The following is a 55130-nucleotide window of genomic DNA, read 5'->3' as shown; positions in this document are numbered from 1 at the left end:
ACGTGATGTCCGTGCAGCAGGCGGAGGTGTCCAGCCAGCGCGGCACGGCCGGGCCGAACAGCAGCGGCTGGCCGGAGGCGTCCCGGCGGGCGATCATCGCGCGCAGCGTGTCCAGCCACTGGATCTGCACGTCGGGCTTGCCGCTGGTGAACCACGGCAGGCTGTACGGCTCGATGTCGACGTTGATCCCGTCGAAGCGCTCGTCCGGCTTGGAGGACAGGTTGTAGTCGAGGACCCGCTCCATCTCCCCGACGGCGCGCTCGCGGTAGCGGGACAGCGCGCCCAGGTACGGCGGCCGGGTCCCGCCGGCCACGGTGGCGTGCACCTTCATGCCCCGGCCGTGCGCCCAGGCCACCAGGTCGCGCAGCTCCGGACGCGCGTCCTCCATCATGTCGCGCCCGGCGTAGGTGTCCACGCCCAGGTAGAGCGTCGATCCGGCGGGCAGGACGGTCTCCAGCAGGCGGCGCGAACCCGGGTTGAGCACCAGGTTGTAGGACGCCTTCTCCCAGATCCACATCGCCCGGTCCTGCCGGTGCGGCACCGCGCCGCGTTTCCGCGCCGCGCCCAGCGCCACGTACGTGGTGGACGACCTGGACACGTGGCCGCGCGCGTCGACCGCCTCCGCCTCCAGGCTCGCCATGACGTCGCCGTACCGTGCCGGGTTCACCAGCGTGACGTAGCGCCCTGCCGCGCCGGCGGCGCGCTGCCAGGGGCCGCCGTTGACGCGGACCCGGACCGTGCGCACGTCCGCGCCCGCCACGTCCACCCGGACCGGCGTGGGACGGGTGAGCCGGGCTCCGTCGGCGGGCTCGGCGATCGCCACGCGCGGGGCTCTGGCCCGCGGGTTGTCCACGCGCAGGGTCAGCGGCGGCGACCAGGCGCCGTAGCGGGTGTCGGCGGCCGTGGCCTTGGCGTAGACCTCGATCTCGCCGTCCAGGGCGCTGGTGTCGAGGTCGTAGGACCAGGTTCCGGTGTCGTCGGCGTCGGGGTCGGTGACCTTGGCCCGTTCTATGCGTTCGCCGTCCACCACGACCGACACGTCGTAGGCGGAGGTGAAGCGGCCGGTCAGCCGTACCAGGCCGGGGGCGGACTCGGAGGAGTCGATCACCACCGACGGCGGGTCCGCCGCGCTCGCCGCGACGGAGGGCGCCGCGGCCAGTGGTACGGCGAGCACGAGCGCGCCCGAGATTCTCCACAACCCTGCAGGCATGAAGCCACCTCCATAGGAATGAATTAACGCCGGAAACGGAAATGTCCGGACATTGAATCCGTGAGATGGCGAAACGATAGCCCTGAATTTCCGGAAGAAGAATGGCATGAATTCCGGCTGTCGAACCGCCGCGCCTCAGGGTGCGCGTTGCAGGGGGCCTCGACGGACGGAGCCAGGGCCCAGGAATCCCTCTGGCGGGGGAGGGAGGTCACGCGTGAAGGGGAGAGCGGTGCGGCGGGGGATGCCTAGCGTGGCGGGCATGGTTGACTCACATCGTCCGCGGCGCTGGCCGGCGTACGGGCTGGCGGCGCTGATGCTCGGGTACGCGGCGGGCAAGGCCGTCTTCGCCGTGCAGGGCAGGCTCGGGTTCCCCGGTGGGCCGCCCGTGCCGGCGGCCGAGGCCGCGCGCTACTTCCTGGACCCGTCCCTGGCGCAGGGGTTCGCGGCGGCCTCCGGGGTGCTGGGGGCGTGCCTCGTCCTGGCCACGGTCACCGCCGTGGGCCGCCGGCTGCCGAGAGGCGTGGTGCTCGCCGCCCTGGCCGTGATGCTGGCGGCCCTCGGCGGGGGCGCGGGCATCATGATCCTGGACGGGTTCGTCGGCCTCGGCGTCGGCTGGCGCTGGTACCACGGGATCGTCGGGCTCGTCGTGCTCGGCCTGGCCACCGAGATGACCCGCTCCTACTGGACGGCCACCCGCCCGAGCACCCACTGACCCCGTAGCCCCCGTCAGCCTCGGGCGAACGCCGTCACCAGCTCCTCCGTGGTGAGGATGGCGAGGGCGAAGGTGGGGCCGTTCAGCTCGTGGGCGGCGTGCAACATCTCCGGCAGGTAGGCGGCGGTCGCGTCGCGCACGGGTTCGGATGGGCCCAGCTCTCGTAGTCGCCCGGTTCCCAGCGGCGGTGCGGGACGAACACCACCCGCACCCCGGCCGCCCGCGCCGCGGCGATCACCGCGCGCAGGTTGTCCAGCGGGCCGATCGCCTGCGCCACCGGCTCCAGCCGCGGCCACACCTTGCCGCCCTCGGAGATGAAGTCGTTGTACGGATCGACCAGCAGCACCGCCGTGCGGCGCGGGTCGTAGGACTCGGTCATGGCTCGCCGCCGCTCAGTTGCCGGTGGTCAGGACCATGCGGAAGCGCGCCTGACCGGACAACATCCGCTGGTACGCCGTCGCGGCCTCCTCCAGCGGCACCTCCTCCGTCCAGGCCCGCACGCCGCTCAGGGCGGCGAACCTCATCGTGTCCTGGGTGTCCACGGCGATGCCGGAGGCGTGCCCGTAGACCCGGCGGGCCCCGCCGACGAGCTGGAGAGGCGTGACGGTGAGCGGTTCGGTGTCGATGCCTACGGTGATGAGCTCGCCGCGCCGGCCCAGCCCGTCGATCGTGCCGGACATCGCCGCCGAGCTGGTCACCGTCGCCAGCACCACCTTGGCCCCGCCGCGCGCCGCCAGCGCGTCGGCCGCCTTCTCGGCGGCGCCGTCGACGTAGTGGGCGGCGCCGAGCTCGCGTGCCAGCGGCTCCTTGTCGCCGCCGCGCGCGATCGCGACCGTCTCGAAGCCCATCTTGGCCGCGAACTGCACGCCCAGATGTCCCAGGCCGCCCAGCCCGAGGATCGCGACGGTGTCGCCCGGCCGCGCCGAGCTGCGCCGCAGCGCGTTGAACACGGTCACGCCCGCGCAGGCCAGGGGCGCCGCCTGCGCCGCCGTCAGCTCGCCGGGGATCGCGGCCAGGGCGACGGCCGGCACCACGACGGAGTCGGCGAACCCGCCGGGGTAGGCGGCGCCCGGCACCCGCAGCTCGGGGCAGAGCACGCCGTCGCCCTCCCGGCAGGCGTCGCAGTGGCCGCAGCTCCCGCCGTACCAGCCGACCGCCACCCGGTCGCCCACGGACCAGCCCGCGACGCCGTCGCCGATCGCGTCGACGCGTCCGGCGATCTCGTGCCCCGGCGTGACGGGGAAGGCGGTGCCCGGGATCGCGCCGCCGATGATCAGCGCGTCGGAGTGGCACACCCCGCACGCCTCGACGGTGATCCGCACCTGGCCGGGGCCCGGTTCGCGGGTCGGCGCCGCGGTCTGCGCCATGGCGCCGCCGGGCTCGGCGACCTGGATGGAACGGTGCAGGGCGGAAGACGGCATGGCGTCTCCTCTTTCTTCGTACGGGAAGCGGTGGCCTCACCGGGAGGCCCTCACAAGGCCACCTTTTCCACTTCCGCCTCGTTTACCCCACCGGCACGCCGAAGGTCCGGGACCCCGCGCGAGGTCCCGGACCTGTGGGGTGGCCGGTCAGCCCGCCGGGACGACCGGGACGCCGCCGAAGGTCACCACCAGGCGGCCGTCCGCGGCGAAGGACCAGTTCAGGGCGCCGCCGTAGGCGGAGCAGCGGGACCCGTTCGAGCCGGACCAGAACTGGTCGGACGCGTCGGCGTCACCGACGATCTTGTCGTTGGCGCCGCCGCCCGAGCGGCACGAGGTGTTGTCGCGGAACACCGAGGTGCCCGCGTCGAAGGAGAAGTTGCGCTCGGTGTTGTCGATGCTGACGTTCCCGGCGATCGTCATCGTGCCGGGGTTGCGGTTGTAGGTGAAGCCGTGCTTGCCGTTGCGGTAGGCGATGTTGCGCCGGACGACGTGGTTGACCTTGATGTCCTCGCCGCCCAGCTTGTAGCCGTTGCGGTCGCCGTTCCCGGCCTGGCTGCCGTCGCTGAGCGTGCCGTTGCCGTAGGACAGGGAGTCCTCGACGGTGACCGGGCCGATCGGGCCGGTGTCGGGCTTGGTGTAGAGGTCCCAGCCGTCGTCGATGTTGTTGCGGGACACCGCGTAGCGGAAGACGTTGCCGGGCCCGACGGTCAGCTTGGCGGCGAAGCCGTCGGCGTCCTCGCCGTCGGAGTCGGCGTTGTCGTGCGAGACCGTGCTCAGGACGAGGTTGCGGGACGGCCACCGGCTCTGCGGCGTGTCGGAGGCGATGCGGGAGAGCTGCAGCCCGGTGTCGCGGTTGAACCGGGTCTCCGAGCGTTCGACGATGTTGTCGCTGCCGCCGACGAAGATGCCGTTGTCGCCGGCGCGCTCGACGATGATGCCGTACAGGTGCCAGTACGAGCCGTTGACGGCGAGCCCCCGGTTGGCCGGGTCCTCGCTCTGGGCCGCGAAGTTCAGCACCGGCGTCTCGCCGGGGTAGGCCGACAGCTTCTTGCGGGCCGAGGCGGTGCCGTCGTTGCCCGGCGCGATGGTGACCGTCTGCGAGAAGGCGTACGTGCCGCCGCGCAGGTAGATCGTGCCGCCCGCCGCGACGCGGGTGATGGCGGAGGTGAGCGTCGTCGGGTCGGACCGGGTGCCGGTCGCGCCGTCCCTGCCGTTCGGGGAGACGTAAAGGGCGCCGGCGGGCGGGACGGTGGGCGTGACGGTCGGGGTCGGTGTGGGGGTGGTCGTGGGGCCGCCGCCCGCGGGCTTCAGGGTCCACTGCTTGGTGGCGGCCGAGTCGCAGGAGTTCTGCTGCAGCAGCGCGCCCGGGGTGGTGGAGTCGTCCTTGACGTTGAGGCACTTTCCGCCGTTGGCGTTGACGACCCGGTACGCGCTGCCGGCGGCGGTGAGCTGCCAGGTCTGGGAGGCGGCGCCCGTACAGGTCTCCTGCTGCACGGGCTTGCCCGCGCTGGTGGAGGCGTCGCGGACGCCGGCGCACCTGCCGCTGTGCGCGGCCTTGACCTGGTAGCCGCTCCCGGCGGCGGTGAGGGTGAAGACCTGCCCGGCGGACTCGGCGCAGGCGTTCTGCGCGAGCTGCACGCCGTCGCCGGTGCTCTGACCCGGCACGGTGGCGCACAGGCCGCTGCCGCCGTTGACCAGCGTGTAGTTCCCGCCGGCGGGGGCCGCCGACGCGGGCGTGTTCAGTACGGCGACCAGGCCGACCGCGGTGAGCAGGCCGGTGATCAGCACGACCGCCGGCCTTGTCGCCGAGGGTTGGTTCTTACGCACGTCCAGCTCCGTTTCGATGGAGGAGTGGAAGGGGGGTGTGTCGCGCGAGCTGATGCCAACCGGTTGCAGTAACAGTGGCTTCACGCCGATGAAAGGTCAACACATTCAGGTAAAACTGCAAACGCGCTCGGTGTTCTGCCTGGTAATGCCGCTATTTCTGCAACAACCGATTGCAGAAATCGTGCAATCAGCGTGCCCCGCACGTCAGCGGGTGAGGGGGAGCGGGCCGTGTTCGGGGGTGAAGAGCCGGTCGTCGAGATGGTCGACGGCGTACTCGATCGCGCCCGTCACCACGCACTCGTCGCCCAGCGTGGACGCCCGCACCTCCGGCATGCGCATGCACCGCCGCTCCAGTCGGTCGCGCAGCGGCCCGAGCAGCACGTCCGCCGACCGCGAGAACCCGCCGCCCAGCACCACGACCTGCGGATCGAGGACGAGCACCATGGCCGCCGTGCCCACGGCCAGGTCGTCGAGGTAGCGCCCGACGGCCTCCAGCGCGACCGGGTCGCCGTTCCTGGCGGCGGCCAGCGTGCAGCCGGCCGCGTCCTCCGGCGGCGTGCCCTCGGGGACGGCCGCGCACGTGTTGAGGTGCTCGGGGGCGTCGAACCAGCGGGACTCGGGCAGCATGGCGATCTCCCCGGCCGCCGCCCCGAACCCCCTGTGGACCTTGCCGCCGATGATCAGCCCGGCTCCCATGCGCCTGCCGACGTGCAGGAACACCACGTCCCTGGCGTCCTGGGCGACGCCCCGCCTGGTCTCGGCCATGGCCGCCAGGCGGCTGTCGTTCTCGATCAGCACCTGGCAGGGGAACATCTCGCGGATCCGGCCCGCCAGGTCGAGGTCGCGCCAGGAGGGGACGGCGGCCGAGTAGATGACCCGGCCCTCGACGTCGATCACGCCGATCGTGCCGACGGCGATCGTCCACAGGTCGGACACCGGGACGCGGCCGAGCGCCAGGCAGCCGGAGACGGCCCGCTCGATCGCGGCCAGGCGCTCCTCCAGCGGCGCGTCCGGCAGCACCGGCTGCCGGGTCTCGGCCAGGATCTCGCCGTCGAGGTCGGCCAGGGCGGCGCGCACGTTGTGGCCGCCCACGTCGACGCCCACCAGGTAGCCGCTGTCGGCGCGGAAGCGGTAGCGGCGGGCCGGCCGGCCCATCGAGCCGGGGCTCGGCGGGACCTCCTCCACCCAGCCCAGGTCCATCAGCTCGCCGGCGACCTCCTTCATGGACGGGCGCGACAACCCCGTACGCTCGGCCAGCGCCGACAGCGTGAGCGGCCCGGCCCGGCGCAGCGCCCGGATGGCGGTCAGCGAGTTGAGCTGTCGCAGCCGTGACAGGTCGCCGCCGCGTAGATCCGCCATCGCCGTCCTTAACGTAGGTCTCCTCTGTAAACACAGATTATCCCAGCGACCGTCCCTCAGGGGAACTCCACGAAATTGGGCGTTGAACCTCAGAAATGCCGGTGCTATTAATGAAGGGCTCCTTCGTAAAGTCCGGCTCGCTCCGCCATCGTCTGGCAGTGAGGAGATTCACTTGAAGATCGTTCCCAGGCCGGTCAGGCACGGGACCAGGCGCGGGAGGTTCGTCCTCGACGCGAGCACGGCGCTCACCGCCGATCCGGCGCTCGCCGGGGTGGCCGCCTGGCTGCGGGCCGAGCTCAGCCAGGTCGCCGGAGGTGAGCTGCTGCCCGGCACGCCGGGCCCGGGGACGATCACCCTGGGGCTCGGCGAGGGCCTCGGGCCGGAGGCGTACCGGCTGAGCGTGGGCGACGACGGCGTGGCCATCGACGCGGGCGGGCCCGCCGGGGCCTTCTACGGCGCGCAGACCTTCCGCCAGCTCCTGCCCGCCGCCGCCTTCCGCCGGACGCCGGGCACGGAACCCCTCGTCGCGCCGGGCACGTACATCGAGGACGAACCGCGCTTCGGCTGGCGCGGCTGCCTCCTCGACGTCGCCCGGCATTTCATGACGAAGCACGACCTGCTGAGGTTCATCGATCTGATGGCCCTGCACAAGCTCAACGTCCTGCACCTGCACCTCACCGACGACCAGGGCTGGCGGCTGGAGATCCGCCGGTACCCCCGCCTGACCGAGGTCGGCGCGTGGCGCCGGGAGAGCCGGACCGGCTGGAACGGCGCCATGGACGGCCGCCCGCACGGCGGCTTCTACACCCAGGACGACATCAGGGAGATCGTCGCCTACGCCGCGGCCCGCCACGTCACCGTCGTGCCCGAGATCGACCTGCCCGGGCACACGCAGGCCGCCATCGCCGCCCACCCCGAGCTGGGCAACCTCGGCACGGCTCCGGAGGTCCGCACCACCTGGGGCGTCGGCCGCAACGTGCTCAACGCCGAGGACGCCACCATCGCCTTCTTCCGCGACGTCCTGGAGGAGGTGCTGGAGCTGTTCCCCAGCCCGTACGTGTGCGTGGGCGGCGACGAGTGCCGCAAGGACCAGTGGCGGGAGAGCCCGTCCGCCCAGCGCCGGATCCGGGAGCTGGGGCTGCGGGACGAGGAGGAGCTGCAGAGCTGGTTCATCCACCAGTTCGACGACTTCCTGACCGGACGCGGCCGCCGGCTGGTCGGCTGGGACGAGATCCTGGAGGGCGGCCTGGCGCCGGGGGCGGTGGTGGCGTCCTGGCGCGGCGAGCTCGGCGCGGTGGCCGCCGCCCGGCGCGGGCACGACGTCGTCAACTGCTCCAACACCCAGGTCTACCTCGACTACCGCCAAGGGGTCGGGGAGGACGAGCCGGTGCCGTTCGGGACCGTGCTCACCCTGGAGGACGTCTACGCCTTCGAGCCCGTCCCGCGGGAGCTGCGCGGTGACCCCGCCGCGGAACGGGTTCTGGGCGCGCAGTGCGGGGTCTGGACGGAGCTGATCGACTCCAACCGGCGCATCGACTACATGGTCTTCCCCCGGCTGGCGGCCTTCGCCGAGACCGTCTGGGCGACGGCCGCGCGCGACCTGGAGGACTTCCGCGCCCGGCTGGCGGCACACCTGCCGAGGCTGGAGGCGATCGGGGTGGAGTACCGGCGGGAGTCGGGGCCGCTGCCGTGGCAGACCCGGCCCGGCGTGCCGGGCCGCCCGGAGGACCCGAAGGAGTGGCAGGCCACCGTCGACGCCTGGACCAGCAACCTGCGGGACCTCGCATGACGCCCCTGGAGCCGTCGGCGGGCGGGCGGGTGCTGAGCTGGCCCGGCTGCGAGAACGTGCGGGACCTCGGCGGCCTGCCGACCACGGACGGCGGGCGCGTCCGCTGGGGCGCGCTGGTGCGCGGCGACCGGCCGAGGAGCACGGCCGTCCCGGCGCTGCGGGCCCACGGCGTGCGGCTCGTCGCCGACCTCCGGCTGGCCGCCGAGTGCCGGGCCGACCCGGGCCCCGCCGTGCCGGGCCGCCGCCACCTGCCCGTCCTGCGGGACGAGGACGACGTCCTGGAGGCGCTGGACGACACCCTGCCCGGCATCTACCGGGTGATCCTCGACCGGGGCGCCCGCCGGTTCGCCGCCGTCCTGTCGGCCGTCGCCCACGCGCCGGCCGGAGGCGTCCTGCTGCACTGCCATTCCGGAAAGGACCGCACCGGGCTCGCGGTGGCGCTGGCCCTCTCGCTGGCCGGCGTCTCCCGTCAGGACATCGCCGCCGACTACGCCGTCACGGCCGTCTGCCTGCGCCTCGACGACCACCTCGCCGCTCTGGACGACGACGCCGTACGGGACAGGTCGTTGCGCCTGTTCGCCGAGGTCACCGCGGACACCATGCTCGCCGCCCTGGCCCACCTGGACGGCCGGCACGGCGGCGCGGAGGCGTACCTGCTGGCCGGCGGCCTGCCACCGGCCGATCGCGCCCTGATCAGGGCCCGCCTGGTGGAACGGTAGGGATTCACCCCGTACGGCCCCAGAAGTCGTACGGGTCCCGGCCCGGGCGGAAGCCGTGCGCCCGGGCCAGCTCCGCCGCCTCCCGGAACCGGCGCGCGACGACGGACGGCTCGTGGGCGTCGCTGCCGAACGTCACGGCCTGGCCGCCCTCCTCGCGCCACCACCGCAGCAGCGTCGCGTCCAGCGGCACGACCGTGTTGATCTCCAGCGCCCGGCCCGACCCGGCGGTCACCCGCAGCGCGTGCCGGAACTCCTCCTCGAAGTCGGCCGGGTCGAACGGCCCGGCCGCCCGCGGCCAGTACCGCACCGGGTAGTCGACGTGGGCCAGCACGGCGAACACGTCGCTGCCCGCCACGACCTCGGGGATCTCGGCCAGGTAGTCCCGGACGACCTCGGCGGCGGCGCGGCGGGCGTACAGGCCGGGCGGCTCGCGGAAGCCGTCGCCGGCGGGCAGGCAGTGCAGGGAGCCGAGCACCCGGTCGAACCGCCCGGCGGCCAGCACGCGGGCGACTCCCTCGGCGTGCCGGTGCGGCTCGCCCACCTCCAGGCCGCTCAGGATCCGCAGCCCGGGGAAGCGTTCGCGGCACCGCTCGACCGCCTCCAGGTAACCGGCGGCGTCGAAGGCCGGGGGAGTGAGGTGCCCGTCCGGTGTGGTCAGCGCGAGCAGGTGGTCGTAGCCGTCGAGGGCGCCGGGGTCGACCGTCCAGACGGTGTGGTCGAGGTGCTCGGTGAACGCGATCGCGGGCAGGCCCAGCTCCACCGCCCGCGCGCAGGAACGCTCCATGTCACCCCCCGCCGTGTCCCAGGACCACTCGCTGTGCACATGGCTGTCGGCAGGCAACGTCACAGGGTTCACTCCTCGGGGGTCAGGAGAAGATCAGCACGAATGTACCCCGCGAACGTCCCCGCGTCCCGGGCGCGGCCGCCTCGGGGAGGACGTCTGATCTGCCGTGAGATGCTGGCTTTCGTGACGACGACCGAGCCAGCCGGGCCCGCCCCGCGCCGCGGGCGCGGCCGCCCCGGCTACGACCAGGCCGCGATCCTGCGCGCCGCGGTGGAGCTGTTCAACCGCCGGGGCTACGACGCCACCAGCATGGGAGACCTGGCCAAGGAGCTCGGCCTGACCAAGCCGGCCATCTACCACCACGTCACGAGCAAGGAGCAGCTGCTCGGCCAGGCCCTCGACGACGCGCTCGACGAGCTCACCGCCGCCCTGACCGCCGCCACCCGCGACGCCGCCGGCCGCACCGCGTACGAACGCCTGCGCGAGGTCGTGCGGCGCAGCGTCGAGGTGCTGGTCGCCCACCAGCCCAGCGTCACGCTCCTGCTGCGCGTACGCGGCAACAGCCCGGTCGAGCTGGCGGCCCTGGAACGCCGCCGCTGGCTCGACGACCGCCTCGCCGCGCTGGTCGCCGACGCCGTCGCCGAGGGCGCGCTGCGCGACGACGTGCCGCCCGCGCTGGTCAGCCGGCTGGTGTTCGGCATGGTCAACTCGCTGGTGGAGTGGTACCGCCCGGACGGCGCCTACGACCGGGCGATGGTCGCCGACGCCGTCACCGCGATCGCCTTCGACGGCCTGGCCAAGCACGCACGCTGATCAGGGTTCACCAGGTGTAGAAGCCCTTGCCCGTCTTGCGGCCGAGGTGCCCGGCGGCCACCAGGTCGCGCAGGATCCGCGGCGGCTCGAACCGGGGCCCGAGCTCGCGGGCCAGGTGCTCGGCGATCGCGAGCCGCACGTCCAGGCCCACCACGTCGGTGGTGCGCAGCGGGCCCGTCGGATGGCGGTAGCCGAGGGTCATGGCCGTGTCGATGTCGGCCGCGCTCGCCACGCCCTCCTCCAGCATCCGCATCGCCTCAAGGGCCAGGCAGACGCCGAGCCGGCTGCTGGCGAAGCCGGGCGAGTCGGCCACCGTGACCGGCGTCCTGCCCAGCGCCTCGGTCCACTCCTGGGCCCGCTCGACCAGCTCGGGGTCCGTACGCGGCCCCACCACGACCTCGATGAGGTCGCTGACCGGGACGGGGTTGAAGAAGTGCAGCCCGATGAGCCGCTCCGGCGCGGCCAGGCCGGCCGCGAGCTTGCCGATCGACAGGCTGCTGGTGTTCGTGGCCAGCACCGCGCCCGGCGCCTGCCGTTCGACCTGCGCGAACACCTGGGCCTTGAGCGCCGCGTCCTCCGGCACCGCCTCGACGACCAGCTCGCACGGGCCCAGCTCGGCGGGGTCGGACGTCGTGCGCAGCCGGGACAGGACGTCCTGGAGCGGGCTGCCCAGGCGGCCCTTCTCCGCCGCCTTGGCCAGGCTGCCGGTCACCCGTTCCAGGGCCTGGGCGGCGGTCGCCGGGTCGCTCTCCACGACGATCACGTGGCTGCCGGCGGCGAGGAAGGCGTGCGCGATCCCCGACCCCATCCGCCCGCCGCCGAAGACGCCGACGATTTGTGGAAGTGTCGATGGCCGGGTCATGAGCGCGGCTCCTTCCGCCGGTCCAGGAACGCCGTCATGCGCGCGTGTTTCTCCTCGGTCTCGAACAGGACCGCCTGGGCCAGGTCGTCCACGAACGGGTGCGCGGCGCGCGGGGCGTGGAAGACGGCCTTGGTCAGCCGGGTCGCCAGCGGCGCCCGCGCCGCGATGCGGTCGGCGAGCCGGTGACCGGCGGCCAGCAGGTCCTCCGGCTCCACGACGTCGTTGAGCAGGTGGACCGCCCGCGCCTCCTCGGCCGTCAGCACCCGGCCCGCCAGCAGGATCTCCTTGGCCAGCGGCTCTCCGACCAGCTCGGCCAGCCGCCAGGCGGCCCCGGCGGCGGCCAGGATGCCGAGGTCGGTCTCCGGGTTGCCGATCCGGGTGCGCGGCGTGCCGATCCGGAAGTCGCAGGCGTAGGCCAGCTCGGCACCGCCGCCCAGGGCGTAGCCGTCCACGAGGGCCACGGTCGGCATCGGCAGCCGGTGGATCCGGTCGAAGATCCTGGAGTTGATGCCCCGCAGCGCGTCGCCCCGGTCCCGTTCGCGGAGCTGGGCGATGTCCGCCCCGGCGGCGAAGGTCGTCCCCTCGCCGGTGAGCAGGACGACGCGCGGCTCCTCCTCGACGGCGGCGCACGCCTCGTGCAGCGCGGCGACCAGCTCCCGGTCGATGGCGTTGCGCACCTGCGGCCGGTTGAGCCGCCACACCACCCGGTCGGCGCCCTCCTCGACGATGAGGGTCATGGGCGCTCCGCCTGGGGAGCGCGGGCTTCGGTCACGGAAGGCTCCTCTGTGTGGGGATCAGGCGTCGTAGTCCACGGTGACATGGTCGCCGGCCGGGAAGGTCTGGCAGGTGAGCACGAAACCCGCCTCCACCTCGGCCGGTTCGAGGGCGTAGTTGCGGCGCATGTCCGCCGCGCCCTCGCGGACCACCGCCCGGCACGTGCCGCAGACCCCGCCCCGGCAGGCGAACGGCAGGTCGGAGCGGGTCTGCTGGGCGCCGTCGAGCAGGGTCGACTCGCGCGAGACGGTGGCGGTCGTGCGCCTGCCGTCGAGCACCGTCGTCAGCACGGTCGTCGCGCCGGCCGGCACGCCCTCCGGCCGCCTCGGCTGCGGCGGGGGAGCGTCGACGTAGAAGAGCTCGACGTGCACGTTCGCGGCCGGGACGCCGAGCTCGGCCAGCACCCGGCGAGCGTCCTCGACCATGCGCAGCGGCCCGCAGAGCCAGACGTGGTCGAACGTCTCGATCGGCACCAGCTCGGTGAACATCCGCCGCAGCCGGTCGCCGTCCAGCCGGCCGGAGAACAGCTCGACGTCGCGCGGCTCCCGGGAGAGCACGTGGACGAGCTGGAAGCGGGGGCCGTACCGGTTCTTGAGGTCGCCGAGCTCCTCGGCGAACATCACGGTCCGGCTGGTCCGGTTGCCGTACAGGAGAGACACCTGCGCGCCGGGATGGGCGAGCACCGTCGAGGCGACCGACATCATCGGGGTGATGCCCGACCCGGCGGCCACGCACAGGTGCCGCTCGCCCAGGCCGGGGTCGGCCTGCCAGGAGCCGGTCGGGGTCTGCACCTCGATCCGCGTCCCCGGCCGCACCTCGCGGACCAGCCAGGAGGAGAAGAGCCCGTCCGGGATCTCCCGGACGCCGATGCGCGGCGCCTCCCCGGCCGGGGCGCAGATCGAGTACGACCGCCGTTCCTCCCGGCCGTCCACGAAGCGGCGCAGGGTGAGCGACTGGCCGGCGCGGAAGGCGTACGCCTCGCGCAGTTCGCCGGGCACGGCGAAGGTGATCGCGGCGGCGTCCTCGCACAGGTGGTCGACCGCCGCCACGGTCAGTGAGTGGAAGGCGGCGTGCGCCCGGGCCGGCGCGGGCGCGAGCGTGGTCATCTCATATCTCCTTGACATGCTCGAACGGTTCCAGGCAGTCGGCGCAGGCGTAGAGGGCCTTGCAGGCGGTGGCGCCGAACTCGGAGGTCGGCCGGGTGGCCCGCGACCCGCAGCGCGGGCAGGCCGGGGCGGGCCTGACCGGGCCGAGCGTCAGCGGCACCGGCCCGGACGTCCGGCGGGCCGGTCCCGGCACCGACAGCCCTGCCGCGCGCAGGGCGGCCCTGCCGCGCTCGGAGATCCAGTCGCTCGACCACGGCGGATCGAGCACGACGCGCACCTCGACCCGCGGGAAGCCCGCCTCCCGCAGCCCGTGGACGAGGTCGTCGCGCATGGTCGCCATGGCCGGGCAGCCGGTGTACGTCGGGGTGATGGAGGCGACCACGACCTCGCCGTCCGGCCCCGGCTCCACCTCGACGCCGCGCAGCACGCCGAGGTCGGCGAGCGTGAGCATCGGCATCTCCGGATCCCGCACCCGCTCGGCGACCCGGACGGCCCGCTCCCGGGCGTCGGGGAGGACGGGGCCAGGGTGCTCGCGGGCGTCCGGGGGCGCGTGGCCGGTGTGCTCGCGGGCGTTCACCAGCGGCCTGCCGGGTGGGCGCGGGCGACCGACTGCATGTCGGCCAGCAGGACGGTCATCGCCGGGGTGTGGCCGCCGTCCCGGCCGCCGCCCGGCTCGCCCTCGCCGCCCGGACGGGGCACGCCGCTCACGGCGAACACCTGGCCGAGCACGGCGTCCACGTCGGCACGCAGCGCGGCGGGATCGACGGCGACCCCCGACCGCGCGAGCGTCAGCTCGACGGGATGCGCGGTGACCAGCTCGGCCAGCAGCGGCCACAGCTCGCCGAGCGCGGCGTCGAGCCTGCGGCGCGACTCCTCGGTGCCCTGGGCCAGGGTGAGGAACCAGCGGCCCGCCCAGTCCCGGTGGTAGGCGACCTCCTTGACGCCCTTGGCGGCGACGGCGGCCAGCACCGTGTCCACGCTCGCGGCCAGCCGCTCCAGCAGCGCCAGCCGGGCCGTCGAGAACAGCAGCAGCCGCACGACGACGTGCGCGAAGTCGCCGTTCTCGACCTCGGCCAGCCACACGTTCCTGAACTGCCCGGCGTCGCGGAAGAACGCCAGCGCGTCCTCCGGCGGCACCGGCGAGCCCTCCGGGAGCGCGGGCGCCACGCCGGGATCGGCCGCGGCCGCCCGCGCCAGCAGCAGGCGCGCCTGCCCGAGCAGGTCGAGCGCCACGTTGGCGAGCGCGATGTCCTCCTCCAGGTCGGGCGCGCGGCTGCACCACTCCGCGAGCCGCTGCGACAGGATCAGCGCGTCGTCGCCGAGCATCAGGCAGTACGCGGCCAGCTCGGCCGAGCCGACCCCCTCGGGCACGGACGTGTCGACGCCCGCCAGCGGGTCCTCGAAGTCCGTGCCGAACGCCCACTGCGTGGAGTCCCCGCCGGCCAGGCCGTCGAAGATGCTCTCGTGGTCATCGCTCACGCTGGACCCCCTCTCACATGTGCGGGACGTCGTCGGGAATGTCGTAGAACGTCGGGTGCCGGTAGACCTTGTCGCCGCTCGGCGCGAACAGCGGGTCCTTCTCGTCCGGGCTGGAGGCCGTGATGGCGTCGGAGCGTACGACCCAGATGCTCACGCCCTCGTTGCGCCGGGTGTAGACGTCGCGGGCGTGGCGCAGGGCCATCGCGTCGTCGGGAGCGTGCAGCGACCCGACGTGGACGTGGTTGAGCCCGCGCTTGACCCGGACGAACACCTCGTAGAGCGGCCATTCCCGCCGATCGGCGCTCATCGGGCACCCGCCCCGGCGGCCGAACGGCTCGCGAACGCCGACGCGGCCTCGCGCACCCAGGCGCCGTCCTCGTGGGCGGCCCGGCGGTGCCGCATGCGCTGGGCGTTGCACGGCCCGTCGCCGCGGATGACGGCGGCCAGCTCCGACCAGTCGGGCTGTCCGAAGTCGTGGTGCCCGCGCTCCTCGTTCCAGCGCAGGTCGGGGTCGGGCAGCGTGACGCCGAGCGCCTTCGCCTGCGGGACCGTCATGTCGACGAACTTCTGGCGCAGCTCGTCGTTGGAGTTGCGCTTGACGCCCCAGGCCATCGAGCGTTCGCTGTTGGGCGAGTGTTCGTCGGGCGGGCCGAACATCATGAGGGAGGGCCACCAGAACCGGTTCACCGACTCCTGGACCATCTCCCGCTGGGCGTCGGTGCCGCGCATCATCGTCATCAGCAGTTCGTAGCCCTGCCGCTGGTGGAAGGACTCCTCCTTGCAGATGCGGATCATGGCGCGGCCGTACGGGCCGTAGGAGGTGCGGCACAGCGGCACCTGGTTGCAGATCGCGGCGCCGTCCACGAGCCAGCCGATGGTGCCGACGTCGGCGTAGGACAGCGTCGGGTAGTTGAAGATCGAGGAGTATTTCTGCTTCCCGGCCAAGAGGAGTTCGGTCAGCTCGGCGCGGGAGACGCCCAACGTCTCGCACGCGGAGTACAAATAGAGGCCGTGTCCGGCTTCGTCCTGCACCTTGGCCAGCAGGATCGCCTTGCGGCGCAGCGACGGGGCCCGCCCGATCCACTCGCCCTCGGGCTGCATGCCGATGATCTCGGAGTGCGCGTGCTGGGCGATCTGGCGGACGAGCGTCCTGCGGTACGCCTCCGGCATCCAGTCGCGGGGCTCTATCCGGTCGTGACCCGCGATGGTCGCGTCGAAGGCGGCCTGCAGCCGCTGCTCCAGGTCCGGCTCCGCCGGCGTGGTGGTCATCGTCCCTCCGAGGCATCGGTCTTATTTACTTATCGCTCGGTCAGTAATACGGTTGCATGAGTCGGGGCTTCCGCGCAAGAGAGGAGACAGCGTGAGCGCGCTGCTGGAGAGCTACGCCGCCGGACGATGGTTCCGCGCGGCCGACGACGGGGAACCCTTGCTCGACGCCGCGACGGGCGAGGAGGTCGCGCGGATCTCCAGCAAGGGGCTGGACGTCGCCGCCATGGTCCGGCACGCCAGGGACACCGGCGGCCCGGCGCTGCGCGCCCTGACCTTCCACGAACGGGCCGCCCTGATCAAGGCGCTGGCCAAGCACCTGATCGAGCGCAAGGACGCCCTGTACGCCCTGTCCACCCGCACCGGCGCCACCGCCCGCGACACCATGGTCGACGTCGACGGGGGCATCGGCACCCTGTTCAGCTACGCCAGCAAGGGCGTGCGCGAGCTGCCCAACGACACCGTCGTCCTCGACGGCGGCCTGGAACGCCTGGGCAAGGGCGGCACCTTCGCCGGCCAGCACATCTACACCTCGCGGCCGGGCGTCGCCGTGCAGATCAACGCCTTCAACTTCCCCGTCTGGGGCATGCTGGAGAAGCTGGCGCCGGCCTTCCTGGCCGGGCTCCCGTCCATCGTCAAGCCCGCCGCCCAGACCGCCTACCTCACCGAGCTGGCCGTCCGGCAGATCATCGAGTCGGGCATCCTGCCCGAAGGGACGCTCCAGCTCCTGTCCGGCAGCCCCGCCGGGCTGCTCGACGAGCTGACCGTCCAGGACTCCGTGGCCTTCACCGGCTCGGCCCACACCGCCGGCATCCTGCGCCGCCATCCGAACGTGCTCGACCGCGGCGTCGTCCTCGGCGTCGAGGCCGACTCGCTCAACTGCTCGATCCTCGGCCCCGACGTGCGCCCGGACGATCCGGAGTTCGACCTGTTCGTCAAGGGCGTCGTCGCCGAGATGACGGTCAAGGCCGGGCAGAAGTGCACGGCCATCCGCCGCGTGCTCGTGCCGGAGAACCTGGCCGGGCAGGTGGTCGAGGCGCTGGCCGCCCGCCTGTCGAAGATCACCGTCGGCGACCCGCGCAACCCCGACGTGCGGATGGGCCCGCTGGCCGGCCTCGGGCAGCGCGAGGAGGTGCGCAAGGCGGTCGAGGCGCTGCTGGCCGGCGCGGAGGTGGTCCACGGCGACCCGCGGGGCGCGTCCCTGCTCGACGGCGACCCCGAGCGCGGCGCGTTCATGACCCCGCTGCTGCTGCGGGCCCGTCCCGGCGCCGCCGAGCCGCACGACGTGGAGCCGTTCGGGCCGGTCGCGACCGTGCTCGCCTACGACGGCGTCGAGGAGGCGGTCGCCCTCGCCGCGCGGGGCAGGGGCAGCCTGGTCGCCTCCGTCGCCACCCACGACCCGCAGGTCGCGCGGTCCGTCGTGCTCGGGCTCGCGCCCTGGCACGGCCGGGTCCTCGTCCTCGACCGCGACGACGCCAAGGAGTCCACCGGGCACGGCTCGCCGCTGCCGGTCCTCGTCCACGGCGGCCCCGGGCGGGCCGGCGGCGGGGAGGAACTGGGCGGCGTGCGCGGCGTCCTGCACCACATGCAGCGCACCGCCGTCCAGGGCTCCCCGGACCAGCTCACCGCCATCACCGGCCGCTGGACGACCGGCTCGGCCCGCGCCGAGTCCGGCGTCCACCCCTTCCGCAAGTCGCTGGCCGAGCTGCGGGTGGGCGACACGATCGCCTCCGCGCCGCGCACGGTCTCGCTCGCCGACATCGAGCACTTCGCCGACTTCACCGGCGACACCTTCTACGCCCACACCGACCCCGAGGCCGCCGCCCGCAACCCGCTGTTCGGCGGCATCGTCGCGCACGGGTACCTGGTGGTGTCCCTGGCCGCCGGGCTGTTCGTGGACCCGGCGCCCGGCCCGGTGCTGGCCAACTTCGGCGTGGACGGGCTGCGCTTCCTCACCCCGGTCAAGGCCGGCGACGCCATCGCCGTCGCGCTGACCGTCAAGCAGATCACGCCGCGCAGCGGCGCCGACTACGGCGAGGTCCGCTGGGACGCCACCGTCACCAACCAGGACGACGTCCCGGTCGCCACGTACGACGTGCTGACCCTCGTGGCCAAGACCTGGCGGGAGGGCTGACGTGGCCGACACCCCGATCCTGCTCGAACGCGACGGCGCCGTGGCCGTCGTGACGCTCAACCGCCCCGACCGGCGCAACGCCCTGGACGACGGGCTCAAGAAGGCCCTGCGCCGGGCGCTGGAGGAGGTCGCCGCCGACGACTCGGTCAGGGCCGTGCTGCTGACCGGCGCGGGCCGCGCGTTCTGCGTCGGCCAGGACCTCGCCGAGCACGCCGAGGCCCTGCGCGCCGACCCCGGCCACGCCTTCGACACCGTCGAGGCGGACTACGCGCCGGTCGTCCGGCTCCTGGCCACGATGCCGAAGCCGGTCGTCGCCGCCGTCAACGGCACCTGCGTCGGCGCCGGGCTGGCTCTCGCGCTCGCCTGCGACCTGCGCGTCATCGCCGAGGAGGCGAAGCTCGCCACGGCGTTCGCGGGCATCGGGCTCACCTGCGACTCCGGCCTGTCGGTGACGCTGACGCGGGCGGTCGGCGAGTCCAGGGCCAAGGAGCTGGTGCTGCTGGGCGAGCCGTTCGGGGCCGCGCAGGCGGTCGCGTGGGGCGTCTCGGGGCGGGTGGTGCCGAGGGCCGAGGTGTGCATGGCGGGACGTGAGCTCGCCGCCCGGCTCGCCGCCGGGCCGACCGCCGCCTTCGCCGAGTCCAAGCGGCTCATCGCGCAGGGGTGGGAGCAGGGGCTCGGCGCGGTGCTCGCCGCCGAGGCGCGCGCACAGGCCCGTCTGGGGCTGACCGCCGACCACGCGGGCGCGGTGGAGGCGTTCCTCGCCAAACGCCGCCCCACCTTCGAGGGACGCTGACCTTCGAGGGACGCCGAGCTCCGAGGAACACAGCCTTTCGAGGGACGCCGCCCTTCGAGGAACGCTGCCCCGACCCCTCTGTGGGGGCCGGGGCGGCGCCTCAGCTCTCGTGTGCCCCCCACTCCGCGCCCCGGCCGCGGGCCTCCTCGAACACCAACCAGGTCCGGGTGGCCCGCACGCCCGGGATGTCTTGGATGCGTTCCAGCACCACGTGCCGCAGCGCCGCGTTGTCCGGCGTCCTGACCAGCACCAGGACGTCGTAGTCGCCGCCGACCATGGCGAAGTGCTCCACGTAGGGCGTCTCGCGCAGCCTGGCCGTGACCTGGCGCCAGGAGTTCTGCTCGATCGTCACCGACACGTACGCGCTGGTGCCCAGGCCCGCCCGGTGCGGCGCGAGCTCGGCGGTGAAGCCGGTGATCACGCCGTCGTCCATCAACCGGGTGAGCCGGGCGTAGACGTTGGCGCGCGAGACGTGCACGCGTTCGGCCAGCGTACGCATCGACATCCGGCCGTCGCGCAGCAACTCGGCGATGATCGCCCGGTCCACCGCGTCCAGGTTGGCGGCCGAACGTCCCGGCCAGCCGCTCTCGATGCCCTCGTTGGCCGACAATTGGCCCTCCTGAAGTCCTCTATGAATCCATTTGTCGCTCATCATGCCTGATGTCTTGAACGTATGGCTCCGGAAGCGGACGCTTTCCCTCACAAACGTCCAGAGAAAGTGAGCGTCGCCATGTCCGTGAGGAGGAGTCCGCGGACGGTCGAGGGCCTGCTGCCCTCACCCGAGCCGGTGCGCTTCGTCGCCGAGGACGGCACCGCCGTCGAGCCGCCCGCCGGGTACGCCGAGCCCACCGGCGAGCACCTGATGGAGGCGTACCGGCGGATGGTCCTGGGCCGCCGCTTCGACCGCCAGGCGACCGCGCTGACCAAGCAGGGCCGGCTGGCCGTCTACCCCTCCAGCCGCGGCCAGGAGGCCTGCCAGATCGCCGGCGTCCTCGCGCTGCGCGAGGACGACTGGCTGTTCCCCACCTATCGCGACTCGGTCGCGCTCGTCTCCCGCGGCCTCGACCCGGTCGAGGTGCTGACGCTGCTGCGCGGCGGCTGGCACTGCGGCTACGACCCCGCCGCCACCCGGGTGGCCCCCCAGTGCACGCCGCTGGCCACCCAGACGATCCACGCGGTCGGCATGGCCGACGCCCTGCGCCGCAAGGGCGAGGACGGCGTCGTCATGGCCTTCATCGGCGACGGCGGCACCAGCGAGGGCGACTTCCACGAGGCGCTCAACTACGCCGCGGTCCTGCGCGCCCCCGTCGTGTTCCTCGTCCAGAACAACAAGTACGCCATCTCGGTGCCGCTGGCCAAGCAGAGCGCGGCCCCGGCGCTGGCCTACAAGGGCATCGGCTACGGCATCCCCTCCGAGCAGGTGGACGGCAACGACCTCGTCGCCGTGCTGTCGGTCCTGGACGCCGCCGTCGCGCACGCCAGGACCGGCGGCGGCCCCTTCCTCGTCGAGGCGCACACCTACCGCATGGACCCCCACACCAACGCCGACGACCCCACCCGCTACCGGGAGAGCCAGGAGGTCGAGCAGTGGGAGTCGGCCGACCCGCTGGCCCGGCTGGAGACGTACCTGCGCGGGCGCGGCCTGCTCGGCGCCGAGGACGTCGCCGCCGCGCACAAGGCCGCCGAGGAGTACGCCGCCCGCCTCCGCGACGCGATGAACGCCGACCCCGAGGCCGACCCCTTCGAGCTGTTCGACCACGTCTTCGCCGAGCCGACGCCCCAGCTGAACGAGCAGCGGGCCCTGCTGGCGTCCGAGCTGACCGCGCGGGAGGACTGAGATGACCGCGACCACCCCCAACGCCTCCATGAGCATGGCCCAGGCGCTGAACGCCGCCCTCCGGGACGCCCTGCGCGAGGACGAGCGCGTCCTCGTCTTCGGCGAGGACGTCGGCCCGCTCGGCGGCGTCTTCCGCGTCACCGACGGGCTCACCAAGGAGTTCGGCGAGGAGCGGTGCTTCGACACGCCGCTGGCCGAGGCGGGGATCGTGGGCCTGGCCGTGGGCCTGGCCATGGGCGGCTTCCGTCCGGTGATCGAGATGCAGTTCGACGCCTTCGCCTACCCGGCCTTCGAGCAGATCGCCTCGCACGTGGCCAAACTGCGCAACCGCACCCGCGGGCGGCTGTCGCTGCCGATCGTGATCCGGATCCCGTACGCAGGGGGCATCGGCGGCGTCGAGCACCACTGCGACTCCAGCGAGGCGTACTACGCCCACACGCCGGGGCTGAAGGTCGTGACGCCCGCGACGGCCGACGACGCGTACTGGCTGCTGCGCGACGCCATCGCCGACCCCGATCCGGTGATCTTCATGGAGCCCAAGCGGCTGTACTGGTCGAAGGAGGAGACGTCCACCGCGGACCGGCGCGCCGCCGGGTTCGGCCGCGCGGCCGTCCGCCGCGAGGGACGCGACGCCACGCTCGTCGCCTACGGGCCCAGCGTGCCCGTGGCGCTCCAGGCCGCCGAGGCCGCGGCCCAGGACGGGCTCTCGCTGGAGGTGGTCGACCTGCGGACGATCGTCCCGTTCGACGACGAGACCGTGGTGGCCTCGGTGCGCAGGACCGGGCGCTGCGTGGTGATCCAGGAGGCGCAGGGGTTCGCCGGGGTGGGGGCGGAGATCGCCGCCCGCGTGCAGGAGCGGTGCTTCCACTCGCTGGCCGCTCCGGTGCTGCGCGTCACCGGGTTCGACATCCCGTACCCGCCGCCGATCCTGGAACACTCCCACCTGCCGGACGTGGACCGCGTCCTGGACGCCGTGGACCGGCTCCAGTTCGACGACGAGCCCGACCTCCTGCACCTCACCCGGGAGGCGTCATGACGGCGACCGCCGCGCGGCAGGTGTTCCGGCTGCCCGACCTCGGCGAGGGCTTGACGGAGGCCGAGATCGTCGAGTGGAAGGTGACCGTGGGGGACACGGTCGAGATCGACCAGATCGTGGTGGAGGTGGAGACGGCCAAGGCAGCGGTGGAGGTGCCGGTGCCGTACGCGGGGACCGTACTGCGGCTGCACGCCGAGGCGGGCGCGGTCGTGGCGGTGGGGGAGCCCCTCATCGAGGTCGGGGCCGGGTCCGACGGCCGTGCGGCCGGCCCGGCGGAGGACCCGGCGGCGGCGCGGTACCGGGAGGAGGAACGCGCCGGTTCGGGCAACGTCCTGATCGGCTACGGCACCACCGACACCCCGCCCAGGAGCCGCCGCCGCCCCCGCCCTGCCAAGCCCCTTCCCTCCCACCCCTCCACCCCGACCTCCAGGCCCGCACCCGTGCCCGCACCCGTGCCCGCACCCGTGCCCGCGCCTGGGCCCGAGCCCGCTTCCGGGCGTGTCCCGGCGCCCGTGGTCGCGGCCGGGCCTTCGTCGTCGGGCGGGGCGGAGGGCGCGCCTCGGGTGATCTCGCCGCTGGTCCGCCGGATGGCTCGCGATCATGGTGTGGACCTCACCGCCGTCGTCCCCACCGGCCCCCACGGCGTGATCCTCCGCCGCGACGTCGAACAAGCCATCGCCGCCCCCATCCCCGCACCCGCACCCGCCCCTGACACCCCGTCCGCCGGGGCCGCGACGGGGCTGGTGGCCGAGCGCATCCCGCTGCGTGGCCTGCGCCGTACGGTGGCCGACAAGCTTACTCGCAGCCGCAGCGAGATCCCCGATGCCACCACCTGGGTGGACGTGGACGCCACCGACCTGATCACCGTCCGCGACACCCTGCGGCGGACCAGCCCGGACCTGGGCGTCGGCCTGCTGGCACTCCTGGCCCGCGCCTGCGTTGCCGGCCTGCTGCGCTTCCCCGAGCTGAACGCCTCGGTCGACACCGACCGGGCCGAGATAGTCCGCCATGGCCACATCAACCTGGGCTTCGCCGCCCAGACCGACCGCGGCCTCGTCGTGCCGGTGGTCCGCGACGCCCACCTCATGACCACGGCCCGGCTGGCCGCGGAACTGACCCGGCTGACCGGCCTGGCCCGCTCGGGCGGCCTGCCTCCGGCCGCGCTGACGGGAGGCACGTTCACCCTCAACAACTACGGCGTCTTCGGCGTGGACGGCTCCACCCCCATCATCAACCACCCCGAGGCCGCGCTCCTGGGCGTGGGACGGGTCATCGACCGCCCCTGGGTGCACGACGGCGCGGTCGTGCCCCGCAAGATCACTCAGCTGTCCCTCACCTTCGACCACCGCGTCTGCGACGGCGGCGCGGCGGGCGGCTTCCTGCGCTTCGTCGCCGACTGCGTGGAGAACCCTGCCGTGCTGCTCGCCCACGTCTAGCGGCACGCTCCCCACACCGGCGAACGTCACCCGGTGGACCCGAGGGCGACGCCCCTCGGGCCCACCGAACGCCGGGCACCCGGCGAGGAGCGCGAGCTGTCGCCTGCCACGGCCCCGTCAGAGGCAACGCGGACGATGGCAACCTTGCTTGGTGTACGCGCCGGTACCGCGCCCTCTCAGAGGCCGGCATGGAGGAAGAGCCCGATGCCTGATCCCACCTCGACAGACCTGTGGTCCACGATCGGCGAGCTGGTGGCGTGGCTGGACCGTAACAACGGCCGGGACCCGCACGAACTCACGCTGCGTGTCATGAAGATCGGCGAGGAGTTCGGCGAGGCGGTCGAGGCCCGCATCGGGGAACTCGGCCAGAACCCGCGCAAGCCCGCCTCCCACACCCGCCAGGACCTCGCCGACGAGTTGTGCGACGTGATCGTGACGGCGATGGTGGCCCTCAGCTCCGTCGTCGACGACCCGCGGGCTGTGTTCGAGGCGAAGCTGAGGAAGATCGCCGACCGCGTCTCAGCGTTGGAGGACAAGCGCGCCTGACCTTTCCGGGTCAGCCGTGCGAGCCACCGCAATGGCGCTCGCCGCGCACTATGCAGGCGCCGACCGCGGATCGCTCCTCACCGCCGTGTCCAACGGCTGCCTTCGCCGACATCCCGCGAGCCGAGGCATAGGCCTGCGCCTGCGTCTGCGCCTGGCTGTCACGCGCCAGGAGCCCGGTAAGCCACATTCATCCGCGTGGCTTCGTCGACCTCCTCCGCCGTCAGCAGGGCGACCGTTGTCGTCCGCACCGCCCCGGACGCCGACACCGCCAACCCCAACGCCGCCGACGCCGCATTGCTCGGCAGGTCGACGACCACGAACGTGTCCGTCTCGCCGAACGCGAAGTACATCTGCTCGACCCGCCCGCCCAGGCTTTCCACCAGGCGATCCACCGCTTGTCGGCGTCCGGTGCCACCGTCCCGCAGCACCCCGCGGAGACCCTCTGTGGTGTACGTGGACTGGATCAGATATTTGGGCATGGGCGAGTTCCTCTTCTCGTGCCGCCGCCTCGGTGCGAGGTGGCTGTCGCAGGTCACGAGGTCGGAATTCTCGGCCCGGGATGAAGGTAATCCCACCGGTGGTGCTGGGTTTTCCCTGCGGCCTCTCGACGCCGGCCGACGCCGCCGTCTAGGCCGAGACCGTCAGTGCCACGATCACCATCCCGAGCGTCAGGTCGAGTGCGGCGCAGAACTCGGCCATCGACCGGGCCACCACCTTGTTCCTGCGCCAGAGGACCACGTCCAGAACGGCATGCCCCACCAGGGCCGCGGCGACCAGGTAGCCCCCGACCGCAGGCGACAGGGACAGCGCGGCCACCGACACCGCCCCGAAGACCAGCATCGCCGGAACCTGCGCCGCGACGAGCGTCGGCCTCCTCACCAGCCCGTCCGTCAGGTCGACGACGGCGACGCACACCGCACCCCCGACCAGCCCCGGCCACGGCTCCAGCGCGAGCAGCCGCAGCACCGCCACCGCCACCACGGACGCCCCGAACAACGGCCAGGCCACCCCCGGCCTGCCGGTCACCGCCGTGGCGAGGTAGACGAGCGCGGCGAGGAACACCACAAGGGCCGCGTCCCGCCCGTCCTCCAGCCCCAGGACGTTGAAGACCATGAAAGCCACGCCCAGCCCCGTGGGCCAGCGACGTGCCACGGCCATGAGCACCCGGCCGGTGGGGGAGCGCTCCTGCGAGCCGCCTTGCGCGGACGACATCTCAACCATGCCCCGACTCTCCCGCGCCACCTCCGCCCACCTTGTGGCCGAACACCCTGAACGTCCAGAATCCTGCGATCCCGGTCCACCCACCCCATGTTCACCGCCACCACGTGCGTGAAGCAGACGGCCCCGGGGTGACGGACGCCTGTGAGGGGGAGGCGGTCCGCCGTCAGGCCGGCGCGACCGACCGCAGCCAGACCGCCGCCGAGTACGGGCTGGTGAAGCGGAGCACGCGCAAGGGAGCGAAACGCGGATCACGGGTGCGCCGCCGGATCTCCGCCTGCCGCGCCGCGTGCTGCGACCAGGCCCACCACGCCGGATGATCACTCTGGAACCATCCGGCGACCGTTTCCCGATTGCCGTTGAAGACGGGTTCGCGCAGAACCGTCCTGCGCAGCGAACGCCGCAGGACCCGCGGCATGACGACCCGGCGCGGATAGTCCAGCCAGACGATGGTGTCGGCGCGTTCCCACAGCAGGTCGCGCACCTCCGGGTAGCCGAAGGAGTCGAAGATCCACGCCGGGGTCCCGGCGATCTCGGCGACCCGCTCCGGGAACGCCTCGTCCACGGCCCAACCTGGCCCCGCGAAGTACAGGCCGTCCATCTCGTGACAGGGCACGGCAAGCCGGTTGCTCAGTGCGCGCGCGAGCGTCGACTTGCCCGCCCCGCTGATGCCCGCCACCAGAATCCGCTGCATCCCCGGCAGGCTAGCGCAACCGTACCCGCCGAGCCCGCGACGCTGCCAGGCCATTCCAACGCCCCACGCCCCTGCCGGGCGACCAACCGGAAGCCCCGCCAAACAGACCCGACCCGCCCCTCACCGAGCGTCCCGACCGGACAGACTCCTCGGCGGAGAGGTGACGAGACAGCCTGCACGAGCAGTAACACGGGCTCCAGATCGCGCGTGACTTTGGCTGGACCATGGGCCGTGCGTGACACCGGCTGGACCACGGGCCGTGCGGGACACCGGCTGGACCACGGGCCGTGCGTGGCACCGGCCAGACCACAGAGCGTGCGTGGCACCGGCCAGACCACGGTCTGACAACCCGTGGTAGGACTTCGCCGCTCCAAGATCAGACCCTGGTCCGACGCGTTCCCGACCCCCGCGCCGCAATCATGACCGCATGCTGAAACCCCTCGCCACGATCCTGGCCGTCCTGCTGGCGATCACCGGCCAACCCGCCATGGCCACCGCCACCCCAAGCGCCGAGACCCGACCCGGCAGCGAGAACACGGTCCGTCCCTCCTCGGCCACCCGATCCGCCATGACGGCCGGTTCCTCATTGACCTGGCAGCCCTGCCCCAACGACAAGATCGGCATGGCGTGCGCCGACCTCCAGGTCCCGGTCGACTGGCGCAAGCCCGACGACCGCAAGATCACACTGAAGCTGGGCAGGCTGAAAGCGACCGGCACCTCCGAAGGGTCGGTCCTGGTCGCCTATGGCGGCCCAGGAGGCCCCGGCATCGCCACCACCGCAGCCGTCCCCGACTGGTGGGCCCGGCTGCGCGAGCGCATGGACATCGTCACCTGGGACACTCGCGGCTACGGCGAGCAGTTCGGCGGCCTGAGCACCGGCCTCGCGTGCGTCTGGACCCGCATCCCCATCCCGGAAGCCCCACGTGACGACGCCGGCTTCGGCCGACTGTCCGACACCAACCGCGGCTTCGCCGAGGCATGCCGCCACCAGGACCCCCAACTGTTCGCCAACATGAGCTCGGCCGACCAGGCCAGAGACATGGAGGCGATCAGAAAGGCCCTGGGCGGCGCGAAGCTCAACTACTACGGCGCCTCCTACGCGGGCTTCTACGGCCAGGACTACGCCCGCCTCTTCCCCGACCAGATCCGCACGATGGTCCTCGACGGCACCTGGAACCACAGTCCCGCTGACTGGTCGCGCGAACTGGAGGAGATGGCGAAATCCAACGAGCAGTCCATGCGGCGCTTCTTCACCTGGTGTGCCACCCATGACTGCCAAGACATACCCGGCCTCTGGCACAAGCTGACCGAACGAGCCCGCCGCAAGCCCATCGCCACCACGACGGTCAGCATGGCCTACGACGCCCGCGACCTGCAGTCCCTCGCCGTCTTCATGGCCCGCCAAGGAGCCCCCGGCTGGCCCGCCCTGGCACGCGCGATCCGCAAGGCGGCCGGCCAGGGCGACGCCTCCGACTTCGTCCCAGCCCGCGGGGCCCGCTACCCCGACCAGACCACCCCCGTCACCGAATGCCTCGACTGGCCGCGCCCCACGACCCTCAAGGAACTGGCCAGCACCGACGCCCGCCTCCGCAAGATCGCTCCTCTCACCGGCACCGCCAACACTCTGGCCTCGGCGACCCTCACCTGCATCGGCTGGCCCGTCCCGGTCACCAACCCACCCGCTCCCCTCCCGAAGGGCGTGCCCCCCGTCCTGGGAGCAGGCGCCTGGGGCGAGTCGGACGCGGTCGAACGTGTCCTGGCCGACGTCCCCGGCAGCTCCACCATCCGCCACGACGGCCCGGGTCACACCCTCTACGGCTTCAACCCCTGCGCCCGCGACCTGATGAACCGCTACTTCACCGACCTGACTCTGCCACCGCCGAACACCCAATGCTGACCACCGCGACCCCTCCGGCAGCCAGCCATCCGGGCGAACGGGAACGTCCTCGTCCCACGCTTGCGCCGGAGCCGTTCGGCTCCCGAGCACGAGAAGCCGGAGCACGAGAGGAAGAACCCAGTCGTGCTGGGGTAGTACGCCAGGTGCAGTCGGCGATCTTCAACTCGGCCGGACGGGGCTCTGCGGCGCCCGGTGGAACTCGATGCTCACGAATCGGCCGTCGGCGAAGCCGAGGCGCGCACCGTCGCAGTGCGCGAACGGCGTCCCCCAGGAGTCATGTGAAGCGTCCGGAAAGCACGCCGCCAACGCCAGCTCGATCGCCCCTCCATGCCCGACCAGGAGCGCCGAGCAGCCGTCAGCGACGTCGCGGACCGTGTCCACCCAGATCGCTCGGTGGGTCTCGGCCACGGTCGCCGCCTCCCGACCCTCCCGGATGATCTCCGCGAGACGCCGGTAGGGCTCGGTCCAGCCCCATTGCGCGTGCCGAGCGATTTCTCCCGGCACATAACCTGACGGCATCTCCATGGTGTCGTCGACGGCGAAACCCATCGCAACAGCGGTCTCGACGGCCCGAGGAGACGAACTGGTGACCACACGCTCGTAGGGGCCGACTCCGGAGCCGACGAAGCGGGCGAGGGCTATCCCGTCAGCCGACAGGTGTGACCCACGGCCACGTGCCGCGCCCTTCTTGGTCAAGCTGTGTCGGCGCACGTCGAGCCAGCGCACTTGGCGTCCTCCTGCAACGGTGTTCCGGTGGGCAAGGGCAGAGACGCGTACGGCCACCGCGATGATCGAGCGGTGTGCTGACAACCAAAGATCACGTGGTGGCCGCAGGCCAAAGCGTAGCCGTGCCCGTCCGAGCAAACGACGGTGAAGATCCACCAGCGAAGGGCGTAGGGGAGATGGTGAGGGGCGGCTGTCACGCCGATCTCGGCCCGGCCCCGGCGTGCCGACCAGGGGTGGACTCTGGCTGCCGCGGAAGTCGCACAAGGGGGCGCCGACCTCGTGCGGCCACGGTCTTGACTGGGCGGGTCAGATCGACTAGACCACAGGAAGCCCGGCGATCATCACGCAGTGGAGGACACGATGTCCGGCAGAGCGTTGGTACGACTCGCGGCCCGCGCCGCGTTATCCGCAGTCACGACGGGCGCGCTGGTCGCGGCCGCCGCCATGCCGGCCGCCGCGACGGCCCTGGACCGGCCGCCGCGGACGACCAAGGGGCCGTGCGCGTACACCGAGACCCCCGACGACCCGGCCGTGCGCAAGGTGCCGCTGCCGCCGGACCCGCGCCGCACCCCCGACCGTCCGGTCTCGGCGGTGCTCAGGACCAACCACGGCGACATCGGGCTCACCCTCGACCCGGCCAAGGCGCCGTGCACCGTGCAGAGCTTCGTGCACCTGATCCGTCACCGCTTCTACGACGTCACCTCCTGCCACCGGCTCACCGCGTACGACCGGCTGAAGGTGCTGCAGTGCGGCGACCCCAGCTTCACGGGCGAGGGCGGGCCGGGCTACCGCTACAAGGACGAGCTGCCGACCGACCTGCCGCCGTGGCCCGGCGACACGACCGGGGTGCGCAAGACGTACGCGCGGGGCGTGCTGGCCATGGCCAACGCCGGGCCCGACACCAACGGCAGCCAGTTCTTCCTGGTCTACGGTGACTCGGGTCTGGCGCCCAACTACACGGTCTTCGGTACGGTCGACGCCGCCGGGCTCGCCGCGCTCGACCGCATCGCCGCCGGCGGCATCCAGCCGGAGCCCGACGGGCCCACGCCGCCCGTCGACGGCAAGCCCGTCCTGCCGGTCGACATCCGGGACGCCAAGGTCTGCCGCAGGTAGGCGCCACTCTTGCCCCCGTCCCACCCGCCGGTGGAACGGGGGCGGGTTCAGCCGGGGGTGTCGGCGCCGCGCCGCGCCTGCCAGGGCAGGCGGTTCTCCAGCTCGATCTCCAGCGAGAAGCTGAGGAAGGTCCGTACGAGCACGATGAGCGCGAGCACGCCGACGCTCACGAACGTCGGCGCCACCGCCACGGTACGGATGATGTCTCCGGCCACCAGGAATTCGAGCCCCAGCAGGATCGCCCGCCCGAGGCCCTGCCGGTAGGCGCGGTAGACGTCGTTCGGGGACCGTCCCTCGCGCAGTCGCAGGACGAAGGACACGGTGGCGGCCAGGGCACCCAGCACGATGATCGCCACGCCCGCGAGATCGACAGCCTGGCCGATCGCCTCCACGATCCACGCGAAGTTCATGACCACCCTCTTTGTCCCGCCTTCAGCAAGGATCGGCGGCCTCCGCCCGGCCCGCCTCCCCGACACGCCGCACCAGCCAGGCTCTTTGCCGGGGCACCCGGCGGGATCTCGACGGCGGCCCCGGACGAGGGTCAGGACTCCTGTCCGCCGGTGGGGAGGGAGTCGAGCCACTGGGCCAGGCGGGCGCCCTGACGGGTCATGATCTCGGGATCGCGCAGGGCGTTGGCCAGCAGCGACATCCCCTGGTACGCGCCGACGAAGGCGAGCGCGAGATCGTCGGCGTCGGGCAGGCCGAGGGCCCGGAACTGGCGTTCCGACCAGTCGAGGAGCAGCCGCATGACCCGGCCCGCCTCGACGTCGAGGCCGCCCTCGGCGCGTTTGTCCAGTTCGGCGGCGAGGGTGCCGGTGGGGCAGCCGTACCGGGCGGCGACGTCGCGCCGGCTCACCCAGGCGTCCACCATGGCCTTGAGCCGGGCGCGCGGGTCGGGTAGCCGGTCGAGTTCGGCGGTGAGCTCGGCCAGGTGCCCGGCGTGCTCGGACAGCGCGGCCAGGATCAGTTCGTCCTTGGTCTTGAAGTAGTAGTACACGTTCCCCACGGGCACGCCGGCGGCCTCGGCGATGTCGGCGATGGTCGTCCGCTCGACGCCCTGCTCGTGCAGGACGCGGGCGGCGGCGGCCATCAGCCTGCGCCGCTTGTCGGCCCCCCGGGACCGGGTCCTCGTTGAGTCAGTCACCCAACTCACTATACGTCCGGGACGGCTGTGACGAGCGCTCATCCGTCCGGACGACACCGGGCGCGGTTGTGGCGGCTGGGCCACATCGTGCTCACCTCGCGCGGTTGGAGGAGCGAGGACGTCGTCGAGGGGTAGGAGCGGCCGATGTCCGATGTCGCCGAGCTCTGGATTCTCCCTCATGACAGAGTTAGCGATCAATGTCCAACGTCTGCCGGGCTGCCACGTCGTGCACCTCGACGGCGAGCTGGACCGCGTGACCCGGATGTCCCTGGCCCGTACGCTCGCCGAACTCCTCGAAGCGGACCGTCCGAAGGTCGTGATCGACGTCACCGACCTGGCCTTCTGCGACTCGTGCGGCCTCTGGGCCCTGCTCGTCGGCCAGCGGCAGGCCGAGCGGCGCGGCGGCACGGTCCGGCTGGTCGGGGTGCACGGGCCGCTGGCGCGCCTGCTGGACATCACCCGGCTGTCACGCCTGTTCCGGCCGGACGACGGCCCGGCCGAGGCCGCGACCTGGACCAGGCCGCGCGGCTGGCCGTCCTGACACCGCGGGAACGCGGGTCCCCAGGACGGCCCGCGGACGCCCGTGGGGGCGCGCCCTCCTAGGACTCCTAGGGCGGAGGTGAGGGCGCCGGGTCGGGGCCGTGGGGATGGGACTCGCCGACCACCTCGTAAAGCTGATCGTCGGGCCCCAGGCGCCAGCCGAGCAGCGCCAGCAGTTCGCGCACCGTGGGCGAGGCGTTCTGGAGCACGAGCCGTCGCGGCGGCGGCAGGCCGGTGGCCGCGCTCATGATCAGCCGCAGCCCGCCGGCGTCGATGAAGGTAAGCTCGGACAGGTCCAGATGGAGGTCGGTCTCGCCGATGCGTAACGCCCACGCCAGCGCTCGGGCCAGCGCGGATCGTCCATGGTGGTCGATCTCGCCCCGCACGCGCAGGCCGAAGGGGTGCACCATGGGCAGCACGTCAGCAGGGCCGCCGGTTTGGTCGGTCATCGAAATCACACCTATTTGCGGTCGTCTCAGGGCAGAGCCGAGCCGCGCCACGTCCTCGATCACGGGAGGGTACGGGCGCCCCTGACAGATCGCCGAAAACAAGATCGCCCGGCGCGCCGCGCGTCCACACAGCGTCGGCACATCGGGCAGAGGGAGAAGCAGATGTCGGGCGATCAACCCTTTCCGCCAGGCACCGGCCAGGTCACCGCGGCGCGGGCCGCCGGGGAGCTGGACGGGGGCGCAGCCAGCGCGCCCGGCTCGGCTCGTTTACTCGGTCATCTCACTCTCTGCCCTCGATCGAGCGCCTTACGCCGTCGCCACCCCCGCACGCGGTAGGGGCGGGCCATGCACGCCCCCTTCCACCTGCGGTGCACCATCACCAACAATCTCGCGCTCATCCGTGACCTGGTCCGCGTCTACGCCCGCCACGCGGGGCTGTCCGGCGCACGGCTCGACCACCTGGTGCTGGCCGTCAACGAGGCCGCCGCGAACGTCCTGGAGCACGGCGGCGGGCGCGGCACGGTGACGGCCTACACCGACGCCGCCGTCCTCACGGTCGACGTCTGCGACACCGCCGGGCGTCTTCGGGCCGAGCATCTGGCCGACGCCCGCCTCACGCGTCCCACGGGCACGGGACGGCAGCTCGGCCTGTGGCTGATCCACCGGCTGTGCGACGAGGTCGGCATCGACCATCCGCAAGGAGGCAGCAGGCTGCGGCTGCGCATGCGCCTGCCCCTCGCCACCCATCTGCGTCCCTGGCAGGGCGGCGACTCCTCACCTGCGGCCAGCTAGGCACGATGACCCGCCCCGACGACGGTGAGCCGGCGGTGAGTACGCGGTGAGCCGCCCCCGCCACTGTTGACCTGTCTCCGCGACCGCGGAGCACAGGCCACACACGTGGGGAGCGAACAATGGGCATGCTGACGGGCAGGACGGCGCTGGTGACGGGCGGCTCTCGGGGCATCGGCCGGGCGGTGGCGCTGCGGCTGGCCGCCGAGGGCGCGCTGGTGGCCGTGCACTACGGCGGCGACGACGAGGCGGCCAAGCAGACCGTGGCCCTGATCGAGGACGCCGGCGGCCAGGCGTTCACCGTCCGCGCCCGCTTCGGCGCCGAGGGTGTCGAGGGGGTGGTGGACAGGCTGTTCGAGGGCCTGACCGCCGAGCTGGGCGGACGCGGCCTGGACATCCTGGTCAACAACGCGGGCATCGCCTCGACGGCCCCGATCGCCCACCTGACCCCGGAGGAGTTCGAGCGGGTGATGACCATCAACGTCACCACCCCGTTCTTCGTGATCCAGCGCGCCCTGCCGCTGCTCAACGACGGCGGACGCATCATCAACATGGGTTCGACGGCCAGCCGGATCGCCGTCGTCACCCAGCTCGGCTACACGATCAGCAAGGCGGCGCTGGAGGCGATGGCCCCGACGCTCGCCAACGAGCTGGGCAGGCGCGGCATCACCGTGAACACGGTCGCCCCCGGCGCCGTACGGACCGACATGACGGCGGGCTACACCTCTATCCCCGAGGTGGTGGCCGGGCTGGAGTCCATCACCGCGCTCGGCCGGCTCGGCGAGCCCGAGGACGTCGCCGACGTGGTCGGGTTCCTGGCCGGCCCCGCGGCGCGGTGGGTGACCGGTCAGACCATCGACGTCTCGGGCGGGACGTACCTCGGTCCACTCGCCTGAACAAGCGCCGGAATACTTTGCTCACCCCTTACGGAGAGTAAATATTTCCGGATATAGAGCTTGCATAGCCTTATTTCATGGGAGATATCCCCCACCAGCCGCCACCTCCCGACCCGCCGCACGGCAACGGCGCCGATGGCGGAGACGGTGAAGGCGGCGGCAGCAGCGACGGTGGTGGTGACGGTGGCGGCCTGATCCGCGACGCGCACCAGGACAGGCTGCTGCTCGGCGCGGCCATCAGCACGCAGGCGCACGTGTGCGTGCTCTTCGCCCTGGCCGAGGACGGGCGCCTGCTGATGATGGAGGCCGAGTCGGGGCTCCCCGAGCCCTTCTCGCGCTCGTGGGTCCTGGTCAGGACGACCGACCAGTCGCCGATCGCGCTGGCGGTGCGGCAGCGGCGGCTGGTGTGGGTGCCCGACCGGGAGTCCATGGCCCGCGAGTTCCCGCTCGTGGCGCTGGCCTTCCCGTACGGGTTCGCGCTGGCCGCCGCGCCCCTGGTCGACCGCGACGGCGAGGTGCGGGGGGCCATGATGCTGCTCTGGCCGCCCGCCCCGGCGGGCCGGCCCACCCGGCGGCACCTCGACGTCCTGACCGCCACCTGCGCCGACCTGGCCGAGATCGTCCCACGCGGGGACCGGCCGGTGCCGCCGGGGCACCAGCCGCGCGTGCTGACCAGGGAGCCGCCCGGCGGCGACGACCTCCTGCTGACCTGCCTCAACCGGCTTCCCGAGGGCTACTGCATGCTCGACGTCGAGGGCCGGCTCGTCCTGCTCACCGCCCCCGCCGAGGAGCTGCTGCAGGCCGAGGCCGACGAGCTGATCGGCAAGCGGCCCTGGGACGCCCTGACCTGGCTGGACGATCCGGCATACGAGGACCGCTACCGCGCCGCGGTGGTCAGCCAGGAGGTCACCTACTTCACCACCCGCAACCCGGGCGGCCAGTGGCTGGCCTTCCACCTCTATCCGGGCCTGGCCGGCGTCACCGTGCGCGTCACGCCGAGCACGATGGCCCGCGACCCGCGTCCCGTCATGCCCGACCAGCTCGCCGCAGCCGACCGGCCGCCGCGCCTGGTCGCGCTGCACGAGATGCTGCACCTGGCCACCACCCTGGCGCGGGCCGTCACCGCCCAGGAGGTGATCAACCTGGTCGCCGACCACGTGATGCCCGCCTACCACGTGCAGGCCCTGGCCATCCTCACATCGAAGGGCGGGCGCACGCACGTGGCCGCCTCCCGCGGATACAGCGAGCAGGCGGTCGAGGAGTACGAGGGACGGCCCATCGTGCAGCTCGCGCCCGATCACCCCCTCGCCGCCGGGGCGCCGGCCTTCTTCGGCACCTGGGCCGAGCTGCGCGCGACGTACCCGGACGCGATCAGGTCGGACGACCTGTCGGCCTGGGCATTCTTGCCGCTGACCGTCGGCGGGCGGACGGCCGGCATGTGCATCCTGGCCTACGACCGTCCCCACCGGTTCACCACCGACGAGCGGGCCAGCCTGACGGCCCTCGGGGGGCTCATCGCCCAGGCGTTCGAGCGTGCCCGCCTCTACGACGTCAAGCACCAGTTCGCGCAGTCCCTGCAGGCGAGCCTGCTGCCGCGCACCCTGCCCGGCGTCCCCGGGCTGGAGGTGGTCGCCCGCTATCTGCCCGCCACGCCCGGCATGGACATCGGCGGCGACTTCTACGACCTCATCCGGCTGGAGGAGAGGGTGGCCGCCGCCGTCATCGGGGACGTCCAGGGGCACGACGTCACCGCCGCCGCGCTGATGGGCCAGGTGCGTACCGCCATCCACGCCCACGCGACGGCGGGGGCCAACCCCGGCGAGGTGCTCGCGCACACCAACCGCCTGCTCAACGAGCTGGCCCCCGACCGGTTCACGAGCTGCCTCTACATCAGCATCGACCTGGGCCGGGGGACGGCCTGCGTGGCCGGCGCGGGCCACCTGCCGGCACTGCTGCGCCGGCCCGGGGAGCCCGCCCAGGTGGTGGAGACCGCCCCCGGGGTGCTGCTCGGCATCGACCCCGGCACCGAGTACGCCAGCACCCAGCTCGACCTGCCGCCCGGCTCGGTGCTGGCCCTCTACACCGACGGGCTCGTCGAGGTGCCCGGACGCGACCTCGGCGAGGCCATCGGCGGCCTGGCCGCAGGGTTCGCCCCGTCGCCGGACCAGCCGCTCACCGACGTGGCCGAGACCATGATCGGAACGGCGGCGTCCGTCGGCCACCGTGCCGACGACATCGCCATGATGCTGCTGCGCATCGGCCGCCCCTGACGCCGGCCCCTGACGCCGGCCCCGGTCAGGCGCGCCACTCCGGGGTGCGTTCCTGCCGGGCCTGCGACAGGGCCTCCCTGACGCCTTCGGCGTCCTTGTCGGTGGTGTAGACGGGGCTGCCCGGCTGCTGCCGCCACGACTCGTCGAGCCCGCCGGCGTCGACCGGGTCGAAGCCGAGCGCGTCCACCAGGGCCATCACGATCTTCTTGCCGCGCTCGTCGTCGGCGGCCACGGGCAGGGCGATGCGTCCGGGGCTGCCGGAGGGGCGGCCGCCGTGGCCCAGGTGGTCGGCGTAGATGTTGTTGAACGCCTTCACCACCGGATGGCCGAGCTGCTGCTCGACCCATCGGCTCTCCGGCATCCCGGCCTCGATCTCGTCGATCCTGCCGTCGCGCTGGGGGTAGTAGTTGCCGGTGTCCACGACGGTCAGGCCGCCGGTGACGTCGCCGAACAGGTCGTCGGGCAGCTCGGGCACCTTGCCCTGGGGGATCGTGACCACGACCACGTCGGCTCCCCGGGGCGCCTCCTCGACGGTCACCGGTGTGGCGCCGGTCTCGGCGGCCAGGTCGGCCAGGGTCTGCGGGCCGCGCGAGTTGGCCACCGCCACCTCGTGTCCCAGCTCGGTCAGGCGCCGGGTGAGCGTGCCGCCGATGTTCCCCGCGCCGATGATGCCGATCTTCATGCCCTGCCCCCGGATTGTCCGCCAGCTACTGTTCGCCAGGGTATCGTCACCTGCTGTTATCGCTGGTCAGAGGCCCGGTCGGCGCGCCGGAGCGCCCGGCGACCGGATTGCGGGCGGTAATTCCATCGGCGCCGTTGACATCAAGTGGTCAGCGGTACGCAACTTCCTGGTCGTTCCGTGGCGGAATCCGCGCACGGTGAACCCGCACACTGGATGCCATAGGCAGGCAAACGGACGTTGGAGGGCCGAATGGGAAATTCAGCATTACGATCCGTCTCGCGCGACGCCGAGCGGCGTGAATTCGTCAATCACGCGGGCGGGAATCGTCCGCATATCCAGCTGATATCCGACGAGCCCGGCATCCGGGGGTTGTTCCGCTACCGGCCCGAGGCGGCCGAACCGCTGACCCTGCTCTCCGAGGTGCTGCTGTGCGGGGAGAGCCCGTTGACCCGCGGTGAGCGCGAGCTGATCGCCGCGTACGTGTCGTCGCTGAACCGGTGCCGGTTCTGCTTCCACACCCATGCGGCCTTCGCCGCCGTGCGCGCGCCGGACGGCATGACGCTGGTCGACGAGACGTGCGCCGATCCGGCGGCGGCCCCCCTTTCCGGCAAGCTCAAGGCCCTGCTGGCCATCGCCGGCGCGGTCCAGCGGAGCGGGCGGGAGGTCGGCGACGAGCACGTGCGCGCGGCCCGCGAGGAGGGCGCCACGGACCTGGAGATCCACGACACGGTGCTGATCGCGGCGGCCTTCTGCATGTACAACCGGTACGTGGACGGCCTGGCCACGCTGGCCACCGACGACCCCGGCCACTACGCCGACAGGGCCCGCCTGACCAGCGGATACGTGAAGGTGTGGAACGACGAGTCGTTGGCGGAGGCACTGGACGAGGCCGGCTGAGCGGCCCCGTCCGGCGCCGTCGGGCGTCGTGCGGTCAGCCGAAGAACTCGTCCACCGAATAGGGGTCGAGCGGGAAGCTCCAGCGCTCGCTGATCTTCCCGTCGGTGATCCTGAACAACTGCATGCCGCGGTCGTTCAGCGAACGGCCTTCGCGCTCGCCGCGGATGCGCAGGACCGCGGCGACCTGGTCGCCGCCGACGAGATAGGACTCCGGCTCCAGGCGCAACGTGCCGGTGGTGGACTGCAGCAGCTCGGCCAGGTAGCCGAGCACGGCTTCCTTGCCGGAGTAGTCGCGGGCCATCGGGCCGCGACCGGGGACATGGAAGATCACGTCGTCGGCGAGCAGCCGGCGAAGGTCCTCCAGGTCGCCCTTGGCAATGGCGTCGTAGGTATTGCTGGCAACGGTGATGTGGGGATGCTCATCCATGACGACCGCCCAGTCACAAACGGGGTTTAGGTGGCGTCCGTGACATTACGCGCGTCAGTTGCAGGAGACAAGAAGGAGGCGGATCAAAGGAGATCTTGCGCAATTTGCAGGAGTGTGCAGACTAGGAGAAAACCGCATCGCTGGGAGCTTGCATGCCCCATATCGCCCTCGATTCCGACGAGCCAGGGATCCGCGGACTTTTCCAGTTCAGCCCGGAGACGGCCGCACCGATGAACGCGCTGGCCGAGGTCCTCCTGCGAGGCGACAGCACGCTGAGTCGCGGCGAACGGGAACTGATCGCGGCCTACGTGTCGGGGCTCAACGAGTGCCGGTTCTGCACGGCCTCGCACGCCGCGTTCGCCGCCGCCCAGCTCCCCGAAGGGATGACCCTGGTCGACCAGGTCCGCGCCGACCCAGACACGGCCCCCGTCCCGCCCAAGCTCCGCGCCCTGCTCGCCATCGCCGCCGCCGTGCAGCAGAGCGGCAGGGACGTCACCGACAAGCTGGTGGCCGCGGCCAGGGCCGAAGGGGCCACCGACAAGGAACTGCACCACACCGTGCTGATCGCGGCCGCGTTCTGCATGTTCAACCGGTACGTCGACGGCCTGGGCACGCACGCCCCCGACGACCCCGCCGGCTACGACCTGGCCGCGCAGCGCATCCTCGAACACGGCTACACGACCGTCCCACCGGTGGCGGGACAGCAGGGCTGATGACCGAGGAACGCCACCGGTTCGTGATCATCGGCGCGGGACCCGGCGGGCTGCAGCTCAGCTACTTCCTGCAGCGCGCCGGGGCCGACTACCTCACCCTGGAACGCGAGGACGCGCCCGGCGGCTTCTTCCGCCGCTACCCGCGCCACCGGCGGCTCATCTCGCTGAACAAGGTGCACACCGGCGAGAAGGAGAGGGAGATCCAGCTCCGCTGGGACTGGAACTCCCTGCTCAACGACGAGCCCGACCTGATGTTCCCGCAGTACTCCCAGGAGTACTTCCCGCACGCCGACGACCTGGTCCGCTACCTGGCCGACTTCCAGCGCGTCCACGGGCTGCGGGTGCGGTACTCGACGGCCGTCGAGCGCGTGGAGAAGGACGGCGAGGGCTTCGTCGTCCACGCCGGCGGGCAGGTCGTCCGCGCCGACTGCCTGATCGTCGCGACCGGCTGGGGCGGCCCTCACATCCCCGACATCCCGGGCATCGAGCTGGCCACCGGTTACGAGGACGTCCCCGTCAACGGCGAGGAGTTCGCCGACCGGCGCGTCCTGGTCATCGGCAAGGGCAATTCGGCCTTCGAGACCGCCCAGGCGCTGCTCCCGCACGCCGCGGTCATCCACCTGGCCAGCCCGAGCCCCGTACGGCTGGCCTGGACGAGCAAGCACCCCGGCCACGTCCGCGGCCAGTACGGCGCCTTCCTGGACAGCTACTGGTTCAAGACCCTGCACGGCGTCCTGGAGTGCACCGTGGACCGCCTCTGGCGCGAGGGCGGCGCGATCAGGGCCGCGATCACGTACACGCTGGCCGACGGCGAGCAGGCGCTGCTCGACTACGACGCCGTCCTGCGCTGCACCGGCTTCACCATGGACACCGGCCTGTTCGGCGACTCCTGCCGTCCCGCGCTGACGCCCAACGGCCGGATGCCCGCGATCCGTCCCGACTTCCAGTCGGCCGACGTCGAGGGCCTGTACTTCGCCGGCACCCTCATGCAGGCCCGCGACTTCAAACGGGCCTCCTCGGCGTTCATCGACGGCTTCCGCTACAACCTGCGCTCCCTGACCGCCCTGCTCCTCGAACGCTACGAGGGCAGGCCGCTGCCGGTCCGCGAGCTGCCCGCCGACGCCGGCGCGCTGACCGCGTCGATGCTCGACCGGGTCAACCACAGCTCGGCGCTGTGGACCCAGTTCGAGTACCTGTCCGACGCGTACGTGCTGGGCCCCGGCGGCGTCGTGCGCCACTACGAGGACCTGCCGGAGGACTACGCCCGCGAACGCTTCGCCGCCGACGAGCTGTGCCTCACGCTGACCCTGCGCTGGGGGCCGCGCGACCGCGCCGACGTGTTCGCCATCCAGCGCCACCCCACCCCCGAGCGGGCCGACGAGTGCGCCTTCCTGCATCCCGTCGTCCGGGCCTGGCGGCACGGCGAGCCGGTCGCCGAGCAGCACCTTCTGGAGGACCTCCAGGCCCGCTGGCGCGACCCGGCCCGCCACGCCGAGCCCCTGCGCGCGTTCCTGGCCGCCCGGCTCCAGCCGTAGGCCACCCGGCCTCAGGCGTCGGGGGAGAAGCGGGTCACGAGATCGTCGACCACGTCGGCGAGCGCCCCGCGCCGGGCGTGCGCGGCCCGCTGGCGGTCGGCGCCGCCCCCGCCCGCGCGCAGCGACCGCCATCCCCGCGCGGCCGCCTCCAGGTCGCCGACGGCCGCCAGCGCGGGCCCGACGTGCTCCAGCAGCCCCTCCACCAGCTCGGCGACCGGCCGCGCCGCCCCCGTGAACGGATCGACGCCGGCCCCGCCGAGCCCGTCCCTGGCGGCCCGCCAGTAGGCCACGCGCAGCAGCTCGCCGGGCACCTCGGGGCCCGGGTCGCCGGCCTCCACCTTGATCAGCGACACCGTGACCAGCGCCCGCACCACCAGCGCGAGGAACACCGACTCCGCCGTGGAGGCGGGCACGTCGGCCACCCGCACCTCCACCGTGGGCAGCCGGGCCGACGGGCGCACGTCCCAGAAGAGCGTCCCGGGGTCGACCAGGGCGCCGCTGTCGGTCAGCGCCGCGACCGTGCGCTCGAAGTGCTCCAGCGACCCGAAGTACGGCGGCGGCCCGGCCACCGGCCACTTTCCCCAGGCCAGCACCCGCCAGCCCGCGTAACCGGTGTCGCGACCGGCCCAGAAGGGCGAGTTGGCCATGAGCGCGAGCAGCACCGGCAGCCACGGCCGCACGTGGTTGCAGACCAGCACGGCCTGCTCCCGGTCCGGCACGTGGATGTGCACGTGACCGGCGCAGATGGCCTGCTCGTCGTGCAGGGCGCGGTAGTTGTCGATGCCGACGCCGTACCGGGGGTGCTCGGTGATCGGCGGCGGGACGACGTCGCCGATCACCGGTGTGCCGGAGGCGACCACGGCCAGGCCCTCGGCGCGCGCGGCGGCGGCCACGACCTCGCGCATCCGCCGCAGCTCGCCGTCCAGCTCGGTCCGGCTCGCGCAGGGCGCCGTCTTGGCCTCCACCTGGAACTGCGTGATCTCCGTGCAGACCCGGTCGCCCAGACCGGCCGCGGCGCGCTCGACGACGGCCGCCGCCCCCGGCGCCACCGCTCGGGTGGCCGGATCGACGACCAGGTACTCCTCCTCGACGCCCATCAGCCGGGCGGTCGCGCCGCCGGAGGCCTGCCGTAACGACTCGGCGGTAGCCGTCATGTCCACTCCACTCCACTGCTGCACTCGACTGCGGGGACGCTGCGTCCGATCTTGCCCTGCCGGGCCCGGCAGGAGGGCCGAATGGCGCACTCGCTCCGGGGGAATGGCTCTCCTGGCCGCACTACCCCCGCATCGAGAGGAGGGCCCGCCCGTGACCGCGACCATGTCCGTGGAGGAGGCCGGGCACGTGTTCGCCACGCCCGCCGCGTACGCCGACGAGACCCGGCTGCACGAGGCCCTGGCGCTGCTGCGCCGCGAGTCGCCCGTGCACCGCGTGGAGGTGCCCGGCTACAACCCCTTCTGGGCCGTCACCCGGCACGCCGACCTGCTGGAGATCGAGCGGAACCAGGCCCTGTGGCTGAGCGCCCCGCGTCCCGTGCTGAGAAGCGCGGAGATCGACGCGCGCCTGGCCGAGCAGCGGGCGCGCGGCACCGGCCTCAAGACGCTCGTCCACATGGACGAGCCCGAGCACCGCGTCGTGCGGGCCGTCGCCGCCGACTGGTTCAGGCCCAGGGCCATGCGCTCCCTGGAGGTGCGCGTACGCGACCTGGCCCGCCGCTACGTCGACCGCATGACCGCCCACGGCGGCTCCTGCGACTTCGCCCGGCAGGTCGCCGTGCACTACCCGCTCTACGTCATCCTGTCGCTGCTGGGCCTGCCCGAGTCCGACTTCCCGCGCATGCTGCGGCTCACCCAGGAGCTGTTCGGCCAGGACGACAGCGACAACCGGCGCGGCGGCACCGCCCAGGACCACACCGCCGTGCTGGCCGACCTGCTGGCCTACTTCCGCGAACTGACCGCCGCCCGCCGGGCCAGGCCCACCGGCGACCTCGCCTCGGAGATCGCCAACGCCCGCGTGGACGGCCGCCCGCTGAGCGACCTCGACGCCGCCTCCTACTACGTGATCATCGCCACCGCCGGGCACGACACCACCAGCTCCACCATCGCCGGCGGCCTGGAGGCGCTCATCCGGCACCCCGGCGAGCTGCGGCGGCTGCGCCGCGACCCCGGGCTGCTGCCGCTGGCGGCCGAGGAGATGATCCGGTGGGTGAGCCCGGTGAAGGAGTTCATGCGCACCGCCGCCGCCGACACGGACGTGCGCGGCACGCCGGTCAGGCGGGGCGAGTCGGTGCTGCTGTCTTACCCGTCGGCCAACCGGGACGAGGACGTGTTCGCCGAGCCGTTCCGGTTCGACGCCGGCCGCGACCCCAACCGGCACCTGGCCTTCGGCTCCGGCGTGCACTTCTGCCTCGGGGCCGCGCTCGCCCGCATGGAGATCCGGGCCCTGTTCGCCGAGCTGCTGCCGCGGCTGGAGAGCGTCGAGTTCGACGGCGAGCCCGCCTGGGTGGCCACCACGTTCGTGGGCGGGCTCAAGCAGCTGCCGATCCGCTACACGCTGCGCGAACGGCCGGGCGGCCGGTGAGCGCGCCCACGATTCCGGCGGCCGGTCAGAACAGCGTGGGCGGCTCGGCGGGCATCGGCTCGGGCAGCGGCCGGAGCTCGGGCACCAGGGCGCGCACCTCGTCGTGGAAGCGGCGGGCGAGCATCGGCGCGTCGGCGTTGTCGGGCGTGTGGACGAACACGGTGGGGGAACGGCCCTCGCGCAGCCACCCGGCGACCGTGGCCACCCATCCCCGCCAGCCCTCCACCGTGGCCTCGACGGAGTCGCGGCCCAGGTAGCGGACGATCGGGTGGCCGGTGAGCGCGCGGGTGCGGCGCGGCACGCGCGGCTTCTTCGTCCACGCGTCACGCTCGGCGTCGCTGGTCGGCGGGCTGCGGAACAGCGTCACGGTGTCGAACGGCACCCACTCGGCGCCGGCCGCGGCCAGGACCCGCTCCAGCAGCCCGGCCTGGCGGGCGTCCTCGAAGAAGGCGCGGTGGCGCACCTCCACGGCGTAGCGGTGGGAGCGGGGGAGCCGCCGCAGGAAGGCCGCCAGCGTGCCGAGGTCGGCCGGTCCGAAGGCGGGCGGTAACTGCGCCCACAGGGCGTGCGCGCGCGGGCCGAGCGGCTCGATGGCGTCGAGGAAGGCGTGGAGGTCCTGCTCGGCGCCGGTCAGCCGGTGGGTGTGGGTGATGGACTTGGGCAGCTTGACCACGAAGCGGAAGTCGGGGTCGATCTGCCGGGCCCACGACTCCACCGTGGCGCGGGCGGGGGTGGCGTAGAACGTGGTGTTGCCCTCGACCGCGTCGCACCAGGTGGCGTAGGCGCGCAGGCGCTCTCCCGGCGGGAGCGGATGGGGCAGGAAACGTCCGTTCCACGGTGTGTGCGTCCACATCGCGCATCCCACATGAAGCCGCATGCCTTCGACGTTAGCGGAGCCGCCGGGTGCTCAGGGCCCGCCTCCGATGTACTGGAACGTCACCGTTTAGGCTGGTCGCATGGGCATGGTCGGGACGGTCGGGCTGGTGCTGCATCCCCAGCGCGACTCCAAGAAGGCGATCGACACCATCCTGCGCTGGGCCGCGGACAAGGGGGCCACCGTGCTCGGGCTGCCCGAGGAGGTCGGGCGCATCGACTGCAGCGCCGTCCCGGTCGACGCGGTCGCCCTCGTCGAGCGGGCCGACCTGCTGGTGGGGCTCGGTGGCGACGGCACGATGCTGCGCACCATGCGGCTGCTGGCCGGCCGGCCCACGCCCATCCTGGGGGTGAACCTGGGCAAGCTCGGGTTCCTGGCCGAGATCGACGTCGACGAGCTGGCCGGCACGCTGTCGGCCATCGACCGCCACGAGTACACGATCGAGCCCCGGATGGCCATCAGGAGCGAGGTCGCCGGGGTCGGGGTGACGGCGTTCAACGACATCGCGCTGGTGCGCATCCCCGGCGAGGGGCTGGCCGGCGTATCGGTGACCCCGTCGGGCAGCCCGTTCGTGAGCCTGTCCGCCGACGCCGTGATCGTGGCCACCTCCACCGGCTCCACCGCCTACAGCTTCTCGGCCGGCGGCCCGATCGTCTCGCCCCGGGTGGAGGCGATCCTCGTGGTGCCCGCCGCCGCCCACTCCTCCTTCAACCGGGCCCTGGTGCTGCCCGCCGACGAGGAGGTGACGCTGGAGGTGCTGCCCACCAGCGGCAGGCTCGCCGTCGAGGTGGACGGCCGGGTCGTCGGCCACCTGTGCCCCGGCGACACCGTGACGGTCACGGCCTGGCCCGGGGCGGCCAAGGTGGTCCGCGTCGGCACGACCTTCTACGAACGCGCCCGCCGCAAGCTGCGCGTGGACGGCAGCGCCGAGGTCGGCTGAGCCTCGATTCCGGCTCCAGCTCGGAGGAGGCCACGCGGCCCGTTCAGCGGCGGTGCCGGGCGGGCCGGGTGAGCGGGCCCCCGGTGCGTACGGGCCTGGTGAACTGGTCGGCCGGCGGCGCCCCCTCCCGCCGCGCCCCGCGGGCGGCCACCAGGGCCGACAGCGCGGTCGTGATGGGCACGGCGGCGATCAGCCCGAGCGTGCCCACGACGCTGCGGACGATCTCCTGGGCCACGACCGGCGTGGTCAGCACGTCGCCGAGCGGCTGCGCGCCGATGCTGAACAACAGCAGCAGCGGCAGCGACGCCCCCGCGTACGCCAGGATGATCGTGTTGATCACCGAGGCGATGTGGGCCCGGCCGACGCGCCCCGCGGCCCGGTACAGGCGGGCGAAGCCGTAGGAGGGGTTGGCCGCGGCCAGCTCGCCCACCGTCACCGCCTGCGTGACGGTGACGTCGTCGAGCACGCCCAGCGCCCCGATGATGATGCTGGCCAGCAGCAGCCCCTCGGTGTCGATCGACAGGCTCATGCCCAGGGTCAGCGCGCTGTCGTCGGTGACGCCGTTGAGCCGGGCCAGGCCGAGCGCCCCGTACGACAGCAGCCCGGTCAGCAGGAGGCTGGCCAGCGTGCCGAGCACGGCCATCGACGTGGTCAGGGAGAAGCCGTGGGTGAGGTAGAGCACGGTCAGCATGATCGCGGCCGAGCCCACGACGGCGACCAGCATCGGCGGCTCGCCCGCCAGGACGGCCGGGATGACGAACGTCAGCAGCAGCCCGAACGTCACCGCCAGCCCCACCAGCGCCGTCACCCCGCGCCACCGCCCGAACGCGATCACCGCCAGCGCGAACGCGCCCCCCAGCAGCCACAACGTCGTGGACCTGTCGTGGTCGGAGAGCTGGTAGGCCCCGTCGCCGGCCCGCAGCAGCAGCACGTCGTCACCCGCGGTGAACCGCTGCGCCCCCGGCCCGCCCGGCAGCCGCAGGGGGACGTCGCGGCCGACGTCGGGCCCCGAGCCGACCCGCACGATGGCGTTGCCGCAGGTGGCCGGGTCGGGCACGGGCATCCCTTCCTGGACGGCCGGGCAGCGCCTGAGCGTGACCGACGTGACCGTGCCCTCGACCCGCTCGACCGCCCGCCCCTCCTGGCCGTCCCGGCCGTCCGGCGCGGCCTGCGCGGCCTGCGCGGCGGGCCAGAGCCACACCAGGCAGGCCAGCGTCGCCAGGGCCAGCGGCACCAGCACGGCCAGGCTCGCCACGACCGCCCGGCGCGACGGCGGCGCGGCGGGCGGGCCGTGGGAGTGGCCGTGGCCGTGGCCGTGGGCGTGGAAATGATCGGCGCCCATCGCGTGAAAGATCCTCCTCGGCTTCCGGGACTGCGACAGTAACGCACCCGGCCCGGGGTAGGAGCCGGGTGTGGCGACGCTGGTGGGCACCTCCGGATGGCAGTACAAGGACTGGCGCGGCGTGCTGTACCCGGAGGGGGTGCCGCAGCGGTTGTGGCTGGAGACGTACGCGGCCGAGTTCCCCACCGTCGAGAGCAACAACGCCTTCTACCGCCTGCCCGCGCCGGAGACGTTCGCCGCCTGGCGGGAGCGCACGCCCGCCGGGTTCGTGATGGCCGTCAAGGCCAGCCGCTTCCTCACCCACATCAAGCGGCTGTCCGAGCCCGAGGAGCCGGTCGCCCGCCTGATGAGGGCCGCCGGGGAGCTCAAGGAGAAGCTGGGCCCGGTGCTGCTGCAACTGCCGCCCACGCTGCGGGCCGACGCCGCCCTGCTTGACCGGTGCCTGGGCTGCTTCCCCGGCGGCGTGCGGGTGGCGGTGGAGCCGCGGCACGACTCCTGGTGGACCGGCGAGGTGCGCGAGGTGCTGCTCGCCCGGGGCGCCGCGCTGTGCTGGGCCGACCGGCTCGGCCGGCCGCTGACGCCGCTGTGGCGCACCGCCGACTGGGGGTACGTGCGCCTGCACGAGGGCCTGGCCGCGCCCCGCCCCTCCTACGGCGACGCGGCGCTGCGGAGCTGGGTGAGAAGGGTGGCGGAGGCCGGATGGCGGGACGTCCACGTCTACTTCAACAACGATCCGGGGGGAGCGGCCGTGCGTGATGCCCGGCGATTTGCCACACTCGCCTGATGCGCACGCGTCTGTACAGGAACGGCGTCCTCGAAAAGGAGGGCTTCCCCGTCGAGGAGGTCTCCGACCACGTCGGCGACCCCGAGGCCACCGTCTGGTTCGATCTGTGCTCGCCCACCCCCGAACAGCTCAACCTGGTCGGCGAGGAGCTCGGCCTGCACGAGCTGGCCGTCGAGGACGTGCTCAGCGACCACCAGCGCCCCAAGGTGGACGTCTACGACAACCACCTGTTCATCACCGTGTACGGCATCCACCTCGACGAGGACCGCCTCGTACCCGTCGAGGTGAACGTCTTCGTCACCCGCAACGCCCTGGTGACCGTTCGCGAGAACGACCGCTTCGACATCGACGAGGTGCTCAGGCGCTGGGACGCGTCCTCCCGCCTGGCCTCGCACGGCGTCCCCTTCCTGCTGCACGGCCTGCTCGACTACGTCGTGGACAGCCAGTTCGACCTGGTCCAGGACCTCGACGCGCAGGCCGAGGCCATGGAGGAGTCGCTGTTCGACGACGCGCCGCGCGACGGCAGGAAGCTCCAGCGCGCCATGTACGTCCTGCGCAAGAACACCGCCAGGCTCCGCAAGATCTCGATGCCGATGCGGGAGGTGCTCGGCACCCTGCTCCGCCGCGACCAGGAGCTCGTCGCCGACCCGGTGATGGCCCCCTACTACGAGGACGTCTACGACCACGTCCAGCGCGTCGCCGAGTGGGTGGAGGCGATCCGCGACATGCTCGCCAACGTCCGGGAGACCCGGCTGGCCCAGCAGGGCTTCCGCCTCAACGAGATCATGAAGCGGGTGACGAGCTGGGCCGCCATCATCGCGGTGCCCACCGCCATCACCGGCTTCTACGGCCAGAACGTGCCCTACCCCGGGGCCGGGGACATCTCGGGGTTCTGGGTGTCGTCGGTGCTGGTGGCGGTGGCGTCCGTGGCGCTGTACGTGATCTTCAAGAAGAAGGACTGGCTCTGAGCGGCAGGGCTCAGAAGCGGGGCCGGCAGTCCTCGGCCAGTCTCTCGACCGGCACCGGGCCCAGCTGGCGGCCGTCCCGCGAACGGACGGCCGGCACGCCGTCGGCCACCTCGCGCGGCCCCACCACGAGCTGGTACGGCACCAGCCGGTGCGCCCTGATCCTGGCCCCCAGGCTGCCCCGGTCCGCCGGCGCCAGCTCGGCCCGCAGCCCGGCGGCCACGGCCCGCCGCAGCACGTCCCCGGCCGCCGGCAGCTCGGCGTCCGACAGCGGCAGCACGACCGCCTGAACGGGCGCCAGCCACGCGGGGAACGCGCCGCCGTGCACCTCGATCAGGTGCGCGACCAGCCGTTCGAGCCCGCCGACCACGCTGCGGTGCACCATGACGGGACGCCGCCCGCCCGCGTACGCCAGATCGAAGCGCTCGGGCTGGTACAGGTCCACCTGGACGGTCGACAGGGTGCTCTCGCGGCCCGCCGGGTCGGCGATCTGGATGTCGATCTTCGGGCCGTAGAAGGCGCCCTCGCCGCGTTCCTCGTCATAGGCGCGGCCGCGCTCCCCGAGCACGTCACGCAGGATCGCCTCCGAGCGGGCCCACATCTCGGGGTCGTCCACGAACTTGTCGCCGTCGCCGCGCAGCGAGAGCCGGTAGCGGGCGGCCTCGATGCCGAGCTGGGCGTGCGCGGCCTCGATCAGGTCGAGCGCGGCCGACACCTCGGCCGCCGCCTGCTCCGGCGCGCAGAACACGTGACCGTCGTTGAGCTGGATGGCGCGCACCCGGGTCAGGCCGCCGAGCACGCCCGACAGCTCCGAGCGGTACATGCCGCCGAGCTCGGCCACGCGCAGCGGCAGGTCGCGGTGGCTGCGCCCGCGTGAGCGGTAGATCAGCGCGTGGTGCGGGCACAGGCTGGGACGCAGCACGAACTCCTCGCCGCCCACGTTCATGGGCGGGAACATGTCCTCGGCGTAGTGCGCCCAGTGGCCCGAACGTTCGTACAGCTCGCGTTTGCCGAGCACGGGGGAGTTGACGTGCAGGTAGCCGTGACGGCGTTCGAGCTCGTGGACGTAGTCCTCCACGGCCTTGCGCACGGCGGCCCCGGCGGGCAGCCAGTAGGGGAGGCCGGAGCCGATCAGCGGGTCGGTGCCGAAGATCTCCAGCTCGCGGCCGAGTCTGCGGTGGTCGTTCATGATCGTCCTTTTCGCGAAAAGGGCGAACGACCAGCTCCCGGGCGTCCGCCCGGGATGCATGGAATCAGCGCGCCGGGACCGTGTCCGGCGTCGTCGTGACGAGAGCGCGCTGCATGCCGGAGACTCTAACACCGCGGGCGGCGTGAAGAAAATCTTCAACAGCCGGTCAAGGAATGGCAAATGATATAAAAGAGCCGTGGCTGAGATCACCTTGAGCGTGCGCCAGTTGCAGGCGTTCGCCGAGGTCGGCTACCAGGTCGCGGGCGGTGGCGGCGCGCACGCGGCGATGGCGGCGCTGCGCCGGGTGGTCCCGCTCGACGCCTACGAGTTCGTCGCCTTCGACCCCGCCACCGGGCGTCACCACAGCGTCGTCTCCGACGGCCACCGGCGCATCGACCGCGACGCCGCCGAGGAGTACGCCGCCCTCGACGCCTGCCGCGCGGCCATCGCCGGACGGCGGCCGGTGCCCATGCCGCAGCCGGGCACCGAACGGTACTTCCGCCGCCACCTGGCCCCCTACGGCTGGCGGGCCGGGCTCACCGCGCCGCTGTTCCTCGCCGACGACGGCCGCTACACCGGCCTGCTGCACCTGGCCGCCAAGGACGCCTTCCCGCTGCTCACCAGCGCCCTGGTCGCCGCCGTGAGCCCGATGCTCGCGCACGTCACCGACCTCACCAGGTGCGTGATCGACCCCGCCGGGCTGCCGCCCGACTTCCACGCGGTCGCCTTCGACCGGCTCGGCGAGCGCCGCGCGGTGCCCGGCCACGAGGTCTCGCGCGAGCTGTGGGACGACCCCGCCATGGCGGCCTTCGCACGGGCGTTCATCGACTCGCGCGAGCTGAGCCGGCGCGGCCTGTGGCTCGACGGCGGCGGACGCTGGCACGAGGTGCGGCTGCTGCGGGCAGGCGTCGGCTACCAGGGGTCGTTGCAGGGCGCGGTCGCCGCCGAACGGCCCTGCCCGCTGCCCTACGACCTGACCGGCCGCGAGGTCGACGTGCTCACCCGCGTCGCGGCCGGCGACTCCAACCCGCAGATCGCGGCCTGCCTGGTGCTGAGCGTGCGGACGGTGACCACCCATCTGGAGCACATCTTCGCCAAGCTGGGCTGCGACAGCCGTACCCGGCTCACGACCAAGGCGCTGGCCGAAGGGTTGTGCCGGCTCGACCTCTGACGCCGCCCGCCCCGGCTCCCTCAGCGGGCCATCCCGGCGGGCACCCGTTCCCGCGTCAGCTCGAACCAGACGGTCGTCGAGCCCCCCTCGCGGACGAACCCCCAGCGGTGGCTGAGCGCCTCGATCAGCGGCAGCCCCCGGCCGCTGGTCGCCTGGGGAGCCGTCCGGCACACGCACGGAGGGCCGTCCGTGCCGCCGTCAGCGACGCACACCCGGACGGTCGTGTCCGAGCTGGACACCGACACCGTGAACGAGCCGCCGTCCCCGGACCTGGTGTGCAGGATCGCGTTCGTGGCCAGCTCGCTGGTGAGCAGCACTACGTCGTCATGGAAGGGATGATCGCGGCCGAGCGCCGCCGTCACGAGCCCCCTGGCCCGCGAGACCTGCGACGGAACCCCCGGGAGCCGCACCGCGAGGTCGCGGGCCCCGGGCGGTTCACCCCCGTCGACATGGTGCGAGTCCGGTGACGCCACGGCGACCTCCCCCGAATCAGGTGACGTCATGAGACGCCCGAGAGGGGGCCCGGAGATTATCGCGAAAAGGTAGGAATGCTCTTTCCCAAGGTCGCCTGCACGACCGGGCGCGGCGACCGAGTACGCTGCGATCGACGAGTCGTCTAGGCCCGTGGGGGAGCAAAGCGTGCACAGCAGCCTACTCGCCCGGCCGTCGGAGGAGGTCGCGTGAGCAGCCTGGAGGCCGTCTGGGTGGAGCCGTACGACGGGCCCGGGGCGGCGGTCGTGACCGGCGTCTTCGACATCCTGCACGTGGGCCACGTGCGCTACCTGGGCGCCGTGGCCGCCCGCGGGCTGCCTCTGGTGGTCGGCGTGGAGGACGATCCGCGCGTGCGGGCGTGGAAGGGGCCCAGCCGGCCGTTCAACCCGGCGGCGGAGCGGGCCGAGGTGCTGGCCGCGCTGCGCTGCGTGTCCGGCGTCTTCGTGGTGACCGGGCCGCCCGACGCCCATGGCCCCGAGGACTACATCGACCTGCTCGCGCCGATGCGGCCCGGGGCGCTGGCCCACACGGCGGGCGACCCGCACGCGGGCGCGCGGGCCACGGCGGCGGCCATCCTGGGCGCGGAGTGCTGGGAGATGGCGGCCATCCCCGACCGGTCCACGACCCGCATCGTGAACGCGGCGGGCAAGGGCTGAGACGCCCCGGCTCTCCGGGAACGGCCGGGGGCGTCGCTGAAACGGGCAGGCGCCATGATCGCGTAATCTTTCCTCTCATGATGGCCGACCTGGTGGCGAAGCGGGTGACGAACCTGCTGGCACCGCAAGTGCTGGTGATCGTCATGCCGCCCGCCGTGGGCCTGCTCGCCCAGGGATGGGCCGGGGCCGCCTGGGGGCTGATGGCCTCGGCGTTCTGCGGCGGCGTGCCGGCGGCGGTGATCGCGATCGGCGTGCGTTCGGGGCGGCTCGACTCCCACCACATCGTCGACCGCGCCCGGCGCACCGGCCCGCTGCTGGCCGCCGTGGCCGCCGTGCTGGTCGCGCTCGCGTTGCTCGTCGTGCTCGGCGCGCCGCGGCTGCTGGTGGCCACCGTGACCGCGATGCTGGTCGCCCTGGCGGTGACCGTGCCGATCACCACCCGCTGGAAGATCTCCTTCCACGCCGCCGTCTCGGCGGGCACGGTGGTGGTACTGGCGCACGTGCTGCCCGCCCTGCCCGTCGCGCTCGCCGGCGCGGCCGTGGTGGCGCTGGTGTGCTGGGCCAGGGTCCGCCTCGCCCATCACACGTGGGCTCAGGTCGCGGCGGGGGCGTTCACCGGCACGCTCACCACGTGGGCGACGCTGGCGCTGTTCGGGGTCTGAGGGGCCGGAACAGCCCGGAACAGCCCGGAATAGCCCCGCCGCCGCGCGGGTTGGCGCGAACATGGATGCCACGAACCGGGGCCGGGTCCGCGTCGAGCGGTCGGCCAAGCGCGTGCGGACCTACCTGGGCGGCCGGCTGGTCGCCGACACGACCCGGGCCCTGCTGGTGTGGGAAGGCCCCTTCTACCCCACCTACTACTTCCCCCTCCAGGACGTCGAGGAGGCGGCGCTCAAGCCGACCGGCACGTCCAGGCACTCCCCGAGCAGGGGGGACGCCGCCGTCCACACGGTCACCTCGGGCACCGGCGAGGCTCCGGAGGCGGCGCTGGTCTACGACGACTCGCCGCTGGAGGAGATCCGCGGGCACGTCCGCTTCGACTGGGACGCGATGGACGCCTGGTTCGAGGAGGACGAGGAGGTCTACGTGCACGCGCGCGACCCGTACACGCGGGTGGACATCCTGCCGAGCTCGCGGCACATCCGGGTCGAGGTCGACGGGGTCACCGTGGCCGACTCGCGCAACGCCCGCATCCTGTTCGAGACGGGCCTGCCCGCCCGCTACTACCTGCCGAAGACGGACGTACGGCTCGACCTGCTGGAGCACACCGACACCGCGACGCACTGCCCGTACAAGGGGACGGCGGAGTACTGGACGGTCAACGGGAAGAAGGACCTGGCCTGGTCCTACCGCACGCCGCTGCCCGAGAGCGAGCGCGTGGCGGGGCTGATCGCCTTCTACAACGAGAAGCTGGACATCTTCGTCGACGGCGAGCGCGAGGAGCGTCCGGCGACCAAGTCCTCCTGAGCCCGTCGGGCGCCCCGCCGGGTGGCGGGGCGGCCGGGGATCAGGCGGCCGGGGATCAGGCGGCCGGGGTCCAGTGCGGGTCGCGGCCGAGGTAGCGCAGCAGGGCGGCGGCCGTGTCGCCGGTGGGGTCGCCGGTGGGGTCGCCGGAGGGGACGTCCGGCAGGGCCTCGGCGTAGGCGCCCCACGGGCGCAGCGGGTCGACGATCTGCCGGGCGACCTCCAGCAGCGGCCCGGCCAGCTCGGGCGTCAGCGGCGAGGGCTGCCCGGTGGCCACGGCGAGGTCCCAGGCGTGCACGGCCGCGTCGAGCGCGCAGGCCGTCGAGCCCATCCACGGCGACATCCTGTTCGGCGGCACCGGCGTCGGCACCTCGGCGGCGTCGCGGTCGACCGCGGCCCACGCCCTGGCCGCGCGCGTCAGCGCGTCCTCAAGCTCGGCCGACGGGTCCGCGCCCGGTTCGGCGGGCGGGTCGAACGGGTTGAACGCCGGCCCGCCCTCGCCCGTGAGCGTGGCGGCGAAGCCGAGCTGGTCGCCGACCGCGTGCTTGAAGACCTTGGTGACGCTCCACTCCGAGCAGGGGGTGGGCAGGTCCCAGCCGCCGGCCGGGATGCCGCTGACGGCCTTGCGCAGCGCCTCGTGCGCGGCGTCCAGAACGTCCCAGCCGCTGATGTCGTCGCCCATGTGGAGCTCCTTTCGGTATGTCTCCACTATAGCAGAACGGAATAGTTTGTTCCACTAGTTGGCGACGGCCTTCTCAAGCCCGTCGATCAGCAGGTCCAGGGCCTGCTCGAAGTCGGCGGCCGGGTCGACGCCGCCGCGCGTCCAGCGCAGCAGCCTGGCGAAGTGCGGCAGGCGTTCGGGGTCGAGGGCGCGGATGTAGACGCCCACCTGCTCCTCGCCGGCGTGCCGACCGGGGGCGCCGTCGAAGCCGCCGGTGGACAGCAGCAGGGTGCCGAACACCAGGGCGTTCACGGCGGTCAGCGCCCGCCAGACGCCGAGGTCGTCGAAGCCCGCCGCGTACAGCGTGCCGACCAGGTCGTCGAGGGTCCTCAGGGCGTGCGGCGAGGTCGGGTTGGACCGGTCGGTCGCCAGCGCCAGCGGGACCACGGGATGGCGGCTGAACGCCCGGTGCATGTTGCGCGCCATGACGCGCAGCCGCTCCTGCCACGGCAGCCCCGGGTCGGCCGGCTCCACCTGGCCGAACACCCGCTCCACGATGCCGTCGACCAGGTCGGCCTTGTTGGAGACGTGGTTGTAGAGCGACATCGCCTCCACGCCGAGCGCCTTGGCCAGCCGCCGCATGGACAGCCCCTCCAGGCCCTCTCTGTCCGCCAGCTCCAGGGCCGCGTCGAGGACTTTCTCCCGGTTCAGCGGCTCGCGCCGTGCCATCGGCTCTCCCTTCGTGCTTGACGGAGCTTACGGTGTACGTGCTCTACTTACGACGTAAGCATACGCCGTAAGTAAGGAGTCGGGATGACCGACGTGATCATCGTGGGCGGCGGGCCGGTCGGGCTGCTGCTGGCCTGCGAGCTCAAACTGGGCGGCGCCGAGCCGCTGGTCCTGGAGGCGGCCACCGGCGAGGAACGCGTGACCCGCAGCCTCGGCCTGCGCTCGCTCAACGCGCGCACCCTGCACTCGCTGGAGCTGCGCGGGCTGGTGGAACCGCTGACCGAGGCCCAGTGGAGGCTGTTCGACGAGCTGGCCACCGGCTCGGCGCCCGACCGTTCGGACATGGTCGGCATGATGACCGAGCTGCTCAAAAAGGGCATGATGCGCGGTCACTTCGCCGGGCTGCCGCTGCTGGAGGAGCACGGCGGCGCCGAGTACGCCATGCTCAAGCAGCACCAGATCGAGGCCGTGCTCGCCGCGCGGGCCGCCGCGCTCGGCGTACCGGTCCGGCAGGGCCGCGCCGTCGTGGACGTCACCCAGGACGCCGGCCACGCGGTGGCCACACTGGCGGACGGCGAGCGCGTCGAGGCCCCCTACCTGGTGGGCTGCGACGGCGGCCGGAGCGTGGTGCGCAAGCGGTCCGGGTTCGCCTTCTCCGGCACGCCGGCGACCATGACCGGCAGGACGGCCGTGGCCACGCTGACCGGGCCGGGGTCGGTCACCTCGTCCCTGCGCTCGCCCGGCGGGCTCGTCAACCTGTCGCTGGTGCCCGGGGAGATCGCGACCATCGAGTTCGACGGCGGCCCCGGCGACGGTTCCCCCGACAGGGACGCGCCGGTCACGGCCGAGGAACTGGCCGGCAGCCTGCGCCGGGTGACGGGGGAGGACGTCGGGGTCGCGCGGCTGGAGGCGGGCATCCGCTACAGCGACAACACCCGGCACGCCGACTCCTACCGCAAGGGACGCGTCCTGCTGGCCGGGGACGCCGCCCACGTGCACTCGCCCATCGGCGGCCAGGGGCTCAACCTGGGCCTCCAGGACGCCGTCAACCTGGGGTGGAAGCTGGCGCTGGTGGCCCGGGGCGCGGCTCCGGAGAGCCTGCTCGACACCTACACCGCCGAGCGTCACCCGGTGGCGGCCCGCGTGCTGCGCAACACCCGGGCCCAGGTGGCGGCGATGCGTCCGGGGGCGCAGGTGGACGCGCTGCGGGAGGTGCTGTCGGAGGTGATGGCGCTGCCGGACGCCGAGCGGCACTTCACCGGCATGGTCGAGGGCACCGACGTCGACTACGCGCCCACCGCCCCCGACCCCCGCACAGGCCGCTTCACCCCGCCCCTGACCGCCACCCCGCCCCTGACCGCCACCCCGCCCCTGACCGCCACCCCGCCCCTGA

58 protein-coding genes (1 of these 58 running past the window's edge) are annotated in these 55130 nt (G+C 73.0%); 28 read left to right on the top strand and 30 right to left on the bottom strand.

The window, feature by feature from the left end; translation table 11 throughout:
* Positions 1–1210 carry the 5' portion of a hypothetical protein gene (locus AB0J97_RS34790; RefSeq protein WP_364096723.1) on the bottom strand. 998 nt of this gene lie to the left of the window's left edge, so only the first 1210 of its 2208 coding nucleotides appear in the window; its start codon is at positions 1208–1210; the stop codon falls past the left edge of the window.
* A 259-nt stretch (positions 1211–1469) separates the two neighbouring features.
* On the opposite strand from AB0J97_RS34790, the gene AB0J97_RS34785 reads away from it, so the two are divergent.
* Entirely contained in the window at positions 1470–1922 is a 453-nt protein-coding gene (locus AB0J97_RS34785; RefSeq protein ID WP_364096720.1) for a hypothetical protein, read from the top strand.
* An 82-nt stretch (positions 1923–2004) separates the two neighbouring features.
* On the opposite strand, the gene AB0J97_RS34780 is transcribed toward AB0J97_RS34785, so the two are convergent.
* The 4 genes from AB0J97_RS34780 to AB0J97_RS34765 all read right to left on the bottom strand — a co-directional run bounded on the left by AB0J97_RS34780 (position 2005) and on the right by AB0J97_RS34765 (position 6529).
* Positions 2005–2301 (bottom strand): isochorismatase family protein, encoded by a 297-nt coding sequence (locus AB0J97_RS34780; protein ID WP_364096717.1) that lies wholly within the window; start codon positions 2299–2301, stop codon positions 2005–2007.
* Between the two features lie 13 nt (positions 2302–2314).
* Positions 2315–3343, bottom strand: coding sequence for an alcohol dehydrogenase catalytic domain-containing protein (locus AB0J97_RS34775; RefSeq protein WP_364096714.1), 1029 nt, complete (start codon positions 3341–3343; stop codon positions 2315–2317).
* A gap of 147 nt (positions 3344–3490) precedes the next feature.
* The gene (locus AB0J97_RS34770) at positions 3491–5170 is read right to left on the bottom strand and encodes an RICIN domain-containing protein (RefSeq protein ID WP_364096711.1); all 1680 of its coding nucleotides are present in this window, start codon (positions 5168–5170) and stop codon (positions 3491–3493) included.
* Between the two features lie 204 nt (positions 5171–5374).
* Positions 5375–6529 carry an ROK family protein gene (locus AB0J97_RS34765; protein WP_364096708.1) on the bottom strand — a complete coding sequence of 385 codons (1155 nt, stop codon included), beginning with the start codon at positions 6527–6529 and terminating at the stop codon, positions 5375–5377.
* A gap of 178 nt (positions 6530–6707) precedes the next feature.
* Between AB0J97_RS34765 and AB0J97_RS34760 the strand changes: the two genes are divergently transcribed.
* Together AB0J97_RS34760 and AB0J97_RS34755 are read left to right on the top strand one after the other, a co-directional pair.
* Entirely contained in the window at positions 6708–8318 is a 1611-nt protein-coding gene (locus AB0J97_RS34760) for a beta-N-acetylhexosaminidase (RefSeq protein ID WP_364096965.1), read from the top strand.
* Positions 8315–9037: a tyrosine-protein phosphatase gene (locus tag AB0J97_RS34755; protein WP_364096705.1), complete on the top strand. Its 723-nt coding sequence runs from the start codon at positions 8315–8317 to the stop codon at positions 9035–9037. The genes AB0J97_RS34760 and AB0J97_RS34755 overlap by 4 nt, the downstream gene beginning before the upstream one ends.
* A gap of 4 nt (positions 9038–9041) precedes the next feature.
* Here the strand turns inward: AB0J97_RS34755 and AB0J97_RS34750 are convergent, their stop codons facing one another.
* Positions 9042–9884 (bottom strand): PHP domain-containing protein, encoded by an 843-nt coding sequence (locus AB0J97_RS34750; RefSeq protein ID WP_364096702.1) that lies wholly within the window; start codon positions 9882–9884, stop codon positions 9042–9044.
* 120 nt (positions 9885–10004) lie between these two features.
* Here AB0J97_RS34750 and AB0J97_RS34745 point away from each other — a divergent pair, with 120 nt between their 5' ends.
* Complete coding sequence (locus tag AB0J97_RS34745; RefSeq protein ID WP_357695531.1) at positions 10005–10634, top strand: TetR/AcrR family transcriptional regulator; 630 nt, start codon at positions 10005–10007, stop codon at positions 10632–10634.
* Positions 10635–10641: 7 nt separating this feature from the next.
* Here the strand turns inward: AB0J97_RS34745 and AB0J97_RS34740 are convergent, their stop codons facing one another.
* The 7 genes from AB0J97_RS34740 to paaA all read right to left on the bottom strand — a co-directional run bounded on the left by AB0J97_RS34740 (position 10642) and on the right by paaA (position 16124).
* Positions 10642–11496 carry a 3-hydroxyacyl-CoA dehydrogenase family protein gene (locus AB0J97_RS34740; RefSeq protein ID WP_364096698.1) on the bottom strand — a complete coding sequence of 285 codons (855 nt, stop codon included), beginning with the start codon at positions 11494–11496 and terminating at the stop codon, positions 10642–10644.
* The gene (locus tag AB0J97_RS34735) at positions 11493–12233 is read right to left on the bottom strand and encodes an enoyl-CoA hydratase/isomerase family protein (protein WP_364096695.1); all 741 of its coding nucleotides are present in this window, start codon (positions 12231–12233) and stop codon (positions 11493–11495) included. The genes AB0J97_RS34740 and AB0J97_RS34735 overlap by 4 nt, the downstream gene beginning before the upstream one ends.
* 57 nt (positions 12234–12290) lie before the next feature.
* Positions 12291–13376, bottom strand: coding sequence for a 1,2-phenylacetyl-CoA epoxidase subunit PaaE (paaE, locus tag AB0J97_RS34730; RefSeq protein ID WP_364096692.1), 1086 nt, complete (start codon positions 13374–13376; stop codon positions 12291–12293).
* A gap of 1 nt (position 13377) precedes the next feature.
* Complete coding sequence (gene paaD, locus AB0J97_RS34725; protein WP_364096962.1) at positions 13378–13848, bottom strand: 1,2-phenylacetyl-CoA epoxidase subunit PaaD; 471 nt, start codon at positions 13846–13848, stop codon at positions 13378–13380.
* Positions 13849–13949: 101 nt separating this feature from the next.
* Entirely contained in the window at positions 13950–14855 is a 906-nt protein-coding gene (gene paaC, locus AB0J97_RS34720) for a 1,2-phenylacetyl-CoA epoxidase subunit PaaC (protein WP_364096689.1), read from the bottom strand.
* 13 nt (positions 14856–14868) lie between these two features.
* Entirely contained in the window at positions 14869–15162 is a 294-nt protein-coding gene (gene paaB, locus AB0J97_RS34715) for a 1,2-phenylacetyl-CoA epoxidase subunit PaaB (protein WP_357695543.1), read from the bottom strand.
* Positions 15159–16124, bottom strand: a complete 966-nt coding sequence (gene paaA / locus AB0J97_RS34710) for a 1,2-phenylacetyl-CoA epoxidase subunit PaaA (protein ID WP_357695545.1) — start codon at positions 16122–16124, stop codon at positions 15159–15161. Before paaA ends, paaB begins: the two co-directional genes overlap by 4 nt.
* A 91-nt stretch (positions 16125–16215) precedes the next feature.
* Here paaA and paaZ point away from each other — a divergent pair, with 91 nt between their 5' ends.
* Positions 16216–18255 carry a phenylacetic acid degradation bifunctional protein PaaZ gene (gene paaZ, locus AB0J97_RS34705; RefSeq protein ID WP_364096684.1) on the top strand — a complete coding sequence of 680 codons (2040 nt, stop codon included), beginning with the start codon at positions 16216–16218 and terminating at the stop codon, positions 18253–18255.
* Position 18256: 1 nt separating this feature from the next.
* Entirely contained in the window at positions 18257–19048 is a 792-nt protein-coding gene (locus tag AB0J97_RS34700; RefSeq protein ID WP_364096681.1) for an enoyl-CoA hydratase-related protein, read from the top strand.
* Positions 19049–19148: 100 nt separating this feature from the next.
* Here AB0J97_RS34700 and AB0J97_RS34695 read toward each other — a convergent pair whose 3' ends face one another.
* Complete coding sequence (locus AB0J97_RS34695) at positions 19149–19658, bottom strand: Lrp/AsnC family transcriptional regulator (protein ID WP_364096678.1); 510 nt, start codon at positions 19656–19658, stop codon at positions 19149–19151.
* Between the two features lie 120 nt (positions 19659–19778).
* On the opposite strand from AB0J97_RS34695, the gene pdhA reads away from it, so the two are divergent.
* The 4 genes from pdhA to AB0J97_RS34675 all read left to right on the top strand — a co-directional run bounded on the left by pdhA (position 19779) and on the right by AB0J97_RS34675 (position 23903).
* Positions 19779–20885, top strand: coding sequence for a pyruvate dehydrogenase (acetyl-transferring) E1 component subunit alpha (gene pdhA, locus AB0J97_RS34690; protein ID WP_357695554.1), 1107 nt, complete (start codon positions 19779–19781; stop codon positions 20883–20885).
* A gap of 1 nt (position 20886) precedes the next feature.
* Positions 20887–21921: an alpha-ketoacid dehydrogenase subunit beta gene (locus AB0J97_RS34685; RefSeq protein WP_357695556.1), complete on the top strand. Its 1035-nt coding sequence runs from the start codon at positions 20887–20889 to the stop codon at positions 21919–21921.
* Positions 21918–23357, top strand: a complete 1440-nt coding sequence (locus AB0J97_RS34680; protein ID WP_364096673.1) for a dihydrolipoamide acetyltransferase family protein — start codon at positions 21918–21920, stop codon at positions 23355–23357. Before AB0J97_RS34685 ends, AB0J97_RS34680 begins: the two co-directional genes overlap by 4 nt.
* A 204-nt stretch (positions 23358–23561) precedes the next feature.
* Positions 23562–23903 (top strand): MazG-like family protein, encoded by a 342-nt coding sequence (locus tag AB0J97_RS34675; RefSeq protein ID WP_364096670.1) that lies wholly within the window; start codon positions 23562–23564, stop codon positions 23901–23903.
* Between the two features lie 158 nt (positions 23904–24061).
* On the opposite strand, the gene AB0J97_RS34670 is transcribed toward AB0J97_RS34675, so the two are convergent.
* The 3 genes from AB0J97_RS34670 to AB0J97_RS34660 form a co-directional block, all read right to left on the bottom strand.
* Positions 24062–24382, bottom strand: coding sequence for a GYD domain-containing protein (locus tag AB0J97_RS34670; protein WP_357695560.1), 321 nt, complete (start codon positions 24380–24382; stop codon positions 24062–24064).
* 148 nt (positions 24383–24530) lie between these two features.
* Positions 24531–25124: a hypothetical protein gene (locus tag AB0J97_RS34665; protein ID WP_364096667.1), complete on the bottom strand. Its 594-nt coding sequence runs from the start codon at positions 25122–25124 to the stop codon at positions 24531–24533.
* Between the two features lie 163 nt (positions 25125–25287).
* Complete coding sequence (locus tag AB0J97_RS34660; RefSeq protein ID WP_364096664.1) at positions 25288–25815, bottom strand: hypothetical protein; 528 nt, start codon at positions 25813–25815, stop codon at positions 25288–25290.
* 427 nt (positions 25816–26242) lie between these two features.
* Between AB0J97_RS34660 and AB0J97_RS34655 the strand changes: the two genes are divergently transcribed.
* Positions 26243–27712, top strand: coding sequence for an alpha/beta fold hydrolase (locus AB0J97_RS34655; protein WP_364096661.1), 1470 nt, complete (start codon positions 26243–26245; stop codon positions 27710–27712).
* Between the two features lie 159 nt (positions 27713–27871).
* Here the strand turns inward: AB0J97_RS34655 and AB0J97_RS34650 are convergent, their stop codons facing one another.
* Complete coding sequence (locus AB0J97_RS34650) at positions 27872–28438, bottom strand: histidine phosphatase family protein (protein WP_364096658.1); 567 nt, start codon at positions 28436–28438, stop codon at positions 27872–27874.
* Between the two features lie 360 nt (positions 28439–28798).
* On the opposite strand from AB0J97_RS34650, the gene AB0J97_RS34645 reads away from it, so the two are divergent.
* Complete coding sequence (locus AB0J97_RS34645) at positions 28799–29551, top strand: peptidylprolyl isomerase (RefSeq protein ID WP_357695570.1); 753 nt, start codon at positions 28799–28801, stop codon at positions 29549–29551.
* A gap of 47 nt (positions 29552–29598) precedes the next feature.
* On the opposite strand, the gene AB0J97_RS34640 is transcribed toward AB0J97_RS34645, so the two are convergent.
* Together AB0J97_RS34640 and AB0J97_RS34635 are read right to left on the bottom strand one after the other, a co-directional pair.
* Entirely contained in the window at positions 29599–29961 is a 363-nt protein-coding gene (locus tag AB0J97_RS34640) for a DUF1622 domain-containing protein (protein WP_364096654.1), read from the bottom strand.
* A 131-nt stretch (positions 29962–30092) separates the two neighbouring features.
* Positions 30093–30695: a TetR/AcrR family transcriptional regulator gene (locus tag AB0J97_RS34635; protein ID WP_364096651.1), complete on the bottom strand. Its 603-nt coding sequence runs from the start codon at positions 30693–30695 to the stop codon at positions 30093–30095.
* A 178-nt stretch (positions 30696–30873) separates the two neighbouring features.
* Between AB0J97_RS34635 and AB0J97_RS34630 the strand changes: the two genes are divergently transcribed.
* Positions 30874–31236: an STAS domain-containing protein gene (locus AB0J97_RS34630; RefSeq protein WP_364096648.1), complete on the top strand. Its 363-nt coding sequence runs from the start codon at positions 30874–30876 to the stop codon at positions 31234–31236.
* Positions 31237–31303: 67 nt separating this feature from the next.
* Here the strand turns inward: AB0J97_RS34630 and AB0J97_RS34625 are convergent, their stop codons facing one another.
* On the bottom strand, positions 31304–31684 hold the full coding sequence (locus AB0J97_RS34625) for an STAS domain-containing protein (RefSeq protein ID WP_364096645.1): 381 nt from the start codon (positions 31682–31684) through the stop codon (positions 31304–31306).
* A gap of 345 nt (positions 31685–32029) precedes the next feature.
* Between AB0J97_RS34625 and AB0J97_RS34620 the strand changes: the two genes are divergently transcribed.
* The 3 genes from AB0J97_RS34620 (at position 32030) to AB0J97_RS34610 (ending at position 35639) form a co-directional block, all read left to right on the top strand.
* Positions 32030–32476 carry an ATP-binding protein gene (locus AB0J97_RS34620; protein WP_364096642.1) on the top strand — a complete coding sequence of 149 codons (447 nt, stop codon included), beginning with the start codon at positions 32030–32032 and terminating at the stop codon, positions 32474–32476.
* A gap of 119 nt (positions 32477–32595) precedes the next feature.
* Positions 32596–33369, top strand: coding sequence for an SDR family oxidoreductase (locus AB0J97_RS34615; protein WP_357695584.1), 774 nt, complete (start codon positions 32596–32598; stop codon positions 33367–33369).
* 77 nt (positions 33370–33446) lie between these two features.
* Positions 33447–35639: a SpoIIE family protein phosphatase gene (locus tag AB0J97_RS34610; protein WP_364096639.1), complete on the top strand. Its 2193-nt coding sequence runs from the start codon at positions 33447–33449 to the stop codon at positions 35637–35639.
* 25 nt (positions 35640–35664) lie between these two features.
* On the opposite strand, the gene AB0J97_RS34605 is transcribed toward AB0J97_RS34610, so the two are convergent.
* Positions 35665–36360 (bottom strand): NAD(P)-binding domain-containing protein, encoded by a 696-nt coding sequence (locus AB0J97_RS34605; RefSeq protein ID WP_364096959.1) that lies wholly within the window; start codon positions 36358–36360, stop codon positions 35665–35667.
* Between the two features lie 330 nt (positions 36361–36690).
* Here AB0J97_RS34605 and AB0J97_RS34600 point away from each other — a divergent pair, with 330 nt between their 5' ends.
* Complete coding sequence (locus AB0J97_RS34600) at positions 36691–37218, top strand: carboxymuconolactone decarboxylase family protein (RefSeq protein ID WP_364096637.1); 528 nt, start codon at positions 36691–36693, stop codon at positions 37216–37218.
* 34 nt (positions 37219–37252) lie between these two features.
* Here the strand turns inward: AB0J97_RS34600 and AB0J97_RS34595 are convergent, their stop codons facing one another.
* Positions 37253–37645 carry a nuclear transport factor 2 family protein gene (locus AB0J97_RS34595; RefSeq protein ID WP_357695590.1) on the bottom strand — a complete coding sequence of 131 codons (393 nt, stop codon included), beginning with the start codon at positions 37643–37645 and terminating at the stop codon, positions 37253–37255.
* Between the two features lie 152 nt (positions 37646–37797).
* Between AB0J97_RS34595 and AB0J97_RS34590 the strand changes: the two genes are divergently transcribed.
* Positions 37798–38358, top strand: a complete 561-nt coding sequence (locus AB0J97_RS34590) for a carboxymuconolactone decarboxylase family protein (protein WP_364096633.1) — start codon at positions 37798–37800, stop codon at positions 38356–38358.
* Positions 38358–39893 carry an NAD(P)-binding domain-containing protein gene (locus tag AB0J97_RS34585; RefSeq protein ID WP_364096630.1) on the top strand — a complete coding sequence of 512 codons (1536 nt, stop codon included), beginning with the start codon at positions 38358–38360 and terminating at the stop codon, positions 39891–39893. The genes AB0J97_RS34590 and AB0J97_RS34585 overlap by 1 nt, the downstream gene beginning before the upstream one ends.
* Before the next feature lie 11 nt (positions 39894–39904).
* Here the strand turns inward: AB0J97_RS34585 and AB0J97_RS34580 are convergent, their stop codons facing one another.
* Complete coding sequence (locus AB0J97_RS34580; RefSeq protein WP_364096627.1) at positions 39905–41047, bottom strand: glutamate--cysteine ligase; 1143 nt, start codon at positions 41045–41047, stop codon at positions 39905–39907.
* 151 nt (positions 41048–41198) lie between these two features.
* Between AB0J97_RS34580 and AB0J97_RS34575 the strand changes: the two genes are divergently transcribed.
* The gene (locus AB0J97_RS34575; RefSeq protein ID WP_364096624.1) at positions 41199–42470 is read left to right on the top strand and encodes a cytochrome P450; all 1272 of its coding nucleotides are present in this window, start codon (positions 41199–41201) and stop codon (positions 42468–42470) included.
* A gap of 25 nt (positions 42471–42495) precedes the next feature.
* Here the strand turns inward: AB0J97_RS34575 and AB0J97_RS34570 are convergent, their stop codons facing one another.
* Positions 42496–43347 (bottom strand): DUF72 domain-containing protein, encoded by an 852-nt coding sequence (locus tag AB0J97_RS34570; protein ID WP_364096621.1) that lies wholly within the window; start codon positions 43345–43347, stop codon positions 42496–42498.
* Between the two features lie 79 nt (positions 43348–43426).
* On the opposite strand from AB0J97_RS34570, the gene AB0J97_RS34565 reads away from it, so the two are divergent.
* Complete coding sequence (locus AB0J97_RS34565; protein ID WP_357695602.1) at positions 43427–44284, top strand: NAD(+)/NADH kinase; 858 nt, start codon at positions 43427–43429, stop codon at positions 44282–44284.
* A gap of 43 nt (positions 44285–44327) precedes the next feature.
* On the opposite strand, the gene AB0J97_RS34560 is transcribed toward AB0J97_RS34565, so the two are convergent.
* Positions 44328–45626, bottom strand: coding sequence for a YibE/F family protein (locus tag AB0J97_RS34560; RefSeq protein WP_364096618.1), 1299 nt, complete (start codon positions 45624–45626; stop codon positions 44328–44330).
* A 70-nt stretch (positions 45627–45696) separates the two neighbouring features.
* Between AB0J97_RS34560 and AB0J97_RS34555 the strand changes: the two genes are divergently transcribed.
* Together AB0J97_RS34555 and AB0J97_RS34550 are read left to right on the top strand one after the other, a co-directional pair.
* Entirely contained in the window at positions 45697–46410 is a 714-nt protein-coding gene (locus AB0J97_RS34555) for a DUF72 domain-containing protein (RefSeq protein WP_364096615.1), read from the top strand.
* Positions 46410–47378: a magnesium transporter CorA family protein gene (locus AB0J97_RS34550; RefSeq protein ID WP_357695607.1), complete on the top strand. Its 969-nt coding sequence runs from the start codon at positions 46410–46412 to the stop codon at positions 47376–47378. Before AB0J97_RS34555 ends, AB0J97_RS34550 begins: the two co-directional genes overlap by 1 nt.
* A gap of 10 nt (positions 47379–47388) precedes the next feature.
* On the opposite strand, the gene thrS is transcribed toward AB0J97_RS34550, so the two are convergent.
* Positions 47389–48624 carry a threonine--tRNA ligase gene (thrS, locus tag AB0J97_RS34545; protein ID WP_364096612.1) on the bottom strand — a complete coding sequence of 412 codons (1236 nt, stop codon included), beginning with the start codon at positions 48622–48624 and terminating at the stop codon, positions 47389–47391.
* A gap of 136 nt (positions 48625–48760) precedes the next feature.
* Between thrS and AB0J97_RS34540 the strand changes: the two genes are divergently transcribed.
* The gene (locus AB0J97_RS34540; RefSeq protein ID WP_364096609.1) at positions 48761–49735 is read left to right on the top strand and encodes a LuxR C-terminal-related transcriptional regulator; all 975 of its coding nucleotides are present in this window, start codon (positions 48761–48763) and stop codon (positions 49733–49735) included.
* A 20-nt stretch (positions 49736–49755) separates the two neighbouring features.
* On the opposite strand, the gene AB0J97_RS34535 is transcribed toward AB0J97_RS34540, so the two are convergent.
* Positions 49756–50208, bottom strand: coding sequence for an ATP-binding protein (locus AB0J97_RS34535; RefSeq protein ID WP_364096606.1), 453 nt, complete (start codon positions 50206–50208; stop codon positions 49756–49758).
* 207 nt (positions 50209–50415) lie between these two features.
* Here AB0J97_RS34535 and AB0J97_RS34530 point away from each other — a divergent pair, with 207 nt between their 5' ends.
* The 3 genes from AB0J97_RS34530 (at position 50416) to AB0J97_RS34520 (ending at position 52350) form a co-directional block, all read left to right on the top strand.
* Positions 50416–50883, top strand: a complete 468-nt coding sequence (locus tag AB0J97_RS34530; protein ID WP_357695615.1) for an adenylyltransferase/cytidyltransferase family protein — start codon at positions 50416–50418, stop codon at positions 50881–50883.
* 77 nt (positions 50884–50960) lie between these two features.
* A complete protein-coding gene (locus AB0J97_RS34525; RefSeq protein ID WP_357695617.1) occupies positions 50961–51545 on the top strand; it encodes a hypothetical protein in 585 nt (194 codons plus the stop codon).
* 61 nt (positions 51546–51606) lie between these two features.
* Positions 51607–52350, top strand: coding sequence for a DUF427 domain-containing protein (locus tag AB0J97_RS34520; protein ID WP_364096601.1), 744 nt, complete (start codon positions 51607–51609; stop codon positions 52348–52350).
* 55 nt (positions 52351–52405) lie between these two features.
* Here the strand turns inward: AB0J97_RS34520 and AB0J97_RS34515 are convergent, their stop codons facing one another.
* A complete protein-coding gene (locus tag AB0J97_RS34515) occupies positions 52406–53029 on the bottom strand; it encodes a TIGR03086 family metal-binding protein (RefSeq protein WP_364096598.1) in 624 nt (207 codons plus the stop codon).
* A 54-nt stretch (positions 53030–53083) separates the two neighbouring features.
* Positions 53084–53737, bottom strand: a complete 654-nt coding sequence (locus AB0J97_RS34510; protein ID WP_364096595.1) for a TetR/AcrR family transcriptional regulator C-terminal domain-containing protein — start codon at positions 53735–53737, stop codon at positions 53084–53086.
* Between the two features lie 84 nt (positions 53738–53821).
* Between AB0J97_RS34510 and AB0J97_RS34505 the strand changes: the two genes are divergently transcribed.
* Positions 53822–55130: FAD-dependent monooxygenase (locus AB0J97_RS34505; RefSeq protein WP_364096592.1), on the top strand; the 1309-nt coding region annotated here is incomplete at its 3' end.

Source organism: Nonomuraea sp. NPDC049607, assembly GCF_040675375.1.
In the GTDB taxonomy this organism is placed as follows: Bacteria; Actinomycetota; Actinomycetes; order Streptosporangiales; family Streptosporangiaceae; genus Nonomuraea.
The sequence above is the reverse complement of the archived record's forward strand: the minus strand, read 5'-3'. Positions and strand labels throughout refer to the sequence as shown.

Excerpts from the sequence above, each read along its gene's own strand:
- AB0J97_RS34785 (WP_364096720.1), top strand. The coding sequence starts at position 1,470 with ATGGTTGACTCACATCGTCCGCGGCGCTGGCCGGCGTACGGGCTGGCG.
- AB0J97_RS34780 (WP_364096717.1), bottom strand. The coding sequence starts at position 2,301 with ATGACCGAGTCCTACGACCCGCGCCGCACGGCGGTGCTGCTGGTCGAT.
- AB0J97_RS34775 (WP_364096714.1), bottom strand. The coding sequence starts at position 3,343 with ATGCCGTCTTCCGCCCTGCACCGTTCCATCCAGGTCGCCGAGCCCGGC.
- AB0J97_RS34765 (WP_364096708.1), bottom strand. The coding sequence starts at position 6,529 with ATGGCGGATCTACGCGGCGGCGACCTGTCACGGCTGCGACAGCTCAAC.
- AB0J97_RS34755 (WP_364096705.1), top strand. The coding sequence starts at position 8,315 with ATGACGCCCCTGGAGCCGTCGGCGGGCGGGCGGGTGCTGAGCTGGCCC.
- AB0J97_RS34740 (WP_364096698.1), bottom strand. The coding sequence starts at position 11,496 with ATGACCCGGCCATCGACACTTCCACAAATCGTCGGCGTCTTCGGCGGC.
- AB0J97_RS34735 (WP_364096695.1), bottom strand. The coding sequence starts at position 12,233 with ATGACCCTCATCGTCGAGGAGGGCGCCGACCGGGTGGTGTGGCGGCTC.
- paaE (WP_364096692.1), bottom strand. The coding sequence starts at position 13,376 with ATGACCACGCTCGCGCCCGCGCCGGCCCGGGCGCACGCCGCCTTCCAC.
- paaB (WP_357695543.1), bottom strand. The coding sequence starts at position 15,162 with ATGAGCGCCGATCGGCGGGAATGGCCGCTCTACGAGGTGTTCGTCCGG.
- paaA (WP_357695545.1), bottom strand. The coding sequence starts at position 16,124 with ATGACCACCACGCCGGCGGAGCCGGACCTGGAGCAGCGGCTGCAGGCC.
- pdhA (WP_357695554.1), top strand. The coding sequence starts at position 19,779 with ATGTCCGTGAGGAGGAGTCCGCGGACGGTCGAGGGCCTGCTGCCCTCA.
- AB0J97_RS34685 (WP_357695556.1), top strand. The coding sequence starts at position 20,887 with ATGACCGCGACCACCCCCAACGCCTCCATGAGCATGGCCCAGGCGCTG.
- AB0J97_RS34680 (WP_364096673.1), top strand. The coding sequence starts at position 21,918 with ATGACGGCGACCGCCGCGCGGCAGGTGTTCCGGCTGCCCGACCTCGGC.
- AB0J97_RS34675 (WP_364096670.1), top strand. The coding sequence starts at position 23,562 with ATGCCTGATCCCACCTCGACAGACCTGTGGTCCACGATCGGCGAGCTG.
- AB0J97_RS34670 (WP_357695560.1), bottom strand. The coding sequence starts at position 24,382 with ATGCCCAAATATCTGATCCAGTCCACGTACACCACAGAGGGTCTCCGC.
- AB0J97_RS34665 (WP_364096667.1), bottom strand. The coding sequence starts at position 25,124 with ATGGTTGAGATGTCGTCCGCGCAAGGCGGCTCGCAGGAGCGCTCCCCC.
- AB0J97_RS34660 (WP_364096664.1), bottom strand. The coding sequence starts at position 25,815 with ATGCAGCGGATTCTGGTGGCGGGCATCAGCGGGGCGGGCAAGTCGACG.
- AB0J97_RS34655 (WP_364096661.1), top strand. The coding sequence starts at position 26,243 with ATGCTGAAACCCCTCGCCACGATCCTGGCCGTCCTGCTGGCGATCACC.
- AB0J97_RS34645 (WP_357695570.1), top strand. The coding sequence starts at position 28,799 with ATGTCCGGCAGAGCGTTGGTACGACTCGCGGCCCGCGCCGCGTTATCC.
- AB0J97_RS34640 (WP_364096654.1), bottom strand. The coding sequence starts at position 29,961 with ATGAACTTCGCGTGGATCGTGGAGGCGATCGGCCAGGCTGTCGATCTC.
- AB0J97_RS34630 (WP_364096648.1), top strand. The coding sequence starts at position 30,874 with ATGACAGAGTTAGCGATCAATGTCCAACGTCTGCCGGGCTGCCACGTC.
- AB0J97_RS34625 (WP_364096645.1), bottom strand. The coding sequence starts at position 31,684 with ATGACCGACCAAACCGGCGGCCCTGCTGACGTGCTGCCCATGGTGCAC.
- AB0J97_RS34620 (WP_364096642.1), top strand. The coding sequence starts at position 32,030 with ATGCACGCCCCCTTCCACCTGCGGTGCACCATCACCAACAATCTCGCG.
- AB0J97_RS34615 (WP_357695584.1), top strand. The coding sequence starts at position 32,596 with ATGGGCATGCTGACGGGCAGGACGGCGCTGGTGACGGGCGGCTCTCGG.
- AB0J97_RS34610 (WP_364096639.1), top strand. The coding sequence starts at position 33,447 with ATGGGAGATATCCCCCACCAGCCGCCACCTCCCGACCCGCCGCACGGC.
- AB0J97_RS34595 (WP_357695590.1), bottom strand. The coding sequence starts at position 37,645 with ATGGATGAGCATCCCCACATCACCGTTGCCAGCAATACCTACGACGCC.
- AB0J97_RS34590 (WP_364096633.1), top strand. The coding sequence starts at position 37,798 with ATGCCCCATATCGCCCTCGATTCCGACGAGCCAGGGATCCGCGGACTT.
- AB0J97_RS34585 (WP_364096630.1), top strand. The coding sequence starts at position 38,358 with ATGACCGAGGAACGCCACCGGTTCGTGATCATCGGCGCGGGACCCGGC.
- AB0J97_RS34580 (WP_364096627.1), bottom strand. The coding sequence starts at position 41,047 with ATGACGGCTACCGCCGAGTCGTTACGGCAGGCCTCCGGCGGCGCGACC.
- AB0J97_RS34570 (WP_364096621.1), bottom strand. The coding sequence starts at position 43,347 with ATGCGGCTTCATGTGGGATGCGCGATGTGGACGCACACACCGTGGAAC.
- AB0J97_RS34565 (WP_357695602.1), top strand. The coding sequence starts at position 43,427 with ATGGGCATGGTCGGGACGGTCGGGCTGGTGCTGCATCCCCAGCGCGAC.
- AB0J97_RS34560 (WP_364096618.1), bottom strand. The coding sequence starts at position 45,626 with ATGGGCGCCGATCATTTCCACGCCCACGGCCACGGCCACGGCCACTCC.
- AB0J97_RS34550 (WP_357695607.1), top strand. The coding sequence starts at position 46,410 with ATGCGCACGCGTCTGTACAGGAACGGCGTCCTCGAAAAGGAGGGCTTC.
- thrS (WP_364096612.1), bottom strand. The coding sequence starts at position 48,624 with ATGCATCCCGGGCGGACGCCCGGGAGCTGGTCGTTCGCCCTTTTCGCG.
- AB0J97_RS34525 (WP_357695617.1), top strand. The coding sequence starts at position 50,961 with ATGATGGCCGACCTGGTGGCGAAGCGGGTGACGAACCTGCTGGCACCG.
- AB0J97_RS34520 (WP_364096601.1), top strand. The coding sequence starts at position 51,607 with ATGGATGCCACGAACCGGGGCCGGGTCCGCGTCGAGCGGTCGGCCAAG.
- AB0J97_RS34515 (WP_364096598.1), bottom strand. The coding sequence starts at position 53,029 with ATGGGCGACGACATCAGCGGCTGGGACGTTCTGGACGCCGCGCACGAG.
- AB0J97_RS34510 (WP_364096595.1), bottom strand. The coding sequence starts at position 53,737 with ATGGCACGGCGCGAGCCGCTGAACCGGGAGAAAGTCCTCGACGCGGCC.